Source organism: Paracoccus sp. SSK6, assembly GCF_039770665.1.
Lineage (GTDB): Bacteria > Pseudomonadota > Alphaproteobacteria > Rhodobacterales > Rhodobacteraceae > Paracoccus.
In genome coordinates, this window is record NZ_JBDPNJ010000007.1 from 1 (window position 1) to 54,776 (window position 54,776).

Consider the following 54,776-nt stretch of genomic DNA (forward strand, 5'->3'; position numbering starts at 1 on the left):
GCCCGCTTCAACCGCCACCTGATGCTGGCCCGCCAGGATGCGGAACGGGAAGCCCATACCGACCCGCTGACCGGGGTTCTGAACCGGCGGGGGCTGCTGGCCGCGATGCGCGGCGCCCTGGATCCGCGCGGCGGGCAGGGTTTCGCCCTGGTCCATCTGGATCTGGATAACTTCAAGCCCGTGAACGACCGCCTGGGCCATCCGACCGGCGACCGCCTGCTGCGCGACGTGGCGCAGGTTCTGGGGCGCGTGACCCGCAGCCGCGACCATGTTGCCCGGATCGGCGGGGACGAGTTCGTGCTGATCCTGGGGGGATCCTGGTGCTGCCAGGCGCTGACGGGCATCGGCACGCGCATCATCCAGGGGATCGAGCAGATCTCGCCCGAGGGTTGCGCCGTGTCGGCAAGCCTGGGGATCGTCCTGTCGGCAGGCTATGGGCCGGATGACATCGACCGGATGCTGGGCGATGCGGATGTCGCGCTGTATCAGGCGAAGGGCGCGGGCAAGGGGCGGGTCTCGGTGGCGCCCCTTCCCGTGATGGCCGAAGTCAGGCCGCTTCCAGCGCCGCGATGATGGGGGCGAAATCCGCAGCCTTCAGGCTGGCCCCGCCCACCAGGGCGCCGTCCACATGGGGAATGGCAAAGATTTCGGCGGCGTTGCCGGGCTTGACGCTGCCGCCGTAAAGCAGCCGGACCCCCGCGGCATCGCCGACCTTGCCTGCCAGCCGCTCGCGCATCAGGGCATGGACCTCGGCGATCTGGTCGTTGGTGGGGGTGCGGCCGGTGCCGATGGCCCAGACCGGCTCATAGGCGACGACGATATTGGCGGCCGTCGCGCCATCGGGGATCGAGCCGTCAAGCTGCGCGGCGATCACTGCCAGCGTGTCCCCGCCGTCGCGTTGCGCCTCGGTCTCGCCCACGCAGATGATCGCGGTCAGGCCTGCGGCATGGGCCGCCGCCACCTTGGCGGCCACCACGGCATCCGTTTCGCCGTGATCGGCGCGGCGTTCCGAATGGCCCAGGATCACATAGGACGCACCGGCATCCTTCAACTGCGCTGCGGAAATGTCGCCCGTATGCGCACCCGAGGCCTTGGCATGGCAATCCTGCCCGCCAAGCGCGATCTGCCCGGCCCGCGCCTTCATCGGATGCAGCAGGACCGCAGGGGGGCAGACCAGAACCTCGCAGCCGGGGGCGGGATGGGCCGCGACCAAGGCGTCGATCTGGGCCAGGGCGGCCAAGTCGCCGTTCATCTTCCAGTTTCCAGCAGCCAGTTTGCGCGGTGCCATGCCATTCCTCCTTCAGCTTCGTCAGGGGCTTAGGACGACAAGGGGCATTTCGCAATGATGATAGCGCCGCAACCGGCCGCGAAATTGGCTGCCAGGATCAGCTGCCTGCGCGGCTGCCTTCCAGCGGCTCAAACCGCACCGATTCGCCGCAGCCGCAGGCATCGGTCACGTTGGGGTTGCGGAACCTGAAGCCGGATTCCAGAAGGCCGTTTTCATAATCGATCTCGGTCCCGAACAGGAACATCTGCGCCTTGGGCGCGATCACGACGCGCGCGGCGCCCTGTTCCACGACTTCCTCGTTCGGCCCGGCGGCTTCGACCAGATCCATGGTGTATTCCATGCCCGCGCAGCCGCCCTTCTTCAGCCCGATGCGCAGGCCAAAGGCGTTCTTGCCCGACATCAGCCGCGCGATCTGGCGTTCGGCGGCGGGCGTGATGGTGACCGGCACGGATCCGGGAATGGCAAACATGGGCGCGATCCTTCTGTTCACCCGCAAAGATAATCCCGCGCCCCATGCCCATCAAGACGCGGGACTCCTGCTTTGGACTGCAAATATCCCACAGGGGGCCTGGGGGACGTGAAGTCCCCCAGCTACCGCCGCCCAGTGGCGGCCTACATGAAGCCCAGTTCCAGCCGCGCCTCGTCGGACATCATGTCCATGCCCCATTGCGGCTGGAAGGTCATTTCCACATCGACCTGCTTGATGCCCGGAATGGCCTCGACCGCGTCGGCGACCCAGCCCGGCATTTCTCCGGCAACGGGACAGCCGGGCGCGGTCAGGGTCATCACGATCCGCGCCTCGTTCTGGGGGGTGATGTCGATGGTATAGATCAGGCCCAGGTCGAAGATGTTGACCGGGATTTCCGGGTCATACACGGTCTTGCAGGCCTCCACCACGCTGTCATACAGCGGATGGTCTGTGGTCGAGGGCGCGATCAGCGGGGCGCCTTCCTGCAACTCGGTCATGGCGGGATCCTGGGCGTGTTCCTGTTGAATGTCCCTTCATATAGGCAACCGCCCCCCTCAGGTCCAGAGAGCGCGGATTGCGAAGCCTGCCCTCATTCGCTAAGGACACCCGGTTCCAGCGACAGGCACAGGCGATGAGCGAGCGTTTCCATTTCACCCTTCACGCGACCGACGGCCGCGCCCGCACCGGCACCATCCACACGCCGCGCGGCGAGATCCGCACCCCCGCCTTCATGCCTGTGGGCACCGCCGCGACCGTCAAGGCGATGCTGCCGGAATCGGTGCGCGCGACGGGGGCCGACATCCTGCTGGGCAACACCTATCACCTGATGCTGCGCCCCGGCGCGGAGCGGATCGCGCGGCTGGGGGGGCTGCACCGCTTCATGAACTGGGACCGGCCGATCCTGACGGATTCCGGCGGCTTCCAGGTCATGTCGCTGGCCGCCCTGCGCAAGCTGACGGAAGACGGCGTCACGTTTTCATCCCATATCGACGGCAGCAAGCGCATGCTGTCCCCGGAAACCAGCATGGAAATCCAGCGCCTGCTGGGCAGCGACATCGTGATGTGCTTTGACGAATGCCCCGCGCTGCCCGCGACCGAGGACGCCGTGGCCCAATCCATGCGCCTGTCGATGCGCTGGGCCCAGCGGTCGCGCGACGCATTCGGCGACCGGCCGGGACATGCGCTGTTCGGGATCATGCAGGGGGGCGTCACGCCGGAACTGCGCGAGGAATCGGCAAGCGCGCTGACATCCATCGGCTTTGACGGCTATGCCATCGGCGGCCTGGCCGTGGGCGAGGGGCAGGAGGCGATGTTCGGCGTCCTCGACTATGCGCCCGGTTTCCTGCCGGTGGACAAGCCGCGCTACCTGATGGGTGTGGGCAAGCCCGACGACATCGTGGGCGCCGTGCAGCGGGGCGTGGACATGATGGATTGCGTGCTGCCCTCTCGCTCCGGGCGCACGGGGCAGGCCTGGACGCGGCGGGGCCAAGTCAACATCAAGAACGCGCGCCATGCCGACGATCCGCGTCCGCTGGACGAAGATTGCAGCTGCCCGGCCTGCACCGGCTATTCCCGCGCCTATCTGCATCACGTCTTCCGCGCGGGCGAGATGATCTCGGGGATGCTGCTGACCTGGCACAACCTGCATTATTTCCAGGAATTGATGACGGGCCTGCGCGGTGCCATCGCCGAAGGGCGGCTGGACGATTTCGTGGCCGATTTCCACGCGCTGCGGGCCGAAGGCGACATCCCGCCCTTGTGATCCGTCAGGTCCGCTGACCAAAAACGCTTTTCAAGGCGGAGACTTGGTTTTATGCCGGTCGGATTGGCGGACGAACCGCCGGCATGAAAGTCCCCATGAGCAACGACATCATCACCATCACCCGGACCGAGGATCTTGCACGCTTCTGCGAGGCCGCGAAATCCGCGCCCTATGTCACCGTCGATACCGAATTCCTGCGCGAACGAACCTATTGGTCCAAGCTGTGCCTGATCCAGCTTGCCCTGCCGCCCGCATCGACGCCGAAGACCGCAGGGGGCGAGGCCGTCCTGGTCGATCCCCTGGCCGAGGGGCTGTCGCTGGAACCGCTTTACGACCTGTTCCGCCACCAAGGCACGGTCAAGGTCTTCCACGCCGCCCGCCAGGATCTGGAGATCTTCTTCCACGACGCGGGCCTGTTCCCGCAGCCCCTGTTCGACACGCAGGTCGCGGCCATGGTCTGCGGCTTTGGCGAACAGGTCGGATACGAGACCCTGGTCCGCAAGATCGCCAAGGCCAACCTGGATAAATCGTCGCGCTTTACCGACTGGTCGCGCCGTCCCTTGTCGGACGCGCAGGCGGCCTATGCCCTGGCCGATGTGACGCATCTGCGGGTGATCTATGAGTTTCTCTCGGCCGAGCTTCGCAAGAACAACCGCGAAAGCTGGCTGGCCGAGGAGATCGCGGTCCTGGAAGACCCCGAAACCTATATCACCCGCCCCGAGGAAGCCTGGCTCAAGGTCCGCACGCGCACCAACTCGCCGCGCTTCCTGGCGATCCTGCGCGAACTGGCGCGGTTCCGCGAGGCCTATGCCCAGGAACGCGACATTCCCCGGTCGCGCGTCTTCAAGGATGACGCGATGATCGAGCTTGCCTCGACCAAGCCCCTGACCGAGGCCGATCTGGGCCGGTCGCGCCTGCTCTTGCGCGAGGCGCGCAAGGGAGAGATCGCGAACGGTATCCTGGCCGCCGTCAAGGCGGGGATCGAGGCCAGGGAGCTGCCCCAGGCCAAGCCCGAGGAACCGGGCAAGCCCGGCAATGCGGCGCTGTCGGACCTGCTGCGGGTGCTGCTGAAGGCCAAGGCCGACGCTTCGGGCGTGGCGCCCAAGCTGATCGCGTCTTCCGCCGAACTGGATGCCATCGCCCAGGGCGACCGCGACCTGCCCGCGCTGAAGGGCTGGCGGGCCGAGGTGTTCGGCAACGACGCCCTGCGCCTTGCGGGCGGAGAGATCGCGCTGTCTGCCAAGGGCGGCGCGGTGCGCGTCGTCCCGGTGGGCTGAAGGGCGGCCGCCGCCTGCTGTTCAGGACTTGGTGGCGCCGGGCAGGTGTGTCTGCGGCAGCGAGATGACCCGGAAACCGGCGCGGCGCGATTCGGGGCTGTCGGCCAGCCTGGCTGGAGGTTCGCCCGTGGCAAGCGTCAGCGGCCGCAGCGGCGTCCCGTCGCGCCCGCCGGTGCGGCGGTCCCCGCCAAAGCCCGAGGGCGAGGGCGCCAGCACCTTGCCGCCGTCCAGGAGCGGCATCACCTCGTCATGGATCAGGTCGAAACGGCGGGGCGCGACGCCGATCTGGCCCTCGGCGATGATGCAGCCAAGCGCGCGCGTCACGTCGCCCAGGTCGGACGACAAGGGCAGCAGCAGCATCCGCGCCGACAGTTCGGGGCGGGCATAATCCGCCTTGGCGTGCAGCGTCATCTGCGCAAGCTGCGGGGCGCGGAACACCGATTCCAGCACATCCGACAGCCGCCCGCGCGAACTGGAATTGGCCAGCGAACAGAAAGCCATGCCGCGCACCTCCATGCCCATCAGGTCGATCAGGTGCTGGCCCGCAAGGCGGAAACGCGCCGCGCCGGGCGCGATGCGTTCGAGGATGAAGGCATAGTCCAGGGCGCGCCGGATGCCCTGGGGCTGGATGTCCGACCGCGCCGGCACCGCCCGGCCGCGCCGCAGGCTGTCCCAATAGCTTCGCATCTCGGCCAGAATCCGTGCGGGCTGCAACGGGTTGAAATCGGCCAGTTGCACGATCTGGCCCCTCCGCTCCGCCATGGGCGGATGCGACCCTGCGTCGTTCTGACATTCCGACAATGCCGTACCCTCACACACCGATGCGCATCCAGACACACGGACGCACTGTTACTCCAAGGGTATGATAAACATAACTTCGCCGCCTGCCGAGTCGTTTTCCTAACGAATGGTTAAGATGATGCGGCGCGGTCCGCCGCCGGCCGGGTCTTGACCGTCCGGCGGTGCTGGTCCATCCCGCCGTCACGCCACCAGGAAAGGACACCCATGGACCGCACCGGCTTGCTGATCATCCTGTCGTCGCCCTCGGGCGCGGGGAAATCGACGCTGGCGCGGCGTCTGATGGACTGGGATCCGGCCCTGCGGTTTTCCGTCTCCGCGACCACCCGGCCCCCGCGCCCGGGAGAAATCGAAGGGCAGCATTATTACTTCACCACTCCTGGCGCCTTCCGCCAGATGGTCGAGCAAGGCCAGATGCTGGAATATGCCGAGGTCTTCGGCAACCTTTACGGCAGCCCCCGCGCCCCGGTCGAGGCCGCGATGCGCGACGGGCGCGACACGCTGTTCGACGTGGACTGGCAGGGCGGCCAGCAAATCCGCGCATCCGCCCTGGGCGGGCATGTGGTGTCGATCTTCGTGCTGCCGCCGTCGCTGCCGGAACTGGAACGGCGCCTGCGGGGGCGGGGGCAGGACAGCGACGCGGTGATCGCGGGGCGGATGGAGAAAAGCCGGGCCGAGATCAGCCATTGGGCGGAATACGATTACGTCCTGGTCAACGACGACCTGGACGAAACCGAACACCGCCTGCGCGCCATCCTGACCGCCGAACGCCTGCGCCGCGACCGGCAGGGGGGCCTTGGCCGCTTCGTCAGGCACCTGATGGAGGAGGACGCATGATCCGCGAACCAGGCGCCGCCGCCCAGTCTGTGCGGCAGGCCGGATGACCGAAGGTGCGCATCGCCGGGCCTCGGACCTGCTGGAGGGCGTACCCGTGCCGATGCTGGCGGTGGATGGCCGCGCGCGCACCATCGGCGCCAACCGCGCGGCGGTGGCGCTGTTCGGGGGGGCTGACCTGCTGAACCGGCCCTTCGTGACCGTCGTGCGCCATCCCGCCGTGGTCGCGGCGGTGGACTGGGTGCTGGATCCCGACCGTCATCCCCAGCCTGCGCCCGACCCGTCCCTGCCCCCGCCCATCGATGGCGTGGCCCGCTTAAGCGCCGTGATCCTGGCCGACGGGCGCGACATCGCGGCAGAGATCACCGTGGCGCGGCTGCCCTCGGCCCTTGGCCGGGGGGCGACCATCGCCGTTCTGGACCGGTCCGAGGCCGAGGAGGCCGAGCAGATGCGCCGCGATTTCGTGGCCAATGTCAGCCATGAACTGAAGACGCCGCTGACCGCGATGATCGGCTTCATCGAAACCCTGCGTGGCCCGGCCCGCGACGATGCCCGCGCCCGCGACCGCTTCCTGGACATCATGGAGCGCGAGGCCGCCCGCATGAACCGCCTGGTCAGCGACCTTCTGTCGCTGAGCCGCGTCCAGGCCGAGGAACGCCGCCGCCCCGGCGGCCAGGTCGATCTGCCGCTGCTGCTGCGCGGCGTGCTGGCGACGATGGACCCCGCTGCAACGGCGGCGGGCGTGACGGTCGAAACCAGCGGCATCGCGGGCAGTCAGCCTGTACCGGGCGATCCCGACCAGTTGGTGCAGGTCTTCCAGAACCTGGTCGAGAACGCGCTGAAATACGGCGGATCGGGCGGATACCTGGGCGTCTCCATGCGCCGTATCGACCACGAGCCGCTGCTGCGCGGCCCGGCCTGGGCGGTCGAGATCCGCGACCGGGGCGAGGGGATCGAGGGGATGCACCTGCCGCGCCTGACCGAACGCTTCTATCGCGTCGATACGCATCGGTCGCGTGCGCAAGGCGGTACCGGCCTGGGGCTTGCCATCGTCAAGCATATCGTGAACCGCCATCGCGGCCGGTTGCGCATCGACAGCGCCAAGGGGCAGGGCAGCGCCTTCACGGTGATCCTGCCGGAAAGCGTCAGCCGGGGCTAGGGCGGATCGACATTCATTCCTGCGCCGCCCTGGGTCTGGCGAAGGCCATCGCCTTCGCCACGCGCTGCCAGCGCCACCAGTGCCGCCGGGCTTCAAAAGCCCGGCCCGCACCCGCCCCGCCCCCGGCGGGCGCGGGCCTCCCGTGGACTTGGGATGGCACCGTCTCTGGCGGAACCCGCTCACGCGGGCGGGGAAACGCAGTGCGTTTTCTGGTCCCGCCCGGACGGACCCGATCCACCAGGCTAAAGCGCGATACGCGCCCCGACCCTCTCGCCCTTTCGACCCTCGTCGCCTATAACCTTTGGGACGCAGATGCAGGAGGCCCGCCATGTCGCATACCGAACCCGATCCCGCCAAGCTTGCTGCAGCGCGCGAAGCCGTTGCCCTGGTCCAGGACGGCATGAAGCTGGGCCTTGGCACGGGATCGACGGCGGCCATCATGGTTCGCGAACTGGCCGCCCGCGCGCGCGCCGAAGGGCTGTCGCTGCGCTGCGCCGCGACATCCAAGGCCACCTGCGAACTGGCCGAAAGCCTGGGCCTCTCCATCGAAAGCCTGGACGAGATCGGCTGGCTGGACATGACCATCGACGGCGCGGACGAGGTCGATCCCGACCTGCACCTCATCAAGGGCGGCGGCGGCGCCCATCTGCGCGAAAAGGTCGTGGCGGCGGCCAGCAGGCGGATGGTGGTGATCGCCGATCCCGGCAAGGTCGTGGAACAGCTTGGCGCCTTTCCCCTGCCGGTCGAGGTCTTGCAGTTCGGGTTCGAAACGACACGCACCCTGATCCGCCGCGCCTTGGATGACCTGGAATTGGGCGACCGCGACGTGCTGCACCGCCTGAAGGGCAGCGAGCCCTGGGTGACGGACGAAGGCAACTGGATCCTGGACCTGCATCTGGGGGCGATCCCCGACCCGGTCGCGCTGGCCCGCGCGCTGTCTGCCATTCCGGGCGTCGTGGAACACGGGCTGTTCCTGGGCATGTGCAGCCTTGCGATCATCGGCAAGCCGGACGGCACGGTTGTGCGCCTTGACCGCAACGCCGATATCGACGCCGACATGCTGGCGGGCGAGGGGGACCAGCCATGAGCTTCGATTATGACCTGTTCGTGATCGGCGGCGGTTCGGGCGGCGTCCGCGCGGCGCGGATCGCGGCGGGCGAACACGGCGCCCGCGTGGCCCTGGCCGAGGAAAGTCGCATGGGCGGCACCTGCGTGATCCGCGGCTGCGTGCCCAAGAAGCTGATGATCTTCGCATCCCAAGCCGGGCTGATGGCCGAGGAGATGCGCGGCTATGGCTGGGAAGGCGCACAGGCGGGCCGCTTTGACTGGACCGTGTTCCGGCAGAAGCTGGACGCCGAACTGACCCGGCTGGAACTGATCTATACCGCCAACCTGGAAAAGGCCGGGGTTCAGATCTTCCATCAGCGCGCCACGGTCGTCGATGCCCACACGGTCGCCCTGGCCGATGGCACCCGCAAGACCGCCAAGCATATCCTGATCGCGGTCGGCGGGCGTCCCGCGCTGCCGGGCATTCCGGGCGAGGAACTGGGCCTGATCTCGGACGACCTGTTCCTGCTGGAGAAACTGCCGCGCCGGGTGCTGCTGGTCGGCGGCGGCTATATCGCCTGCGAATTCGCCACCATCCTTGCGGGTCTGGGCTGCGAGACGGTGCAGGCCTATCGCGGCAATGCGGTGCTGCGCGGCTTTGACGCGCAGGCCCGCGACATGGCGACCTTGCAGTTGAGCGACATCGGCATCGACTTGCGGCTGAACGTCACCCCGACCGCCTTGGAGCGGAACGGCGAACGGATCGGCGTCACCTTCAACGATGACAGGCGGGAAGACTTCGATGCGGTGATCTGGGCCACGGGGCGGACGCCCTATACCGGCGGGTTGGGGCTGGAGAACACCGGCGTCCACCTGCGCCCGAACGGCGCCATTGCCGTGGACGAATGGTCGCAAACGGCGGTGCCTTCGATCTTCGCGGTCGGCGACGTGACCGACCGGGTGAACCTGACCCCCGTGGCGATCCGCGAAGGCCATGCCTTCGCCGATACGGTCTTCGGCGGACGGGCGCGCAAGGTCAGCCATGCGACCATCGCCAGCGCCGTTTACCTGCGCCCGCATGAGGTGGCCTCCATCGGCCTGACCGAGGAACAGGCCTGCGCGCGCGGCGACGTGGATGTCTATGCGACTGTCTTCCGGCCCATGCGGTCGATGTTCGCGGGCAGCAATGCCAGGGTGATGATGAAGCTGCTGGTCGATCCCGAAACCGACATGGTCCTGGGCTGCCACATCTTCGGCCCCGACGCCGGCGAGATGATCCAGCTTGCCGCGATCCCCATCACAATGGGCGCGACCAAGGCCGATTTCGACGCGACCATGGCCGTGCACCCAACCGCGGCCGAAGAACTGGTGACGATGCGCCAGCCCGCGCGCCGACACCGGCTTGAGGTTCCTGCACAGGCTGCAACCGCCTGACAATTGCGACAGATCGGCGCGGGCAGGGGGCCTTCGGGTTGACTTTTCCCCCTGCTGCACCAGTTTCAGGCAACGGAATTCCGAAGAAGAAAGAAGGACGACGGATGGCAAGTCAGGGCCCATGGGGCGGCGGAAGCGGCGGAGGAGACGACGAGGATCGCGGCAGGCAGCCCTCGAACCGCCCCTGGGGACAGCAGCAGCCACCGAAAGGCCCGCAGCGGCCCGGCGGCCCGCAGCAGATGCCCGAGATCGAGGAACTGATGAAGAAGGGCCAGGAACGCCTGCGCGTCCTGATGGGCGGGCGCGGCAGCGGCCCTGGCCCGAACGGCGGCGGGCGCCGTCCGTCCGGCGGGCCGGGTCTTCAGTTGAACCGCACGACGCTGACCATCGGCGGGCTGGTGCTGCTGGCGCTGTGGGCTTTTGCCAGCTTCTACCGCGTCCAGACCAACGAAAAGAGCGTCGAGTTCCTGTTCGGCCGCGCCGTCGCCGTGGGCAGCGAGGGCCTGAACTTCGCCCCCTGGCCCTTTGTCACCGCCGAGGTCATCCCCGTCACCAACGAGCGCGTGACCGAGATCGGCACGGGCCGCGAAGGGCAGATGGACAACGGGCTGATGCTGACCCGTGACCAGAACATCGTGGACATGGAATACCAAGTCGTCTGGAACATCAACGACCCCATGAAATTCCTGTTCAACCTGGCCGATCCCGCCGACACCATGCGCGCGGTGGCGGAATCGTCCATGCGCGACATCATCGCGCGCAGCGAACTGGCGCCGATCCTGAACCGCGACCGGGGCACGATCGCCAACGACCTGCAGGCCTCGGTCCAGGAAACGCTGGACGCCTATCAGTCGGGGATCAACGTGGTCCGCGTCAACCTGGACCGCGCCGACCCGCCCTCCGAGGTGATCGACGCCTTCCGCGAGGTGCAGGCCGCCCAGCAGGAGCGCGACCGGCTTGAGAAGGAGGCCGACGCCTATGCCAACCGCGTTCTGGCCCAGGCCCGCGGCGACGCGGCGGCGACGCTGGAACAGGCCGAGGCCTATCGCGCCGAGGCGGTCAACACCGCCCAGGGCGAGGCCGCGCGCTTCAATTCGATCTATGAGGAATATGTGAAGGCGCCCGAAGTGACCCGCCGCCGGATGTATCTGGAAACCATGGAAAACGTCCTTGGCGGCGTTGACAAGGTCATCATCGGCGAAGGAATGGACGGGCAGGGATCGGGCGTCGTGCCCTTCCTGCCGCTGGACCAGTTGCGCCGTGGGGGTGACACGAGCGCCAGCACGGGCACGAAGATCGGAGGAAACAACTGATGGCCGCGCGTCGCATAACCCTGTCCACGCTGGCCATTCCGCTGCTGATCGTGGTGGCGGTGCTTGTCGCATCGTCGCTGTTCATCGTGGACGAACGCGAAAAGGCCCTGGTCCTGCGTCTGGGCCGCGTGGTCGATGTCAAGGAGGAGCCGGGCCTTGGCTTCAAGGTGCCGTTCCTCGACAATGTCGAGAAATACGACGGCCGCATTCTGGGCCTGCCGACCGTTCCGCTGGAGGTCACGCCGCTGGACGACCGCCGCCTGATCGTGGACGCTTTCGCCCGCTGGCGCATCACCGATGTGGTCCGCTTCCGCCAGGCGGTGGGCGCGGGCGGCATCCAGGGCGCGCAGGGACGTCTGGAACCCATCGTGCGCAACGCCATCCGCGAAGTGCTGGGCACGGTCCCGTCCACCAGCGTTCTGTCGGACGACCGCACCGCGCTGATGAACCAGATCCGCGACGAGGCGCGCAAGAATTCCTTGGGCCTGGGGGTCGAGATCATCGATGTGCGCCTGACCCGCACCGATCTGCCCGAGCAGAACCTGAACGCGACCTATGCCCGGATGCGCGCCGAACGCCAGCGCGAGGCCGCGGACGAGATCGCCCGTGGTGGCGAGGCCGCGCAGCGCGTCCGCGCCGCAGCCGACCGGACGGTGACGGAACTGACCTCGGAAGCCTCGAAACGGGCCGAGATCGTCCGAGGCGAGGCCGATGCGCAAAGGAACGCCATCTATGCCGATGCCTTCGGCCGCGACCCGGAATTCTTCGCCTTCACGCGGTCGATGACCTCTTACCAACGCGCGCTGCGTCCCGAAAACAGCAGCATCGTGCTGCAGCCGGACGGGGAGTTCTTCAGCTATCTGCGCGACGACGGTGCGGAACGCGCCAACCCCTCGCCCACGCCGGTGCCGGCGGGCAACTCGGCCGGGGCCGCTGCGGTCCCGCCGGCGACAGCGGACGAGGATCTGGTGACGCCCACCGTGACCGACCGCGACGGCAACCGTCTGGGGGAAAGCGCGGGCGTCACGCTGACGCCGATGCCGGAAAGCCTGGCCACGCCCCCGCAGCAGGGTTCGGCCGTGACCGCGCCCCCCGCCAGCGGCGATGCGGGTACTGATGCGGGTGCCGCGCCCGATGCGGCGCCTGCGGGCGAAGCGGCCGGGGCAGCTCCCGCGCAGGACTGATACGAAGAACAGGGGGCGGATGGGAAACTATCCGCCCCTTGCAATAAAAGTCACGATCAGTTCACCGCCCGAGAGCGTGGTTTATTTGCCACGCCACCCTATTTCTTCTTCATATCCAGTCGGTCCCCGGCCCATGTCAGGACCGGAGCATTATGCGAAAGATGAGGACATCCGCATGAAGACGCTTTCTCCTCGGCATCTGCTGACCGCCTCGGCGTTGGCCGTGACCGTCGGCCTTGGCTTTGCGGCCGCCCAGGATGCGCAGCCCGACATTTCGCCCGAGGCCAGCCAGCAGGCACAAGAAGCGGCGAACAACAACGAACCGCTGACGGCCGCGCCCCAGGCCGGTTCGTCCCAGGTCATGCCCGACAGCTTCGCCGACCTGGTGCAGCAGGTTGCGCCTGCCGTCGTGAACATCACCACAAGCGCCGTGGTGGCCCAGCCCACGCGCGGCGAGGACGGTCCGATGTTCCCCGAAGGCAGCCCGTTTTCCGACCTGTTCCGCGACTTCGGCTTTCCCGGAATGCCGGGCCAGCCCGGACAGGGCGGTCCCCGGATGCCGCAGCGGTCGAACGCGCTGGGATCGGGCTTCGTCATCTCGTCTGACGGCTTCATCGTCACGAACAACCACGTGATCGAGGGCGCGGACGAGATCGAGATCGAGTTCTATGCGGGCAACACCCTGCCCGCCAAGGTGGTGGGCACCGACCCGAACACCGATGTGGCGCTGCTCAAGGTGGACAGCAAGGACGCGCTGCCCTTCGTCAAGTTCGGCAACTCCGACGACGCCCGCGTGGGCGACTGGGTGCTGGCGCTTGGCAACCCGCTGGGGCAGGGCTTCTCGGCCAGTTCGGGGATCGTCTCGGCCCGCAACCGCGAGTTGTCGGGCACCTATGACGATTACCTGCAGACCGACGCTGCCATCAACCGCGGCAACTCGGGCGGGCCGCTGTTCAACCTGAAGGGCGAGGTCGTGGGCGTCAACACCGCGATCCTATCGCCCAATGGCGGGTCGATCGGCATCGGCTTTTCCATGGCGTCCAACGTCGTCTCCAGCGTCGTGGACCAGTTGCGCGAATTCGGCGAAACCCGGCGCGGCTGGCTGGGCGTCAAGATCCAGGACGTGACCCCCGACATGGCCGAGGCGCTTGGCCTGGCGGCGGAATCCGGCGCGATGGTGACGGACGTTCCCGAAGGCCCTGCAAAAGAGGCCGGGATGCGCGCGGGCGACGTGATCACCAGCTTCGCCGGGTCCGAGGTCAAGGACACCCGCAGCCTGGTGCGCCGCGTGGCCGAGGCGCCTTCGGGCGAGCCGGTCGATGTCGTGGTGCAGCGGTCCGAAGGGCCGGTGACCCTGTCCGTGACCTTGGGCCGCCGCGAGACGGCCGAGGGCACGGGCGATTCGCCCGCGCCCCAAGGCAATGCCGCCCCCGAGGAGGTTCTGGGCATGTCGCTGGCCCCGCTGACGCCGCAGATGGTCCAGGAAATGGACCTGCCTGCCGACAGCAGCGGCTTGCTGGTGCAGGAGGTCGATCCTGCCAGCGAGGCCGCCGAAAAGGGCCTTGCCGCCGGCGACATCATCACCGAGGCGGGCCAGCAGCCCGTGGCCTCGATCCGCGACCTGAACGCCCGCATCGACGAGGCGCGCGAGGCGGGCCGCAAGTCGCTGCTGGTCTTGGTGCGCCGCGACGGAGAGCCGCGCTTCGTGGCCCTGCCGGTCGGCAAGTCCTGACCGGAAACCGATGTGCAAACAGGGGCGGGCCTTCGGGGCCGCCCCTTTTCATTGCGGGTGCGATGGCCTATCTGCCCCGTGCACAGCAAAGGACGATAGCCATGGCCCGCATCAGCTATATCGAGCATAACGGAACCCGCCACGAGGTGGACGTGAAGCCCGGCATGACGGTGATGGAAGGCGCGCGCGACAACGGCATCCCCGGCATCGACGCCGATTGCGGCGGCGCCTGCGCCTGCTCGACCTGCCATGTCTATGTCGATCCGGCCTGGGTGGACCAGCTTCCCCCCCGCGACCCGATGGAGGAGGACATGCTGGACTTCGCCTATCAGCCCGATCCCGAACGCTCGCGCCTGACCTGCCAGATCAAGGTGACCGAGGCCTTGGACGGCTTGGTCGTCCAGATGCCGGAACGGCAGATCTGACGGGCGGATTGCCCGCCGGGCGGGTAATTCGTGGCGGCCCGATTTAGGCGCCAAGCGGCTGCTTGATGGTCTTGATTTGGCGAAGGCCATCGCCTTCGCCACGTGACCCCGCAACCACCCTTACCACCGGGCCTTGAAGGCCCGGTCAGCGCCCGCCCCGCCCCCAAGCGGGCGGTGACCTCTCGGGTCGTGGGGTTGATATGTCTCTGATGGAGCCCGGTCCTGCGGACGGGGAAACGCATGCGTTTCCTGATTCCGCCCGTATTGCGGTGGATCAGGCGTGCCAAAGGACCGCCTACTTCAACAGCGCCAACGCCTCGGCCAGATCAATCGCGCCGTCGTAAAGCGCCCGGCCCGAAATCGCCCCTGCGATGACCTGCGTTTCCGCCAGGGCCCGCAGGTCGTCCAGCGACGACACGCCCCCCGATGCGATGACGGGGATGCCGACCACGCGGGCCAAGGCTTCGGTCGCGGCGATGTTCGGACCCTGCATGGCGCCATCGCGGTCGATGTCGGTATAGATGATCGCGGCCACGCCCGCGTCCTCGAACCGGCGGGCAAGGTCGGTGGCCATCACTTCGGTCTCGGTCGCCCAGCCGCGCGTGGCGACGCGGCCACCCCGCGCGTCGATGCCGACCGCGATCCGGCCGGGGAAAGCCGCTGCCGCCTGGCGCACCAGATCGGGGTTTTCGACCGCGACGGTCCCCAGGATCACCCGCGACAGGCCCTTGGACAACCAGCCCTCGATGGTTGCCATGTCGCGGATGCCGCCGCCAAGCTGGGCGGGGATCTGGATGGCGCCCAGGATCGCCTCGACCGCCGCCGCGTTCACCGGATGGCCCGCAAAGGCGCCGTTCAGGTCCACCAGATGCAGCCATTCCGCGCCCGCGTCCTGGAAGGCGCGCGCCTGCGCCGCCGGATCGGTGCCGAAGACGGTCGCGGCCTCCATCTCTCCGCGCAGCAGGCGGACGCAGTTGCCGTCCTTCAGGTCGATGGCGGGGTAGAGGATCATGGCACACTCCTGGGTTCGCGGATCGCGAACCCTTTGCCATGGGGGCGGGCGGAACGGAAGGGCGCTGCGACCTCACGTCATGCTTGCCAGACATCCGGCGCCCGCGCAGCATCCGTCAATCCTTGGAGGAGGGATCCATGCGCCATATCATCATCGCCGCCGCCCTTGCGCTGGCTGGCACCGCCGCCACCGCCGACCCGATCGAGGGCATCTGGCAGACCCAGCCGGACGAAGGCTCCTTCGCCCATGTCACCATCGCCCCCTGCGGCCCCGCCTTCTGCGGCACGATCACCCGCGCCTTCCAGGGCCAGTCGGAATACCAGTCGCCGAACCTGGGCCGCCAGATCGTCATCGACATGGCCCCGCAGGGCGGCGGCAATTACACGGGCAAGGTCTGGCGGCCGGCCAACAACAAGATCTACAACGGCAAGGCCAGCGTCCAGGGCGACCGGATGAGCCTGTCGGGCTGCGTCGCGGGCGGGCTGATCTGCAAAAGCCAGACCTGGGCGCGGGTCCGGTAAGGCAACCCGGCCCGCTCCACCGGCGTTCCCCTGCCAAGTCCGAACAGGGGAACGCGACATGCCGGTAATCACGACAGGCGACGGAACGAAACTGCACGTCAAGGACTGGGGGCAAGGCCGCCCCGTGGTGCTGATCCACGGCTGGCCGCTGAACGCCGACAGTTGGGAATACCAGTCCGTCAGGCTGGCCGAGGCCGGGTTCCGCGTCGTGAGTTACGACCGGCGCGGCTTCGGACGATCCGACCAGCCTTGGGGCGGCTATGACTATGACACGCTGGCCGACGACCTGGCCGCGGTGATCGACGGCCTGGGGGTGACCGACGCCACGCTTGTCGGCTTTTCCATGGGCGGGGGAGAGGTCGCCCGCTACATGACCCGCCATGGCGCGGGCGTGTCGCAGGCGGTGTTTGTGGGGTCCGTCGTGCCGGGGATGCTGAAGTCGGAAAGCAACCCGGACGGCATTACCCGCGACCTGCTGGAAGGGATCCAGGCGGGCCTGCGCAAGGATCGTCCGGCCTTCCTGGCCGACTTCTTCAAGCAGTTCTATGGCCAGGGCATGGTCAGCGGCGTCAGCCAGCCGGTCCTGGACTGGACCCTGGGCATGGCGATGATGGCCAGCCCCCGCGCGACGCTGGAATGCGTGACGGCCTTCGGGACGACCGATTTCACAGGAGATGTGCCCAACATCAACGTGCCCACGCTGATCATCCACGGCACCGGCGACAAGACCGTTCCCAGCGCCGCGACCGCCGAACGCCTGGCGAAAATGCTGCCCGACGCCACGCTGATCGAATACAGCGGCGCCCCTCATGGGCTGACCGCAACCCATGCGGACCGGCTGGTCGGCGACCTGCTGGAGTTTCTGCGGCAGGCGTGAAGTCATGCCACATGGTGAGACATGGTTTCGCGCCGCATTTGTATTTTATTTTAGGAACTTATCAATTCAAGAAAGGCTGTTGGCCGGGTTATCGTGAGGCATTCAGCCGTTTGACAGGACAGCCTTGCCAATGACCTTGTTTCAACTGTTTCGCACCGCAGCTGCCATCGGCCTGACCGCCCTGGCCGCTGCCTGCGGCACCACCTATGAATTGCCCGGCGTGGACGACAGCGTGAACGCGCGCGCCACCGCCATGTTCGCCGAGGCGAAGGCAGCCGCGCCCCGCAGCCCTGCCAGTCCCGCCCTCGCGCAGGCGCGCTTCCAGCGGGTCGCATCCCGCATCCAGCCTGTCGCGGAAAACCTGTGCAAGGCCGAACTGGCCCGGAAGGGCGCCGATTGCCGCGTCAAGCTGGAACTGGATCGGCAGATGGCCGAACCGAACGCCTATTTCACCTATGGGGGCCCAGGCACCAGCGATCCGGTGATCCGCTTTACCGTGCCGATGCTCCAGGATGTCGAAAGCGATGACGAGGTTGCCTTCATCCTGGGCCATGAATACGGCCATCTAATCGGTCAGCACATCGTCAAGCAGCAGCAACAGGCCGTGGCGGGGGCGCTGATCCTGGGGGCGCTGACGGCCTATGCCAATGCCGAGGCTGCATCAGCGGGCCAAAGCTATGACCCCAACGCCGTCGGCCGGAACATGGAAATCGGCGCGGCGGTCGGCCAGAAGGCCTATTCCCAGACCTATGAACTGGAGAGCGACATGCTGGGCACACGCATCGCGGCTGCCGCAGGCTATGATCCGGTCAAAGGCGCGAAATACTTTGCGCGTGACAAGGCGGCGCGATCCCAAACCGGGCAACTGTCGTTCTGGGGAACGCACCCGGCCGATTCGAAGCGCCTGGCGGTTGTGCTGGCGACTGTGGACCAGATGAAATCCCGAAAACCGTCCGGGGCCGAGTGACCGATCCCCGCCCTGTCCGGGCGGGGTTTCCTACGCCCTGCGCCACTGCGACACGCAGGGAATCTTTTCCCGGTCGCAGCGGTCGGCGTATTTGCGGGCGATTTCCTGGACCTCGGCCAGCAACCCGTCCTGCAACTTGATCGGCTCCAGCCCCAGGCCCAGGAAGCGGTCGTTGGCGACGTGGAGGTCGTTCTCGTCCGCCTCGTTGCGGGGGTTCTTGAGGAAGGCCACCTCGACCCCGGTCTGGTCGGCGATCATCCGGGCCAGGTCGCGGACGCGGTGGGTTTCGGTCATCTGGTTCAGGATGTTCACCCGGTCGCCACGCGCGGGCGGGTTCATCAGCGCCAGTTCGATGCAGCGGCAAGTATCCTGGATATGGATGAAGGCGCGGGTCTGGCCGCCCGTGCCATGCACCGTCAGCGGATAGCCGATGGCCGCCTGCATCAGGAAGCGGTTCAGCACCGTGCCGTAATCGCCGTCATAGTCGAAGCGGTTGATCAGCCGGTCGTCCAGGCGCGTTTCCTCGGTTTGGGTACCCCAGACGATGCCCTGGTGCAGGTCGGTGATGCGGACGCCGTCGTTCTTGTTGTAGTAGAAGAAGAAAAGCTGATCCTGGGTCTTGGTCATGTGATAGATCGACCCCGGATTGGCGGGATACAGGATTTCCTGCCGGTGGGGGCCGTTCTCGGTCTCGATCACCACGTCCAGATAGCCTTCGGGGATCTTCATGCCCGCCGTGCCATAGCCATAAACGCCCATGGTCCCCAGGTGAACCAGGTGGATGTCCTGTCCGCTTTCGACAATGGCGGCCAGCACATCATTGGTGGCGTTCAGGTTGTTGCTGACGGTATAGCGCTTGTGCCAGCTTGATTTCATCGAATAGGGCGCGGCGCGCTGTTCGGCAAAATGGATCACCGCGTCGGGCCGTTCGTCTCGCAGCAGCGTCAGCAGGCGGTGGTAATGTTCGCCCACGGTGAAGTTTTCCACTCGGATCTGGTGGTTGGTCAGTTCATGCCAAGCGCGGACCCGTTCGCCCAAGGGGCGGATCGGGGTCAGGCTGCTGACCTCAAGTTCCACGTCGATCTTGCGGCGCGACAGGTTGTCCACGATGATCACGTCATGGCCGCGCGCCGAAAGATGCAGCGCGGTCGGCCAGCCGCAGAAACCGTCTCCGCCCAGAACGATGATCTTCATGAACCTGCCTTTGATAGGACCGCGTTTCGCCGCCTTGTAGAATGACGGCATGGCGGATGCCATAGCTGCCACGCCACTGACATGCGGCTGTCGCAATCGGCCGTCTGTCAGCCGCGCGGGTCGATCAGCCGGGCCAGCACCGCGTCGCGGGTGATGCAGCCGCCGCCCTGGACGGGCAGGGCGGTCCGGTCCGACAGCAGGCCCATCACCTGGCGCACCGGCATGTCACGCGGGACCGGATCGCCCGGCGCATCGCCCGGCTGGGCCACATCGGCGGCGGTCAGCACGCCAAGCGGGTTCATGTGGGCCACGAAATCGGCCACATAGGGGCTGACGGGATTGGCGATGATTTCCCGCGCCGTGCCGATCTGGACGATGCGCCCGCCCTCCATCAGGGCGATGCGGTTGCCCAGCTTGAAGGCCTCGTCCAGGTCGTGGCTGACGAAGATGATGGTGCGCTGCGTCTTGGCCTGCAGTTCCAGAAGCTCGTCCTGCAAGCGGGTGCGGATCAGCGGGTCGAGCGCGCTGAAGGGTTCGTCCATCAGCAGGATCGGCGCCTCGGTCGCGAAGGCGCGGGCCAGGCCTACGCGCTGCTGCATGCCGCCCGACAGGTCGCCCACCTTGCGTTCCGCCCATTCCGTCAGGCCCACGGTTTCAAGCTGCCGGTCCACGCGGGCCTTGCGGTCGGGGACAGACATTCCCGCCAGCTCCAGCCCCAGGCCGACGTTTTCGCGCACACTGCGCCAAGGCAGCAGGCCGAACTGCTGGAAGACCATCGCCACATGGCGCAGGCGGATGTCGCGAAGCGCGCGCTTGCCCGCCCCGCTGACCGAGATCATCTTGCCGCCGTCCCAGACCCGGACCTCGCCCCGGCAGACGTGGTTCAGCGCGTTGACCGCGCGCAGCAGCGTGGACTTGCCGGACCCCGACAGGCCCATCAGGACCAGGATCTCGCCCTGCCGGACGCTCAGCGAACAGTCGTGGACGCCAAGAACCTGGCCGGTCGCGGTACGGATTTCGCCGCGTTCCTTGCCCTGATCCATCAGCGGCAGGGCGGTTTCCGGGTGGTCGCCAAAAACGATGCTGACACGGTCGAATTCGACGGCGTTGGGAATGGTGTTCATCTGCGACCCTCCATCCGCAGCATCCGGTCCAGCAGGATCGCCACGACGACGATCACAAAGCCCGATTCGAAGCCCAGCGAGGTGTTCACGCTGTTCAGCGCCCGCACAACCGGCACCCCCAGGCCCGATGCGCCCACAAGCGCGGCGATCACGACCATGGACAGCGACAGCATGATCGTCTGGTTCAGTCCCGCCATGATCTGCGGCAGCGCGCTTGGCAGTTCCACCTTCCACAACAACTGGCGCGGGGTGGCGCCAAAGGCGGTCGCCGCCTCGACCAGGGCGGGGGGCGTGGAGGCGATGCCAAGCTGGGTCAGCCGGATCGGCGCGGGCAGCACGAAGATCACGGTCGCCAGCAGTCCCGGCACCATGCCGATGCCGAAGAAGACGATGGCCGGGATCAGATAGACGAAGGTCGGCAGCGTCTGCATCAGGTCAAGCACCGGCCGCAGCCAGGCATAAAGCCGGGGCCGGTGCGCGGCGGCGATGCCCACGGGCACGCCGATCGCCATGCAGACCAGGCAGGCGGCCAGCACCAAGGTCAGCGACTGCATCATCTCGTCCCAGTACCCCTGGTTCAGGACGAACAGCAGGCCCAAGGCGACCAGCAGGCAGGTCTTCCCATTGCGCTGCAAGGCCCAGGTCAGTCCCACGGCCAGCAGGATGAACAGCAGGGGATGGGGTGCCTCCAACCCCGCGAGGATCCCGCCGATCAGCCATTCCAGCGCGCCCGAGATCGTGTTGAACAGCCTCGCCGCATGGGCGTTCAGCCAGTCGAAGACGGACTTGGCCGTCCGCCCGACGGGTATCTTGTTGTCGGTTACAAGCGCCGTCAGCTGCTCCATGCGGTCTCCTTGGATATGGTTGGCGTGGGGGGCAGCCCGGCAATCAGCCGGACAGCGCCTCGGTCAGGGCGGCCTGCGCGTCGTTGCCGTCGAAGGTCGTCACGCCCTCCAGCCAGGGCGTCGCGGCATCGGGATTGGCCGTCAGCCAGTCCTTGGCGGCGGCCATCGGTTCCTGCCCGTCGTTCAGGATCTTGCCCATCACCTCGTTCTCCATGGGCAGGGTGAATTCCAGGTTCTGCAGGAACTTGCCCAGGTTCGGGCATTCGCTGACAAAGCCGTGGCGGGTGTTCGTGCGCACCTCGGCCCCGCCCAGGTCGGGACCGAAAACCTCGTCCCCGCCGGTCAGATAGGTCATTTCGAACTGGGCGTTCATCGGATGGGGTTCCCACCCCAGGAAGACGACCGGCTGCTTCGCGGCATCGGCGCGGGCCACCTGCGCCAGCATCCCCTGTTCGCTGGATTCGACCACCTCGAAGGTGCCAAGGCCGAACTTGTCGGTGGCCACCATGTCCAGGAGCAGGCGGTTGCCGTCGTTTCCGGGTTCGATGCCATAGATCTGGCCGTTCAGCGCGTCCTTGTGTTCGGCGATCTTGGAGAAGTCGGTAATGCCCAGATCCGCGCCCGCCTTGTTGGTGGCCAGGGTGTATTTCGCGCCCGTCAGGTTGGTGCGCACCGTGTCCACCGTGCCGGCGTCTCGATAGGGGGCGATGTCGGCTTCCATTGTGGGCATCCAGTTGCCCAGGAAGATGTCCACGTCGTCGGTGGACAGCGCCGTATAGGTCACGGGAACCGACAGAAGCTTCGTTTCGGTTTCATAGCCCAGCGCCTGCAACACGGTCGAGGCCAGCGCCGTCGTCGCAGTGATGTCGGTCCAGCCCACGTCGGACAGCACCACCTGGCGGCATTCATCGGGTTCGGCTGCGGCGGCAGGACCGGCAAGGGCCGCGCCGATCACCAGCGAGGCAGTCAGGCTTTTGCGGATCATGCAAAACTCCCTGTTCTTGATTGGTTGATCAATTAACGGTACACGGGCTTCAAATGGCAACAGTTTCTTTCACACAGGTGCAACCTTGCCCAAGATTGGCGCCGAGCCTATCCGAAAAGCCGCGTTAATCAACGCCACGATCTTCGAGGTCGGGCGAACGGGGTCGCTGGACGTGACGGTGGCGCAGATCGCCCGGCGTGCGGGCATGTCGCCTGCGCTTGCGCATCACTATTTCGGATCGAAGGAACAAATCTTTTTATCCGCAATGCGTTACATCCTGCGCACCTATGGCCGGTCGGTGGCTGAACGCCTGCCCGGACATGGCAAGCGCGGGCGGCTGGACGCCATCGTCCATGCCAGTTTCGCGCCGCAGAATTTCCAGCGCGAAACCGTCAGCGCCTGGATCAATTTCTATGCATTGGCGCTGATCAACCCCGAGGCCGCGCGCCTGTTGCGCGTTTATCACAAGCGATTGCGGTCGAATCTGGTCTTGGCGCTGCGCCCCCTGGCCGCCGATCCGGTCCGCGTGGCTGAAACGGTAGGGGCGCTGATCGACGGGGTTTACCTGCGCGCGGTCCTGATTCCCGGCGGCGTCGAGGCCAAGGCCGCCGAAAAGCTGATCTTCGATTACCTGGACGAGGTTCTGTCGTGACCCACAACGCCCAACCCGCAGCCAGCCTGTTCATTGGCGGCGCCTTTGTCGAGGGCGAGGGCGCGGCATTGCCCGTGTTCTACCCCTATACCGGCGAGGAGATCGCCTCGCTGCGCGAGGCATCGGCGAATCAGGTGGCGCTGGCCTGTGCGGCTGCCGCCCGCGCGCAGCCGGAATGGGCCGCGATGGCGCCCGCCGACCGAGGCCGTGTCCTGTCCCGCGCCGCCGCCATCATCCGCGAGCGGAACGAGGAACTGTCGCGCCTGGAAACGCTGGACACTGGCAAGCCGATCCAGGAAACGCTGGTGGCCGACTGGGCGTCTGGCGCCGCCGCGCTGGAATATTTCGGCGGCTTGGCCGCGACCGTGACCGGCCAGATGATCCCCCTGGGCCGCGACTGGGCCTATACCCGGCGCGAGGCCCTGGGCGTCTGCGCGGGTATCGGCGCCTGGAACTATCCCAGCCAGATCGCCTGCTGGAAAGCCGCGCCCGCGCTGGCCATGGGCAACGCGATGGTCTTCAAGCCCTCCGAGGAAACGCCGCTGGGCGCCCTGAAGCTGGCGGAAATCCTGATCGAGGCCGGTGCCCCTGCGGGCATCTTCAACGTCGTGCAGGGGCGCGGAGAGGTCGGGGCCGCACTTGTGACCGATGCGAACGTCGCCAAGGTGTCGCTGACCGGATCGGTACCCACCGGCCGCCGCGTCTATGCCGCCGCCGCCGAAGGGATGCGCCATGTCACGATGGAGCTTGGCGGCAAGTCGCCGCTGATCGTCTTCGACGACGCCAGCCTTGAGGACGCGGTCGGCGCGGCGATCCTGGCGAATTTCTATTCCTCGGGGCAGATCTGCTCCAACGGGACGCGGGTGTTCCTGCAGCAGGGGATCGCTGAACGGTTCCTGGTCCGGCTGGCCGAACGGCTGGCAACGATCCGCACGGGCGACCCGCTGGACCCGGATACCCAGTTCGGACCGATCATCAACGGCACGCAGGCGGCCAAGATCCGCGCGGCCATCGCGGCGGGCCAGGATGCAGGCGCGCGGCTGGTCTGCGGCGGCGCGGGCGAGGGGGCCTTTGTCCCGCCCACCGTCTTTGCCGACGCCACTGACGAGATGCTGATCACCCGAGACGAAATCTTCGGCCCGGTGATGACCACGCTGACCTTTACCGATGAGGCCGAGGCCGTGGCCCGCGCCAATGCCACGGGCTTCGGCCTGGCAGCGGGGGTGTTCACGCAAGATTTGACCCGCGCGCATCGCGTTGTGGCGGCCTTGGAGGCGGGCACCTGCTGGATCAACGCCTATAACCTGACCCCGGTGGAAATGCCCTTCGGCGGCGTCAAGATGTCGGGACTGGGGCGCGAAAACGGGACCGCCGCCATCGAACATTATTCGCAACTGAAGACCGTCTATGTCGGCATGGGCGCCGTCGAGGCGCCATACTGAGGGGGATGCCATGAGTGCTGATTACGTCGTCGTCGGCGCCGGTTCCGCCGGATGTGCGCTGGCCTATCGCCTGACCGAGGCGGGCCACAGCGTCACCCTGATCGAATACGGCGGCAGCGACATCGGCATCTTCATCCAGATGCCGGGCGCGCTGTCCTATCCGATGAACATGCCGCGATACGACTGGGGATTCGCGACCCAACCGGAGCCGCATCTGGGCGGGCGCAGGCTGGCGACGCCGCGCGGCAAGGTGCTGGGGGGATCGTCGTCGATCAACGGCATGGTCTTCGTGCGGGGGCATCGCAAGGATTACGACCACTGGCGCGACAGCGGCGCCAGCGGCTGGGGCTATGACGACGTGCTGCCCTATTTCAAGCGGATGGAAACCTGGCACGGCGGCGCGTCGGAATGGCGCGGCACCGACGGCCCGCTGCATGTGACGCGGGGAAAGCGCCGCAACCCGCTGTTCAACGCCTTCATTGAGGCTGGGCAACAGGCGGGCTGGCCCTATACCCCCGACTACAACGGCGAAAACCAAGAAGGCTTCGGGCCGATGGAAGCCACGATCTGGCAGGGCCGCCGCTGGTCCGCCGCCAATGCCTATCTGCGCCCGGCCTTGAAGACCGGCCGCCTGACCGTGATCCGCGCCTTCGCCCGCCGCATCCTGTTTCAGGGAAAGCGCGCCTATGGCGTCGAGATCGAGCGCAAGGGTCAGATCGAGGAGATCCGGGCAGGGCGCGAAATCATCGTCTCGGCCAGTTCGATCAACACGCCGAAACTGCTGATGCTGTCGGGCATCGGCCCCGCCGACCACCTGCGAAGCCACGGGATCACGCCCTTGGCAGACCGGCCGGGGGTCGGGGCGAACCTGCAGGACCACCTTGAAATCTACATGCAGTACAAGGCGCTGAAGCCGATCACGCTTTATACCTATTACAACCTGCTGGGCAAAAGCCGTGTCGGGGTCGAGTGGCTGCTGCAGAAGACCGGGCTTGGCGCGTCGAACCAGTTCGAAAGCTGCGGCTTCATCCGCTCCTCGGAGGCGGTGGATTATCCCGACATCCAGTATCACTTCCTGCCGCTGGCCGTGCGCTATGACGGCAAGGCGGCGGCGCAGGGCCACGGCTTCCAGGCCCATGTCGGCCCGATGCGGTCGAAATCGCGCGGCACCGTCCGACTGGCGTCAAGCGACCCGGCCGCGGCGCCCGAGATCCGCTTCAACTACATGTCCCATCCCGACGACTGGGCGGAATTCCGCGCCTGCGTGCGCCTGACGCGGCACATCTTCGACCAACCCGCCTTTGCCGAATATCGCGGGGACGAGATCCAGCCCGGCGCCCCCGTCCAGACGGACGAGCAGATCGACGCCTTTATCCGCGACCACGCCGAATCGGCCTATCACCCCTGCGGCACCGCCCGGATCGGCGCCGCGACCGATCCCATGGCGGTGGTCGATCCCGACCTGAAGGTGATCGGCGTCGAAGGCCTGCGCGTGGCCGACAGTTCGATCTTCCCGCGCATCACTAACGGCAACCTGAACGGCCCGTCGATCATGGTAGGGGAAAAGGCCGCCGACCACATCCTGGGCCGCATCGCGCGCCCCGACCAAGACCGCATGGCCGCCGAATAGCCGCTTCTTCTTTGGCCAAATACCCCCGCCGGAGGCACCCGCCCGTGCCACTGGCGCGCGGCTGATGGGACGCGTCAGCCCTTGCCCTCGCGCGCCGCAGCGACGGCGGGTTCCAGCCCGGCTGCGGGCATCCCGCGCAGCAGGGTATCGCCGATCACGAAGGTCGGCGTGCCCATGATCGCCATGCGTTCGGCCAGTTGCCGGTTCTCGCGCAGCACGGCGCTGACGGATTCTGTGTTCATGGTGTTCAGAACCTCGTCCCCGTTCAGACCGATATCGGTGGCGATCTCCTGCAAGACCTCGGGCGAGGGCGCGCCGCGCAGGGCGATCAATTCGTCATGGGCCTTGCGGTAGGCCTCGTCCCCGCCGATCTGCTTGACCGCCACGGCGAACCGGGCGGATGTTTCGCTGTCCGGCCCCAGGATCGGAAACTCCTTCAGGATCAGCCGGATATTGCCGTCTTCCTCGACAATGTCATGGACCTGATCGTTGAACTTGCGGCAGTAACCGCAGCGATAGTCAATGAATTCGACCACGGTCACATCGCCGTCCGGGTTGCCGCCGACCCAGCTGTAGCCGTCCTGAAAGATCGCGTCATGGTTCGACGCCACCAGGGCCACGTCGTTTTCCGCCTCGGTCGCGGCGCGGCGTTCTTCCAGGACGTTGATGGATTCGACCAGAACCTCGGGGTTCGCCATCAGGTATTCGCGCACGGCATCGCCGAAGGCCGCCTTCTCGGCGTCGGACATGGCCGAAATGTCGAAGGCCATGGCAGGGGTCGCGGTCAGAAGCAGCGCGGCGATCAGGCGTTTCATCGAAATCCTCGTGGTCGGGTTGCTGCAAGCATGGCCCTTGCGGATCGCCTTGGCAAGAAATCCCCCCACAAAGCTGCGTGACCGGACCTGTCTAAGGGCCTTTCCGCGCGCGCCTTGTGCGCGTAAGACAGCGGAAAAAGACAAAAGGCCCCGAGGAGAGCATGAGGAAATCCGCCCGCGGACAGGTTGATCCGTTCATCGTCATGGACGTGATGGAGGCTGCCGCCCGCGCCGAAGCGCAGGGCCGCCACATCATCCACATGGAGGTCGGCCAGCCGTCCACCCCCGCGCCCGAAGGCGCGCGCCGCGCGCTTGCGGCCGCCCTGGAACAGCCGCTTGGCTATACGGTCGCGCTTGGCCTGCCTGCGTTGCGGCAGGGGATCGCGGATCTGTATCGCCGCTGGTATGGTGTCGATCTGGATCCGGCGCGCGTGGTGGTGACGCCCGGCAGCAGCGGGGCCTTCATCCTGGCGTTTTCCGCGCTGTTCGACGCGGGCGACAGGGTGGCCATGGGCTATCCCGGCTATCCCAGCTATCGCCAGATCCTGCGGGCCATGTCGCTGGAGCCGGTGGGCATCCCGACCCGCCCCGAAAACCGCTATCAGCCGCGTCCCCAGGATCTGCCGGACAGTTGCGCGGGGCTGATCCTCGCCTCGCCCGGCAATCCGTCGGGCACGGTGCTGCGCACGGATGAATTGCGCGCGCTTTCCGATGCCGCGAAGGCCAGGGGCATGGCGCTGATTTCCGACGAAATCTACCATGGCCTCGGCTATGGCGACCGCTGCCATTCCGCGCTGGAGGTGACGGACGACGTGTTCGTCATCAATTCCTTCAGCAAGTATTTTTCCATGACCGGCTGGCGCGTCGGCTGGATGGTCGTGCCGGAAGATCACATCCGCACCGTGGAACGGCTGGCGCAGAACATGTTCATCTGCCCGCCCCATGCCAGCCAGGTCGCGGCACTTGCCGCGCTGGACTGCACGGATGAGGCCGATGCGAACCTGGCCGTCTATGCCGAAAACCGCCGGCTGATGCTGGAGGGGCTGCCCAAGGCGGGCTTCGACCGCATCGCGCCCCCGGAAGGGGCCTTCTACATCTATGCGGACGTGTCGCACCTGACCGACAATTCGCTGAACTTCGCGGCCGAGATCCTTGAAAAGGCAGGCGTCGCCGTCACGCCTGGGCTGGACTTCGACCCCGAACGGGGCGCACGGACGCTGCGCTTTTCCTATGCCCGCGCCACCGCCGACATCGCCGAGGGCCTGCGCCGCCTGACGGAGTTCATGGCCGCGCGATGAAATGGCTGGCTCTGATCCTGGCGCTGCTGTCGCTGCCCGCCTGGGCGGATGAACCGGCGCGGCTGGATCTGGGCGGATCGGCCCTGGTCGCGACGGGGCGGGGATGGGGCGGGCCGAAGCCGCTGGAATTGCGGCTGGCGCTGACGAAGCCCGTGCCCTACCGGGCCTTCCTGGTCGGCGATCCGGTGCGACTGGTCGTGGATCTGCAGGGCGCCGACCTGGGTCTTGCGCACCCGCAGGACATGTTCGGCGCGGATCTTTCCCCGGCGATCCGCTGGGGCAGGGACCATGACGGCTGGTCGCGCATCGTGGTCGAACTGCCCGGCCCCTATCGCATCGACAGCGCGGGGCAAAAGGTCGGGGCCGCGCTGTCCCAGATCACGGTGGCCTTGGTGCCGGTCGTCGCCAGGGACTTCGCGCCCCGTCCCTCGGCCACGGCGGCGCTGCGCGGCCTGCCCGATCCCGCCGACCCGCCGCAGCCCGCGCCCGACGACCGCTTCACCGTGGTCCTGGATCCCGGCCATGGCGGCCACGACCCCGGAGCCCTGGCCGAAGGCGAGGCCGAGGCGAACCTGGTCCTGGTCTTTTCGCTGGAACTGCGCGCGGCCCTGCAGGCGCGGGGCGTCGATGTGCAACTGACGCGGGGCGACGACAGCTTCGTGTCCCTGGAAGACCGCATGACGGCGGCGCGGCAGGCGCGGGCGGATCTGTTCATCTCGCTTCACGCCGATGCGCTGCCGCAGGGGCAGGCGGCGGGGGCCACGGTCTATGTCTGGAACCCCGCCGCCGATGCCCGCGCCTCCGAACAACTGGTCTTGCGGCACAGGCGCGACGACCTGCTGGCGGGGGTGGATCTGACGGGCCAGGACGATGCCCTGACGGGCGTGCTGATGGATTTCGCCCGCGTCGACACGCAGCCCCGGTCGGAACGCTTTGCCAACTGGCTGATTTCGCGCATGTCGCTGATGGGCATCGGGATGCACGGGCGGCCGGTGCAGGGGGCGACCTTTTCGGTGCTGAAATCGCCGGACATTCCCTCGGTCCTGCTGGAACTGGGCTTCATCTCGGACCACGACGACCGGGCGAACCTGCTGAACCCCCAATGGCGCGAGCGCATGGTCCGGGTCGTGGCCGAGGCCATCACCGGCTGGGCGCGGGACGAATCCGCGCGGTCCACGATGCTGCGCCAATAAGCGCGTCATCGCCCAGTGTTGTTTTGACCGCACCGGAACGCGTCGCTATAGGGGGTGCGATTCCACGAAAGGCCGTTCCCACTTGCTGCGCAGCATCCTGTCCTTTTTCGGTGCCATCTTCTCGTGGTTCGTCACCGCGAGCTTTTTCATCGCGCTGACGCTGGGCGCGATCTTCTGGATCTATTCGCGCGACCTGCCCAGCCACGAAACCCTGGCCCAGTACACGCCCAAGACCATCAGCCGGATCTATTCGGGCGAGGGGCGCCTGATCGACGAATTCGCCGAGGAACGCCGCCTGTTCGTCCCGGTCGAGGAAATCCCCGACCTGGTCAAGCACGCCTTCATCAGCGCCGAGGACAAGAACTTCTACAACCACCCCGGATATGACGTGCGCGGCATCATCGGCGCGGCGTATCAGGCCGTGGCGTCGCGCGGGTCGTCGGTGCGCGGGGCGTCCACGATCACGCAGCAGGTGATGAAGAACTTCCTGCTGTCCTCGGACCGCAGCCTGGAACGCAAGGTCAAGGAACTGATCCTGGCGTCGCGGCTGGAAAGGACGCTGTCCAAGGACCAGATCCTAGAACTGTACCTGAACGAGATCTTCCTGGGCCAGAACAGCTTCGGCGTTGCCGCCGCCGCCCAGACCTATTTCAACAAGTCCCTGACCGAACTGGCCCCGCACGAGGCCGCGATGCTGGCCGCCATGCCGCAGGCGCCAAGCACCTATCACCCCGTCCGCGCCAAGGACCGCGTGACCGAACGGCGTAATTATGTCCTGCGCGAGATGTGGCAGAACGGCTATCTGGACGAGGCGACCTATCAGGCCGAGGCGAAGCTGCCGCTGAGATCGGTGCAGAACGGCGACTTCCCGGCCTTCCGCAACCAGCTTCCGCCGCGCGATTACTTCACCGACGAAATCCGCCGCCAGTTGTCCGCCCAGTTCGGGAACGAGGAATTCTTCGGCGGCGGCCTGACGATCCGCGCTACCGTGGACCCCGGCCTGCAATCGGCCGCCGCCGACGCCCTGCGCGAGGCGCTGGAGGATTACGACCGCGGCACCGGCGTCTGGCGCGGCACGCGCGAGACGATCCTGGCCGACCAGTTGACCGACGAGGCCGCCTGGCGCGGCGCCCTGTGGCAGGCCAAGGTGCCGCGCGACATCCCCGGCTGGCACCCCGCCGTCGTGCTGGAGGTCGGCCAGACCGACGCCCGCATCGGCATCGAGGGGATCGAGGAGGACGCCGACGGCCACTGGATCCCCGCCAAGGACGTGCAATGGGCGCGCAAGCGCGGCCCCGACGGCAGGCTGGGTCCGCGCGCCCAGGTCGCGGGCGATCTCGTGTCGGTGGGCGACGTGGTGCTGGTCCGTGCGATGACGCAGGACAGCGACGGCAGCTTCATCCGCTGGACCCTGCGCCAGGTGCCCGAAATCCAGGGCGGCTTCATGGCCATGGACGTGAACACTGGGCGCGTGATGGCGATGCAGGGGGGATTCAGCTACCAGTCCTCGGTCTTCAACCGAGCGACGCAGGCGCAGCGCCAGCCGGGATCCAGCTTCAAGCCCTTCGTCTATGCCGCCGCGCTGGACAACAACTATACCCCCGCCACCATCGTCGTGGACGAGCCGATCCGCATCGACACGCCCTATGGGCTGTGGGAGCCCAAGAACTCCAGCGGCAAGCATTACGGCCCGACGCCCCTGCGCACCGGCATCGAGATGTCGCGGAACCTGATGACCATCCGCATCGCCCAGGACATCGGGATGGAGCGGGTGGCCGAATATGCCGAACGCTTCGGGGTCTATGACGACCTCAAGCCCTTCCTGGCCAACGCCCTGGGCGCGCAGGAAACCACGCTGTTCAAGATGGTCGCGGCCTATGCCATGTTCGCCAATGGCGGAGAGCGGGTCGAGCCCACGCTGGTGGACCGCGTGCAGGACCGGCGCGGGCGCACGATCTATCGCCACGACCAGCGGATCTGCGAAACCTGCGGCCAGCAGGCGCTGCCGGCGGGGCAGGGGCCGGTGATCGACAGTTCCAACCGCGAACGGGTGATGGACGCGGTGACGGCCTATCAGCTGACCTCGATGCTGGAAGGCGCGGTCAAGCGCGGGTCGGGCAGCGGGGTGAACCTGCCGGTGCCGATCGCGGGCAAGACGGGCACGACGAACGACGCCAAGGACGTGTGGTTCATCGGCTATTCGTCCAATATCGTCGCGGGCTGCTATCTGGGTTACGACCAGCCGCGCACGCTGGGCAGCAACGCCTATGGCGGGACGCTCTGCGTGCCGGTCTTCAACGCCTTCATGCGCAAGGCCGTGGCCGAGTTCGGCGGCACCGATTTCGCGGTTCCCCCCGGCGGCTACTGGGTCAAGATCGACCGCGCCACCGGCCAGCGGCTGTCGGACGATGCGTCGGGGCCGAACGTGATCGCCGAATATTTCCGCGACGGCACCGATCCCGACTGGGGCTCTCCGCTGATCGTGTCGGGCTTTGGCGACGGCCCCGTCGCCCTGCCATGGGAAGCAGGCGCCAGATCGGGGGCGGGCACCGCCATCACCACCTCGACCGGGGAACGCAAGGTGATCCCGCGCCAGACCGATTTCGGGACCATGTCGTCGGGCGGGCTTTACTGATCCCCGTCGCCGCTCGGCTTCGGGCCGCGATCCGGCCCCGTCACCTTGTCCTTCAAGGGTTCAGCCATCAGGCGCACAAGCCACAGGACCACAAGGGCAAGGCCGGTCCCCATCACCGCCAGCGATCCGTCGCCCGTGCCGCAGGCCAGTCCGATGGCCCCCGCCAGCCACATCGACGCGCCCGTCGTGACCCCGCGCACGGTGCGCCCGCTGGTGATGATGGAGCCGGCGGCCAGAAAGGCCACGCCCGCCGTCACTGCCTCGATCAGGCGCAGGGGATCGACGCGCAATGTCTCGGGATCCTGGGCGGGGAAATGCGTCAGTTCCATCGCCACCAGGGTGAACATGCAGGCGGCGACCGCGATCAGCATATGCGTGCGCAGTCCGGCGGATCGCGCGGTGATTTCCCGTTCCCATCCGATGGCGGCGGACAGCAGCAGGGCCAGCACCAGCCGCGCGAAGGCGGCGGGATAGGTGATCGTCTGCAAGGGCGCGAACAGGTCGACGAAGGGGGCGGCTAAGCTGGGCATGGCATGATGGTTTGATGATGCCTGACCGAACGCCCCGCCCGCGCATCCGGTTGCCGCGCCCTTGCCGGGCGGCTTCTCGCGCGTTATCACCCCTGACCTGACGCCAGCCTTAAGGATCCCGCCCATGCGCGCCGAGACGCAGTCCACCATCGAGGCCATCAAGCGTTCGTTGACCCTGCTGGGCCAGCGGATGGACTGGCAGACCGCGCCCCACCGGCTGGAGGAGATGAACGCCATGATCGAGGCGGGCGACCTGTGGTCCGACCCCGCCCGCGCGCAGAAGCTGATGCGCGAGCGCCAGGCGCTGTCGGACGCGATCGAAACCTATCGCCGCATCGACGGGGATCTTTCGGCCAATGCCGAGATGGTCGAACTGGCGGAAGAGGAAGGCGATCCCGAACTGGTGGCCGAGGCCGAGGCGAACCTGAAATCGCTGGCCGAACTGGCCGCGCAGAAGGAACTGGAGGCCCTGCTGAACGGCGAGGCGGATGCCAACGACACCTTCCTGGAAATCAACGCGGGCGCGGGCGGCACGGAAAGCTGCGACTGGGCATCCATGCTGGCGCGCATGTATGTCCGCTGGGCCGAGAAGAAGGGCTACGAGGTCGAGCTTCTGTCGGAAACCTCGGGCGACGAGGCGGGCATCCGCAGCGCGGCCTACAAGATCAGCGGCCACAACGCCTATGGCTGGCTGAAATCGGAATCGGGCGTGCATCGCCTGGTCCGCATCAGCCCCTATGACAGCGCGGCGCGGCGGCATACCTCCTTCAGTTCGGTCTGGGTCTATCCGGTCGTCGATGACAATATCGAGATCGACATCCCCGACCGCGACATCCGCATCGACACCTATCGGTCCTCGGGTGCGGGCGGGCAGCACGTCAACACTACCGATTCTGCCGTGCGCATCACCCACCTTCCGACCGGCATCGTGGTCACGTCGTCGGAAAAGTCCCAGCACCAGAACCGCGCCAACGCCATGGCCGCGCTGAAATCGCGCCTCTACCAGATGGAACTGGACCGCCGGAACGCCGAGATCAACGCGCAGCACGCCGCCAAGGGCGATGCGGGCTGGGGCAACCAGATCCGCTCCTATGTCCTGCACCCCTATCAAATGGTCAAGGATCTGCGCACGGGCGAGGAAACCAGCGACACCCAGGGCGTCCTGGACGGCGACCTGGATGCCTTCATGGCGGCGACCTTGGCCCTGGACGTGGCGGGCAAAAGCCGGGCTGAGGCCAACGCCGAGGATTGATCCCCGCCGCCGTTCCCGTCTCGCTCCCCGTGGACCGCGCGCGCTTTCCCGCTATGCTGCGCGGCAAAGCGAGGACCGCGATGGACGAAAAGCACATCAACCTGGCCTTGCAGGGCGGCGGCGCGCATGGTGCCTTCGCCTGGGGCGTGCTGGACCGCCTGCTGGATGAGGATTGGCTCACGATTTCCGCCATCACCGGCACCTCGGCGGGCGCGCTGAACGGGGCGGCGCTGAAGGCCGGGCTGTCGCGGCACAAGGGCGCGGCGGGGCGGCGCGCGGCGCGAGAGAACCTGGATTACCTTTGGGCACAGGTGGGCCAGATCAGCGACAACCGGATCGTGCGCTGGATGCATTCGCTGATGCCCGTGCCGCGCGGGATGGACCGGCTGACAGAACTGTTCTCGCCCGCCGCATGGCTGGACAACTTGACGCGCCTTTTCAGCCCCTATGACTATGGGCCGTTCTATGTGAACCCGCTGGGATCCGTGCTGCGCGAACTGCCCTGTCCCGATTTCAGCAACAGCCGTGGCCCGCAACTGTTCGTCGCGGCCACCAATGTGCGGACGGGGCGGATCCGGGTCTTCACCAATGCGGCGGCGACGGTGGATGCGGTCATGGCCTCGGCCTGCCTGCCCCACCTGTTCCGCGCGGTCGAGATCCCCGATCCCGTGACCGGCAGGCTGGAGGCCTTCTGGGACGGCGGCTTCGCCTCGAACCCGGCGCTGTTTCCATTGTATGACCACCGCCTGCTGCGCGACATCGTCATCGTGAACATCAACCCCCTGCTGCGCGAGGGCCTTCCCCGCACCCCGGTCGAGATTGCCGACCGCGTGAACGAGGTCAGCTTCAACGCATCCCTGATGGCCGACCTGCGCGCGATCAACTTCGTCAAGAAGCTGTTCGCCGAAGGGCACCTGCAGGACCGTGCCATGAAGAACCCGCTGGTCCACATGATCCTGGACGACGTTCTGATGAACGACCTGACGGCGCGCTCCAAGCTGATGCCCGCGCCCGGCCTGCTGGCGCGGATGAAGCTGGCAGGCCAGACCGCCGCCGACAGCTTCCTGCGCGACCACGCCGATGCGCTGAACACGCGCGACACGGTCGATCTGCCTGCACTGTTCGCGGGTTCGGGCATCGTCGGCTAGCATGGCGAAATGGACACTGGCCAAGGCACCCGCAGGACGCTAGAAGGCATCCGGCGGGCGGTTAGCTCAGTTGGTAGAGCGCTTCGTTTACACCGAAGATGTCGGGGGTTCGAGTCCCTCACCGCCCACCACTTTTCAAGCATTTAGTAGATCAGTCTCGGGCCGTGTTCCCAATCTTGGGAAGCAGCAGCAGGGTTTCGGCGTTCATATGTTCCACTTCGGCACGCCGCGCATAATGTCTTGCCATCTTCTCGGATAGGTGCGGACATTCGGCGGCGGGACTCTCGCATGACCAGCATCCGCCAGATTGCCCGCGAGGCCGAGGTACAACCGTCCACGGTCCTGCGCTGGGTCAGGACGCGGCAGGTGCCGCGAATATAGCCCGTGAAGAAGATGTTTCAGGGCCGTTTCAAAAAACGTCGCGCTGCAAATTTCGGTGGCGGATACTGCAAGAATTCGTGCCCGGCTACACGGGGCTTTTCAGTTACCCAGTGTTCCCCGAAAAACAAACAGGGCCTAGCTAATGCCAGCTAGGCCCTTGTTTTTGTTGGCTCCGGCGGTAGGGATCGGAGCTACTCTTTAATAAATGCCGCGAGATCAGGGCGTTGTGTTCGGCGGGTCGGCGGGGCCGTGTTACCTTTGTCACCTCACGATAGTTCTCCCGGCTGACGGTAGCAAGGACGACTAGACCACGAGTCACCGGATCCCTAGTATAGAGGACTCGCGCGGAGGTCCCATGCTGCAATCCACCAAAGTCCCCCATGCCATCCCCTACCAGGGGAGCAAGCGCGCCTTGGCGCCGTCGATCGCCGGATACCTGCCACATCAGATCGAGACGCTCTATGAGCCTTTCGCCGGTTCGGCCGCCATGACGATCTACGCTGCGCAGCATAAGATCGCCAAGCGCTTCGTGATCGGGGACAGTCTCCCCCAGATCGTCGATCTTCTCCGGGCTATCATCGAGGAACCGGACCGGACCGCCCGAACCTACCGCGAGGTGTGGGAAGGGTATGACGGTCAGGACTTGAAGTATTTCAACATGGTCCGGGATCGTTACAACCAGGACCGCGATCCGGTTGACCTGCTCTACATCATTGCCCGGTCTGTCAAGAATGCCGTTCGATTCAATAAGTCAGGTTCTTATTCCCAGTCCCAGGACAAGCGGCGTGCCGGAACCCGCCCGGAACGGATGCGGACGGAGATAGTGGCAATCTCCTCTCTTCTGAAAGGGAAGTGTGAGTTCCGCGTCGGGGATTGGACCGAGACCACGGCCGACGCCGGAGCGTGCGATTACGTCTACATGGATCCGCCGTATCACGGAACGTCTAACGGCGCCGACCTGCGCTACCATGCGCAGCTGACCAGGACCGACCTTATCACCGGACTTGAGGAACTGCTGTCGCGGGGCGTCCGATTTGCCTTGTCCTACGATGGGACGACGGGCGGTAGGGAGTATGCGCCGCCGCTTCCCGAAAGCCTGGGCCTGCGCCGCGTCATGCTGCACGCCGGTCGGTCCAGTCAGGCGACGCTCCAGGGCAAGGACGAGGAGACGGTTGAGAGTCTCTATCTGACGCCCGACCATCGAGAGCCGCGCCAGAATGCGCAGTATTCGGAAAGCCAGGCAGCACTAGCCTTCTGAGAGGATCCTCTTGGCTACATCCCGAACGTCCGCGCGTTCCTGATCGGCTCGATACTTGAGCCGGTCAAAGGCCGAGACGGAATCTCCCTGCCAGGTGAGCACCAGGCGGCGTTCCTCCTCCATTGCGATGTGATCGTAATCCTCAGGGAAGGCCCAGAAGCAACGGCGGCAAATGCCGGGATCGAGGATTTCCAAGAAGTTCCGGCAGTGCTCGCAGGACCACGACTTCGCGCGCTGGTTCGACGCGTCGATCAGCATGTAGTCGGCTGGGTCTCGGCTGTCGTCCCCCGCCACCTCATAGGGGATGCGGTGATCGATCTGCAGGTAGCGCGCTTTCATCCGCTCCCCGGAGATGTGATCCTTCTCGCCGTATGCCTTGACGAGTTCCTCCTTGAAGCCCTTCGAGAATACCTTGCGCCCACCGATGCGCCCGCCCTTGATTTTCGAGGGGTTTGCGAAGGTGTAGACCCCCATCCGTCGTCCCTCTGCATTGGTCGTAAACGACGTATCAAGAGGTATACCGTTCTCTCGGACATCTCGGGCAGCCCTCGGAGGGTGGTTGTATCCGTAAAGTTCCTTCAGTTCGTCCGTGGTTATTCGACCGTGCTGGATGATGTGGTCAATGACCGTCCTTGGTCGCTTGTCCGTTACCTTCTCGCATAGCTCAAGGATCCGCGGATCTATAGCGGCTGGCTTCGTCATGCTGGCTGTCCCTTTCCCGTTTTTTGTTATTCGTCTTCATGACGCTAAGGGGAACAGGGGCAACCTGGAAGCAAAAAGACCCGCCATCTGGCGGGTCTTCTGTCGCATCACGAGGAGAAAGGATAACCCTCGCTGCGACTGCTGGTGTTTTCCCTGCGAACGCACCGCCAGCTGGCGCCCCCAGCAGGATGACGCCCGCTGGCTTTACCCTCTCAGTATATCCTGATGATCACCACGGAGTGTGGCGCTCATGCGGTGGATCCGCGCGATCCTGATCAACCGGTGCAGCTCGTCGTAGCTGTGCGCTACCGCCTTTTGGACTCGCGCTTCAGCATCATGACCACCTGACCAGAGACGCCGCCATTCCGCCCGGGTTTGGCGGGCCTGCCTGCGCGCAGATTTCTCGATATCATCTATCGAGGGGATCTTTTCTTCCCGCAGGCCTTCACCCTCCGGGCCGTCGATCTCGCCGATGACGGCACGGGGGCATTCGTTAGAGGTGACCCATGCTGATGACCCTGTGGGCCCTTCGATGCCGGCGATGAACCGCCCGGTGGGGCTGTCTGGGCGCCGAAGTTCGAGGGACAGCCAGAATGTCGTGGCCCCGGAGGTGAGGCTGAGGATGGGCTGAACCTGATAAGGGGCGCCGCCAATGGCGACGCTCCTGATAGGGATGACGTCCGTCATGCTGACCGCCGTTCACGGAGGGGCCAGACGTAGTGTCGGTAGAGGCGGTCCTCCCGCACAATGTCCGGGTTCATGCTGTGAATATCACCAAACTGGAAGGCGCCAATATAGTCATACCCGGCCGGCGCATCCTCCTCATCAAAGGACACCCTCACGTCAAACAGGACGTGACCTCCTTCGATATCTGCCAAGGCATAGATATGGACCGGGGTCTCGTAGCTGGTGCTTTCTCCCCGGCAGCCTAGTCGGTAAGCTGCAGGCCCGAGAGACGACCTGACGGCCGCCCTGAGAGACCTGAGGTCTAACGAATAGCCGGGAGTATCGAGCCTCTTGTCCAGCGCGTGAAGATCGCTCTGTGCCTCGGGGTCAGCGCGATGGATGCGGCTGATGTCGAGCCAGTAGCCGTGCAGGCGCTTCTCTGAGCGAGCGCATTCGTGGAAGGGAGGCGTCCTCATGTCCGCACCTCATTCAGGCGGATAAGCACGCCCTCGGCATAGACCATATCCTGATCAGTCCAGACCTTGCCGGGGCTCCGCGCGCACTCAAGCACCCGACGCGCCAATTTGCGATCTGAGATGAGGCCCGAAGCGTTGATTGCGCGATCGATAATCCTGACCGCTTCTGCGTCCGTGCGGGCAGCCAGGGCGTCCGCTACCGGATCATCGTCCGTGATCGAGGGCACGGGCTCTTTGTCGCTCGACCAGTCGATGAACTCGAGCGGCACCATGCCATCGGGATATCGGCACGGGACGGGAGAACGGGCGGTTTCCAGAAGGTCAAGATGAGCTTGGACTTTCTGCATGAACGCCATGCCTTCCGGGCTCATCTCATGCGGCCTGTGCGTCATATGATCGTCGATGATCTGACGCAGTTCGTCGTCGTCCTGAGCGCCGAAAACCGCGCTGGTGAGATCCTCAAGCATTCTCTTTCCTCCTGAACCCGGCGGCCGGCCGGTGCGGCGGTCCCTTCGTGAGCCCGTCCATACTGCTGGGGTTCTCCGCCAGCAGTATGGCGAGGATCACGCGTCGTTCGAGAAGCTGATCCGCAGTTCGATATCTTCCATCCGACCCTCTTCCCCCTCGCCGGGCAGGCTCTCGATCTGGATGATCGCGGACAAGTCGGGATGCCTGTTGATCTTGTGAAGCGCGTGTATGAAGAGCATCCGAAGGTCCAAAAGCCGGAGATCTTCAGAAGCGAGGCACCGGAAACCCACGGACAACTCATCGCCCTTCGGGTCGTCGGCATAGAGCAGGTATGCCGTCAGATCTGAGTTCTCATCGGTATACCACTCACAGTCGATCTCCTCGCCGCGCTTGGCGGGGTTGAGATCGAGATAGAGGCCAAAAACGTCCTCGACGATTTCAGAGACCGTTTCGCGACCGCCCTTCGCGTCCTGCGCGATGGTCCGGAGGAGGTGGTCTTTCGGAAGGGTCAGCATGCAGTAGGTCCTTTCTGGAAGTCCGGCGGCCGGCCGGTCGGCGGTCTCGAGTGAGCCCGGCCAGACCGCCCCCCGGTTCTCCGTAGGGGCGGCAAGGCGAGGATCGCTCAGCCGAGTTGGATCAGCTCCGGATGCTTCCCGTAGGGCCTCCGCGCTATGAACCACGTCAAGGTGCCGAAGTGCTCCAGCACGGCGTCCCTGACCTCATCTGACCGATTGGCGGGGAAGCGGAACTGGTCACGGTAAATGCGGGCGCCGATCCCTTCTGCCCACTTCTTGAAGGACTCATTCTCCGGGACGTTCGAGAGAATCATCACGTCCTCGTATGTCGTCTCGAGTATGAGTCCGCGATCCGCCGCTTCCGCTTTAAGATCCCGGGTAGGGGTCTCATGTTCCCTGAAAGCCCGCACCGCCGCGGCCCCGGCCGCGTTATCGTAGACCATCCTCCTCGCCGCTTCCCTGACCTGATGGAGGGCGCTCTTGGCACCCGAGCAGTCGGCCACAACATTGATCTCCGGCTTCGCCTTCGACTTCTTGATCTTCTTCTTGAAGAGGCGGGCGGCGTCGGCGGCGCTATCGGGCGAACAGTCACCGTCGATCAGCCGATCAACAGCCTTCGCGAAGCGACGGACGGCGATCAGACGATCTTCGGGAACCCCGTGAACCTCCGCGCAGTGAGCCGCCGTCCTCGCTGCATGCATCTCCGGCCAGGGGTATGCCCTCGAGGGACTGCGGCAGGTCCGGACGGCCTCGGTTCTCTCATCCGCGGTAAACCTGCCAGCCCGATCAAAGGAACCCGGTGGGTTCGTGTTGCGGCTTTTCCGGCGGAAAAACTCTTCGCCAGCTTTGATCTCCGCCTCAGAATAACCGGCTAAGTCGGCCATAGTTTTCGCCAGCGAAATAGAAACGTCCACATTAGAAATGGCATTTCCTTTTGCATTTACCTTCGAATTAAACATCGCATTTCCTTTTCTATTTCCGAAACTGGTCACCGCGACCGGTCTCGTTCATCAGACATACTGCGATCCGAGCACCAATCAAGCACAAGTTTTGTTAAAATATTAAAACTAAACCAGTCAGTTAGCGCGTTTTCTCTTACAAATAAGAGGGAAACGGATAATCGGGGTAAGGGTATAAACTTTTTGTGTGCGACTATGTGTATAAAATGTGTTCAAGCGCGCTTGACTTATGGCTGGCGGACGATATTTGCGAATAAGGCGGGGGCCGGTGATAATAGGAGATATCAAATATGGCCGCGACACTCAGAGAAATGATCCGTCATATCGGCGGTGAAAATCAGGCTAAAGCGGCCAAGATCCTGGGGCTCTCGCGAACCACGGTCAGCGCAGCATATAATGGGGGGCAAGTTTCCCAGGCGACCGCGCGCAAGATCCGCTCTGGCTATGCGACGACGCTTAAAGAGGACGCTAAGAACGGGGCAAAAGTGGCCGAGATGACGGCAGGCACCTGGGCTGTTGGTCTCCCTGAAACGCGGTCTGCTGATCCTGAGATCAGGGGTGAGTGCGTCGTGTCGCACCTGCGCGAACCCGCTTTTTCGCTTCACGTCGAGATCCGCTACGGCAAGGATGCCGACGAGCCTGAAATGACGCTCACGCGCGTAACCGGGAAGAAGACCGGTCTCGGGGTGCTCGTGGAGACCGCACGTGAGAAGGCCCTTTCGTTCATATCTCGTCAGAACCTGGGAGAGCAGGATGTCCGGATGATCGGGCGTCTTCAGCGTCAGTATGCGGGCAAGGGGTTCAGTCTCAGAGAAGCAAGGTCGGCGAAATGGAGCGATCTGCTGCACACGATCGACGAACTTTCAGACGACGATCTGGAAGCTGCCCGCGGGGTCGCTGACCGCCTGGGGCAGGACGCCAAGGCACACCGGCGGGCGCTGGGCGACATGACAGACGGTGACAACGAGGCTTATGAAGCCGGCCGGGCGGCAGGTCTTGCTGAGATGCGGGAGCAGATCATCCGCGAGCTTCTCGCAGAGGGCCGCAGGTCGGAGATGAAGCCGGTCGGGATGCTGATGCTCAAGCGTCAAATTGCGGACCGGGACACGGTGCGCGGCGGAAGGAGGTCGGATCAGCAGGTCAATAAACAGATCGACGATTGGCACGCTGAAGTTCGTGAGGAGCTGCTCAAGGAAGGCATCGAGGTTAGTGTCTGCCTGATGCCTGAAGGCCTCGACTGGCCCACATCGCTTGCCGTCTCCTCGGCGATTTCGGAAGCCGTGGGCACTGTCGCAATCGCGTCTGGGACCCGTGCAAAACAGCAGATCGAGGAGGCTAAAGAGGCGGTCAAGACGGCCATCCGGTCTGTCGTAGTCCCGTCATCTTTCCGGGGAGATGAACAAGAAGGTGACGCACATGTCTGACATCCGCGACAAAATAGTGACAATCTCAGGTTTCAAGGGCCACGGTGCGGTCGCCAGGGCGGCCGAGAAATTGGGCGTCTCTCAGCGCACACTGCACCGCGCGATGACCTCGGGGCCCTCCGCAAAACTGCGGGAGATCATCGACGCCGCAGAAGAAGCGGCGCTGATGGAAATGGGATGCGGGAGCCGCGCTTACGAAGCAGAGCTGGCCGCTCATGCGAAGGCGATGGCCGCGTATGTGAAGCGGATCAAGGGATCCAGTCGGAAGGGATCTCCGGTCGAGGAGCAGCTGCGGACAGAGCGGATGCTCGGGTATGCTGACGCTCTGGTCCAGATGTGCAACAAGAAAAACCGGCGCGGCTGGCTCATGTATGTGATGAAGAATTTCGCGGCGCAGATCCAGCAGCCTGAGCAGCCGCGCTGACCTTCTTCCGAACCTCTTGGCAGGCCCCCTCATCGGGGGCCTTTCTCATTCTAGCGTGAGGTCCGGAAAACAGTCAGGGGACCCCGGAGGATCCCCTGGCGCGGTCGGCGTCTAGCCTGGCCCCGTGTCATCGACATGATGGATGATACCCGAATTTGGCGGTCAAGCCGGGGCGATCTCTATCCCTTCGAGAAGCCGGATCAGCGCGAGTGCGTCGGTCCCGTTCAGGTCGCCGGGAACGGGTCGGCAGAGCGGCTCCGGGGCGACGACGCGGAGATATATGATCCGGTCGTCGACGACGCAGGGCAGCACGTCAGTGCCGATGGGCGGGGTGGGGGTCAGCGCGATAGTCACAGTCTCACCCGAAGCTGTTTTGTGCTCCAGTCGCACGGTCTCTCCCGTCACGTCCAGGTGGTCAGCAAGACGGTCGATGGTCCGGCCGCCGGTGGCGCGAGAGAGACGCCGAAGGGCCTCGTGCTGAAGGCGGCCACGGGTGCGCCTGCGGAGAGACTCGACCTCGCCGAGATGGCCGGTCAGCGCGTCCATCAGGGCGCCCATCTCGGCTTTCAGGAGGACGGCTTCACGCGCTGTCGGGGGCGGGATTGGGTCTCCAGGACCGGCGCTGAGATGGCTTTCGATAATAGAAATGGAGTCGAGGACGAGGGTTAATTTTCGGTGATCTGGGTTGGCTAAGACGCGGTTCAATTTCCATTCCCTTTCGTTTCGGAAACGAGTTTCGCTTTCTCGTTCCGGAATTGACTTTGGTCGGAGAAGGTGACCTTTCCTTGGGTTCCGGCTTCCTGAAGGACGGCTTGGACGCACTGTCGGGCATGGGTGTCGGAGGCGTAGAGGGCCGCTCGGTAGGACTTCATGGCGGCGTCTCGGCGGCCCTGGTCGGCGGCTGGGTCGGACATGATGTCTTCGTAAAAGCGGAATGCGGACTCGGCTTCGAGAGCGAATAGGCGTGAGCGCTTGGCGATGTCCAGGGCGGTCATGCTGCACCTCGTTTCTTTGCGGGGACCTGAGCGTGGGAGAAGATCGTGACCATCGTCCGCTCGTTCATCGAACGTCGGCACCAGGCGCAGTGGCGGTGGCCGAAATTCGATGACAGCATCAGGTCGCCGCAGCGTTTGCAGTCTCTAACGCGCGCCTCAGGATGGATGACGTCGCTTAGGTCGGCTGTGCCAAGGACGCCGGCGACATCCTGCAGGGTCCGGTCTAGGGAGGCCGCGCACTGGGTCAGCGTCTTGTGCTCACGACGCAGGTCGAGCAGCTGCTGTAGCTCTGAGCGTGTCCAGGTGTGCGCCATGTCCGGGCCTCCTTCCTTTTCGAAAAGGATACGGCGGACGTGCTGGGCAGATGGTGGCGGTCGCATTTTCGTTGACCGGGATTCTGCGCGCCGAGTATCCTGCAAGCAGGCTTTTCAGGAGGTTATTGGGATGAAGTCTTTCTTGGTGGCGGCTGCGATCCCGGCGCTGGGCGTGGGCGTGGGCGCGGCGGAGGCGAAGCCGTCGAGCTGCAGCCTCGTCATCGCGGAGCGCGATGTTTTTGACGGGACCTGCGATTTTAACAGTGATCCGGACGGAAGCTTTCGGCTGACTTATGCGGGCCAAAATTACTTCGTCTACGTCAATGTGGTCGAGCCGGGATCGGCCAAAGGCTACTGGAACGGCTGGACGCAGGAATCCCGCGCACACGACGATCTCGGGACGCTGACGCGAGAGGAGAAAGATCCGGCGTGCTGGTCTAACGGGTATGCTCGGGTGTGCGCGCGCTAAATGACATAACCCTGGCCTGCGTCGGCCGGGGCTTGTTCGTGAGGAGTCAGCGGACATCGGCCATCCCGGCCTTGCGCTCTTGCCTAGCGATAGCCCTCCGAAGAGCGCGTGCGGCGGCGCGGTCAACGTCTTGGGCGGCGTAGGAGACTGTCCTGGGTCCTTGGACGGCCTTCGATCTGTCGCAAGCGATAAAAGCAATCATATCGTCCAGATCCTCCGAGGAGGACTTTGTGCTGACAGATGCCTGGTGCGTCTCGATGGTGATCGTGTCGTCCATCGTGCTGGTCCTTTCTGAAGGGGTGATCGTGTTCGGAAGGGGTATCGAGGCCTACTCGGGCGCTTCGTTGCGTTCGGCCTGCGCGGCCGCGGCGCGGGCGCCATCGATCTGGTGGATGGTGATCTCGACCGCAAAAGAGCCGACCAGCCAGCCGCAGAAGAGGAGTATGATGCCAAGGAGGATCGCAGCGGCGACAGGGTTGTCGTCGTCAGGATGCGGCATACTAGGGCCGAGGCAGGAGCATGAAGGGGATGGGGCGGGTCTGGTCGAAGACGGTCTTCTCGCCGCATAGGAATTAAAGGGGGACTACATACCTAACTAGCCAAAAAACTATTGCAGTCTTTGGCTAGTTAGGTTATCACGGCTCTACAAGGAGCCAGTTCATGCCCAACCCTGAAACGCTTTCGACCTTCCAATTCTTCCATCGCTTCCCCAATGAAGAAGCGGCTCGTAAGCATTTTGAAGGTGAGAGGTGGGGTAATCAGCCTGTATGCGGTCATTGCGGGTCTGTGGATGTGGTTGAGGTCAAGGACCACAAGCCGATGCCCTACCGCTGCAAGGATTGCCGCAAGCACTTTAGCGTCCGCACCGGAACCGTTCTGGCCGAAAGCCGCCTGCCGCTGCAAAAGTGGCTGCTGGCGATCTACATGCTCACCAGCGCCCGCAAAGGTATCCCTAGCACCCAGATGGCGCGCGAACTCGGCGTCACACAGAAAACCGCATGGTTCCTCGCACAGCGCATCCGCGAAACCTGGCTTAAAGACCGCGACGACCACATGGATGGTCAGGTGCAGGTCGATGAAACCTATGTTGGTGGCCGCGAAAAGAACAAACACGCCGCCAAGAAGCTGCACGCCGGTCGCGGGACTGTCGGGAAAACCGCTGTTGTTGGTGTTCGTTCAGAAACTGGCGAGGTCCGTGCCGTGGTCGTGGAAAACACCAAGGCCGCGACTCTTGAAAAGTTCGTTCGGCAGCACGCCCAGCATGGCGCTACTGTCGTGACCGACACACACGGGGGTTACATCGGCCTGTCGGGCGCGGGCTTTAACCATATCCGCATCAAACATTCGGCTGGTGAGTATATCCGTGACATGGCTCATACCAACGGCATCGAAAGCTTCTGGTCACGGCTCAAGCGCGGTTACATCGGCATCTACCACTACATGAGTGCCAAGCACCTGCAACGCTATGTGAAGGAGTTCTCTTTCCGCCACAACACCGCAAAGGTCGGCACCATGAATTTTATCGGAATGACAATCGACCGCATGGCAGGCAAGCGACTGACATACAAAGGGCTGATTAATGGATGACGACAAGAAAAACCTGATTGAACCGATCACTGATGGCACTTTTGATGATGTGGTCAATAAAATTGTTGGGGTGGCAGAAAAAAGCGAAGAGGACACCCCCAGAGCGCGATATGGCGGCATCCTAGCAATCAGTGACGTGCAGATCCCCTGCTACGTGCTGGAAGATGGAACGCGAGTAATTCATCAGCGCGGAATGGTCAGTTCTTTAGGAATGTCACGTGGCGGCAGTTCAAGAGGAGGCGGTGACCGTCTCGCGCATTTCGTCGCGCAAAAGACACTTTCTCCGTATGTTTCCAAAGAGTTAACGGAGGTGACCCAAGACCCTCTTCTGTTTCGTACTGACAAAGGTGCTCTTGCCTATGGGTATGACGCTACGGTCTTGGCGGATATTTGTGAGGCCATTCTCTCGGCTAGGGCAAAAGACGCTTTAAGCAAGCAGCAAAAACATATCGCGGAGAAAGCTGAAATTCTTGTTCGGGCATTTGCACGAGTTGGCATTGTTGCCCTCGTGGACGAAGCCACTGGATTCCAGACTAGTCGGGGGCATGATGCGCTTCGCTTGCTCTTGGAGCGATACATCGCAGATGGCTTGCAAAAATGGATACATACTTTCCCGGACTCGTTCTTCGCTGAGTTGGATAGGCTGTACGACAACGCTCCAACGACAGCGCGTTCGCGCCCGCAATACTATGGCCGCTTCATCAACAAGTATGTGTACGACCCTATCGAACACGGCTACGTAAAAGCTGAGTTGGACAAATTAAACATTACAGACGAAGGAAAGCGCCGCGCGAGGTTTCATCAGTGGCTTACAAGCGAAGGGAGAACAATTCTCACCCGCCAGATTGGCAAGGTGGAAGGCATGATGGAGATGTGCGGTGACATCGAACAATTTAAGGAAATGGTTAAGCGCAGGAAGGCAGTGACCGTTGCGCCATATTTGTTTGATGAGATGAACAGAATCATCGACTGAGGAACAAAACGGGACTCGACTCGCCAATGGAGACCCTCTTATAGTTCTAGAGACGGCTACCGTCACACTCCTTTGCACCCGAAACGCCCTTGATAGGCGGCGAGGGCGCAGGGTGCGCCTTCGGAGCGCTGGGCTGCTTCCCAGCATTCCATCAAGGAGGTGCCGCGATGGCAGCTTGCGCATGGCCGAAACCGGTGAGTGTATGCTCATATATCCGGTTTCGGTTTGGGAAATGGGAGCGTGTGGTTTCGCACTGCCGCTCGTATCCGTCTCGTTAACGGGTTGCAGCCCTAGAGACTCGTAAGAAGGCGTGTAGCCGTCACTTCTTTACTTAGGTTAGAATAACAAGCAGCGAGATGAACTGTCCAGCCTAACCGTTCTAGCCATCTTTGAGTAAGGGCGTAGCCGAATTTTTCTGGCTAGTTAAGTATGTAGCCCCCCACTTTTTGGCCTCATCAGCCATGAAATCCGCTATGCGCTGTCTATCACTCATGCGCAGACATATAGCCCGTCCGCGTGAAACGGCCGGTTGCGTTCAGGAAGTGGGATGATCCCCGGCCCTCATGAATAGCCTATGACGACATCGCGTCTGGAGGTGATCAGCGCCCCCTAGAAGTGACCCAAGAAATTTCTTGTGCCATTCTTGGGTCACTTTCTTGTCAACCCGTATACCCCTGAAGAACAATCACAATATCCTCTTCAGAAAGAATGACCCAAGAAGGACAAGAAATAGGAGTATATCCAGTTCTCACATCCCCATCCTCTCTCCTGAATATATATAGAGGGAATGCGGGATTTCTTGTGCCCCTTGGGTCACTTGGGTCACCTTTCGAAAAATTCTTTATTCAACAGGAGAAATGGTGACCCAAGAAGTGACCCAAGAATGGCACAAGAAACTTCTCGGGTCACTTTTGGCGCCTCTTGGGTCAGGATCGGGCTCTGACGCCTCGGCGAGCACGGCATTGCCTCCCGCTTCTCGAAAAGGGATCGCCACGACCCGACAGGGCGCCAGGAGGCATCATGGGACATGCAGATCGATATGGAGGTCCGATCCCATCGCCTGAAGAGGGCCGCAGACGCTGCCGAGGCCAAGGCCCGCAAAGCCGGCATGCGCGCGATCAACGACGCCGTCTTTGAGACCCGCAAATTGACGCCAACGCTGATGGCGTATTCGATCGACAGGCCTAACGCATACACCACAGGTGTCGATAACCAGTCCTCTGGCATCGAAAAGAACAGCGCCAGCCAAGGCCGCCTGGAGGCCAAGGTGGTGGATTGGGGAGATGGGGACGAGTCGTGGTCTCTCGGCTATCACGTGATCGACGGAGACCCGTCAACGGCTGAACCGTGGGATGTTCTCAACGAGATCCTCTTGCGGAGATACGAGACCGAAGACGGCCGCACCCTGGTTTGCCAGGCCGCATGCATCGACACTGGTGGGCATCACTCCAGCGCGGTCAAAGATTTCTGCGGCGCGCGAACCATGCGTCGCGTCTGGGGTATTAAGGGCGCGAACGAAGCGGCTGGTTCGAGGAAGGAAATCTGGCCCAAGGTAGCGTCCACTGCGAAAGGTGGCGGCAAGATCTTCCTGATCGGCACACAATCAGCAAAAGACAAAGTCGCTGATCATCTCGCGAAGAAGCAACCGGGACTCGGCTACATGCATATCCCGCAGGACGATCGTCCCGCTGCATGGATCGATTAACTTACCTCCGAGAAGCGTGTCGTTTTCTAACAGAACGGCCGCGCAAAGACGCAGTGGAAGCCGAAGAAAGTCGGCATCAGGAACGAGTCCCTGGACTGCCGCGTCTACGCGATCGCCGCGTTGGAAGGCCTCCGTAAGATCGGCGGAGGAGCCCTTCAAGCAGTCCTGCCCGCGAAGTCCATTGACGTGCCCTCACCCCTTCCTTCCGAAGAACCGGGCGACAGTCCGGCCCCGGCCATGGCACCGAAGCCCAGACCCGCAGCCTTGCGTCCGAAGCCTAAGCTTCGTCGCGGGCCGCCTAGATCAAGTATCTGGGGGAGGTAGCCCTAGCCGAATATTCCCTGATCTTCATCGTCCTGATCATCGTCGGCTTCTGGAAGACTCTCAGCGATAACGTGCGGTAGATGCTCACCTAACATCGTGATAAACGTAATGGTCAACTCAGTATCCGTCTTGTCGATGGGCCAAAGCGTTATGCCGGCCAAGGTCGGATTCACGTCAGCTTCATGGGCAATTTGGTTCCTTCTCTTCCATATGCTCTTGAGTTGCCCTTTCAGATCCTTCTCAGTGACCGCATCTGCAGCATCCCGACCGGCGTTAATGCGAGCGACTATCTTTAACCACGGCTTTTCGCAGTAACAGGAGAGTAGTTCGGCCAGTTTGGCTGGGTCGACAAAAGCCTTGAAGGAATTCGATTGGCGAATATGAGTAGCGGCGGCCGTTAACCGCTCCTCAGGATCAGTTATTGTCATAACCTCCATTGGGAGGTTAATTTTTCGGGTTTTTGAGCCGTTCTGAAAACGGTGTTTCGCTTCAATGAGAGCCACCTCATGAGCGAAAAAGTCAAACGAGCTTACCGCCTGAAAGTAAGCTGACCTCAGAGCATCGTCATTTGCTGGATTATCTCGCCGAATAGCTGTCAATGCATCGTAAAGATCGATCAGCTGACGAGCCCTGTCCATTGCGTGCTCAAATGTCCGTATGGCGTCTCCAAATCGATCCATCTTAGAAAGTAGCCGTCATCGCAATAATTTTGGCTGCCCCTTGCTCAAATCCCTTTCGGACATCTTCGATTTTTTCAACATAGGTCTCTGCAACCTTACCCCGGAAGTTGGTATCTTGGTCTAGATCTATAGCAAAAACCGGTTTTGCGAGATCCTGAGCAGTCGCAATTAGACCGTCGAGTGATCCGATCTCCATAAGGAAATCTTCAGGAGGAGCGCCCGCGGTCTCATAGACCTCTTTAGGTAGAAGCATATTCGATCCTTTAAGGGCCGCAATCAGCTCTGTGGATTTTGTTTCAGCGAGCCGATCGAACCATTTTTGGAATGCATGGGTAGGTCGTGCCTCCTCATTGTTCCTGGATCTCTTGCGAAAGTTTTGAACCGATGAACCTAGATATTTTGGGGTTATATCAGGAAACGGATAATCGGCACCTTTAAGGATTGCATTACCTGCTGCTTTCCTGCCCCATTCAGCCCATTTGGGAAGTGTTCTGGCCAGGGAGCGCAATGCCATTGACGAGAATAAGTCTGGCGCCATTGGTATGATGAACGCGTCACTGGTCATGAACAAGTTCTGGTTGATCGCGCCCAAGCTTGGGCTCATGTCTATCAAGGCGAAATCGATGTCGTATCTATCCCCCGTCTTTTCGATAGCGTGATGCAGCGCACCAGGAATGTTCTGAAGGGCGGAGAGGGTATTGCTTAGCTCATGAGAAACTGCCAGCTGACTCTCATACTCTGATAGACCGACGTGCCCCGGCAACAAGAACAGATCGCTTCTCGAGGGGGACCGATAAAGTTCAGTCGCTTCGATCATATATGGTCTGGACTCAAAGGCTGGTCGGACGGCATCTCGGATGTTTCTGGGCTTCTGTGGCGACACACTTTCGAAGGGATAATCCTCCGTATCCATGTCGCCAAGGAAGACGCCGGTCAGATTGCACTGAGGATCACAATCCACGAGCATTGTGCGCTTACCGAGTGATGCCAACATCCAGCCCAAGTGGAATGTCATGGTGGTTTTCGCAACGCCACCTTTGTGGTTAAAAATCGCGATTTGCTTCATCAATACATCCTGTCCCTTTTTGGCGACGGTATATCCATCAAACGGTGGACGACAAGACGATTTGAACATTCTGTGTCGGAGCGCAATCACCAGTTTTTTTAACTATTACAGCAGGATACAGAAAATCTGCTGAACAAAACCCCCGGCGGACCAAGAAGGGTTTTCGGAGGCATCGACGATCATGAAGGCATCAACCCACGCCGAAAGGATTGCCGAATGCATATCGAGATCAACTCCAGGACTCTTGCTTCCGCCGCCGCGGCGGCAGCCAGGGTCGCAGGGAGAAAAACGGCGGTCGCGCCGATCTATCACCACGTCCTTCTGGAAGCTGATGCCGCGGGCCTGACGCTGACGGCGGTGGATGATCGGGTGTCGCTTCGCCGCCGGGTTGGCGTCGAGCATGTCCATCGCGCTGGTAAGGTCTGCCTGCCCGCTGAAACGCTCTCCGCTCTCGCGTCCAAGATCCCTCCGGCCGCAACCGTCTCTCTCGAATACGATACGGCCGGCGCATCCGTCATGCTTTCTTTCGGGAGAGCCCGGCACGCAATCCCGTGCCTGCCGGCCGATGATTTTCCGCCGTTGGCATCTGATACCTACGAGTCTTCCGTTCAGGTTGACGCCGCCTCGCTCAACTACGGTCTCACCGGATGCGCCCCTTTCGCGGAGAGGGACATCGAGCACGTCACGCACAGCCTAGCCGGCGTCCACATCCGGAAGACCGGAGACACCGTGGAGATGGTCGCAGCAACGCAGCGCCACGCCGCTCGGGAGTTCCTGGGCGCAGACGGCGACGTGACACCGGTCATCATTCCCCATAGCTCGGTCCAGATCATCTCTAGCCTCCTGTCGGGTGTTGAAGGCCCGGCCATCCTGAAAACTTCCGCTACAAAAGTCAGGATCGAGATCGACGGCATCGAGATGGTGTCTCGCGTCATCGACGCAATCTTCCCGAACATTGACGGTGCGGAGGAAGCGCTGTCCTTCAATCAGTCATTCGTCGCTGATCCCGTCGAGATCAAATCGGCTGTCGAACGACTCAAGGTCCTTGCGGAGCAAGACACTAAGTTGAAGACCACGCGATACATCCACATGACGGCTCATCGCGACACGCTCTATATCTACGCGTCTCCGACCTGCGTAGAGGAGATGACGATCACCCCCGTTGAGAAGCAGGTATCCATCAGTCTCGGGAGCGGAAACCTCGCCCTCCTGCTGTCGTCAGTCCAGGGGGAGACCGAGGTAAAGGTCAGCATCGATGGCGAGGCCTCCGGCGGCGCGATGAAAGTCGAGCCGATCGGCCGCCCCGCCCGCGCTTTCTGCATGGGGATGCGTATGAAGCAGCCCGCGCTTCCGGAATTGGCCTGACATTCCCACTCTTCCCGAAAGACAAAAGCCGCCCTCAGGGGCGGCTTTTAAGTTTCCGCCTGCAAAACAAGGGATTTTTCGAAAAAGGGGCTGATGGCGACGGCGGAACTCAACTCCGACCAGGCCCGAAAACCCCCGATTTCACCCCTGAAACACCCAAATCTGCTCTCTCACAGCGCCTTCGTTCCGATTTGCACGTATCAGCCAGCGGGATGAGGACGCTCTGAGAGAGCGTTCAGGACCGCCGTTCTCCGCACCTCCGGGAACGCAACATAGCCGGGCCGGGGCGTCGTCCGATACGCTCTGGGCATGGCAGTCATCGACGCAACCTCTTTCGCAATGCCCACAGACCACGCGGGATACCTTGCGCAGCTCGAAGACGCGATCTTCCGGGGCGCGGAATACGTCTCGTATGGCGGCGATCGCAACCTCGAAGAGAGGCTCCGCATCAGGGACATCCTGAGCAGGGAAGTCGGGAGACCCGCACCTCCTGAACAAGGCCGCGCCCTCGGCGCGCCATGTTCAGGAGGCCATGACATGAGGATCTGAACCCGATCGGGGGATTCTACAGCATCCCGCATGGCGCCGGATATCAGTATGATCGGCCTCTCCCGAAGATCTTGAGGGCCGACATCCGCTTATCTTTCGACGTGAGATGCGAAGTGAATGAATGGAACAGGATCGCGACGGTCAGCATTAGCAACATCCGGTCGCACACCTTAGCTGCATAAGGAAGGCGGGGCATCTAGCCCCGCCTCGCCGTATCGCCCCGCATTATCGTTTACCCGAACTGAAGCTCTTCGGGGTGATCCAAGACTTCCGCCGCGTCCAACGTCTCCTCATCGTCGTCTCCCGCGTCCCGGCGCCGGAGGGCGGCGATCAGGCCTTCCCGATCTACGACCAGTCTGCGCTGACGGCCGAGGGTCCGGGTCCATGGGATGGTGGCCTTGTTACCGTCGGCCTTTATCCACTCGATCTTTTCGAGAGCCGATGCGATATCGTTGCCTTTTGCTTTGCTGTCACGGAGTGAGTTGACGTTGTATCCGGCATGCTCGAGCATATCCACGAGCATCTCGCGGCACCACATCGTGCGGTAGATCTTGCCTTCGTGGGCCATGAAGAAATCGCTGTTCGTCGCCTCCGCCGCTGAGATACTGTCCCACGGGGACATAAGGAAAGCTTCGATCTGCCCGTGGATCGCGTCGGCTTCCGTCTCCATGGAAGCCAAGGCTGTTAGGCGCCGCTGGATGACCTTTGCTTCGTCGGAGAGCGTCAGGTTCCGGACGCCATCCGCCCAGAGCTGCCGGAAACGAACGAGGGCCTCAGCCCGGACCTGCGGCATCTCGGCTTCGAGTGCGTCGGTGTCGATTGGGTTGAATTCGCTGAACGAGGGGTCGATGATGACCGGAAGGTAGCGACGGTTGCCCAGCGGGTCGCGGAGATACGCCTGCTTTTCGGTCGTCCCGGCGAGGACTGAGGACAACTTCCTGATACTGGTGCTCTTCTCGAAGGCCAAACGGACTTTGGCTTTGCCTTGCGAAATAAGGATCTTTGCTTCGTCGAAAGGCATGGCCAGTAGCGCGGTCAGTTCAGGCATCTCGACGATGTGACTGCCGACCAGGGCCTCCGTTTTCGTCTTGATGTCTTTCATCGAGGACGCTTCAACCTCGGTGTGATGCTGCTCCCCGGCAATTTTCTTGAGCGCGGTCGATTTTCGTGAGCCCGTCTTCCCTTGGATGACCAACATATACTGATAATCATAGCCGGGGACGTAGATGCGGGCGCACATCGCGAGAAGGAAGATCCGTGCGACCTCACGGTGATAGATGTTGTCCGGCGTCTTGAAGTGACGGATGAAGAAGGTGTCGAGGCGGGCGACGCCATCCCAAGGCTCGGCTTCGTAAAGCTCTTTGATGGAGTGGAAAGAGCGTCGCCGGGCGACGGACGAGATGGACTGACGAACGTCATCCAGACGCATGTTGATCCCCCATCCCCCAGTCGGCTCGGGATCGGAGAGCCAGGACCGGATGTCCTCGGCGTGATGGTCCGCGAGGAGGAGGTATTCCCCGTCCTCGAGAATCATCGGCGCGAGGTCCTCGGCCAGCTCAACACCCCTCGTCAGGACGGGGGTGCAGGTCATCTCATTGTATGCGAGGGCACCGCCGATCTTCGGGTCCAGAGCCAAGATTTTACGAACGTTGTGCAGGGTCGGCTTGTAACCAAGGAACGCCCCCTTGCTGTCTTCCCTGCGCTGCAGCTGGGCCCGGAGGTCGAGGTCAGCGTTGATCTCGTCTTCCTGCTCGGCCGCCTCATCGAGCATATTCTCGGAAACCCTGATCGTCACGGGCGGGTGGTAGTCTTCCCACTCCTGAACCGCGACGTATTCGCTCAGGTCATCATCGGGCGCGTCCATCTCCGCGATCTGAGCATCCAAGTCGGCAGCGAAGGTGACAGCGGCGTCGGGCATGTGTTTATCGTCCTGCATGGCAGGGGAGGTCCTTTATGGGGGTCAAGGGGGCGTCAGGCGGGGGTGTTGTCGGCGTAGATGTCTTCGGCGTGCTGCTGTGCGTCGCCCTGCGGGTCGCCGGACCGGGCCGAGACGGGCGAATACATCTGCACCACCGGCAGATCCGGGCCGGCGGCGTCGAGGGCGAGAATGAGGACTGACCAAGCGCGGGCGTAGCTCACTGTCTGTCGGCTGCGGCGCAGGGCGCGGAGCATCGACGGACGGAGACGGATCAGCTCTGCGCGGGTCTGGTCGAGAAGGTCTACGATTTCGGGAAGTGACCCGATGATCAGTCGAAACGGCTCGTCGCGGCGGTAGCCTGCGAGGCTTGCGGTGCAGGCGACGGAATAGAGCAGGTCAACCGCGTCTTCGGACACTTCCCGGTTGAGAGAGCTGTAAGCGACGAGTTCTTTTGCGTCTGAGATCTGGCTGATCAGCGTGAAGAGATCGGTCAGATCCTCGGTCTGTTGGCGGCTAATCGCGTGGATCAGGCTTGCGTGGGGGAGCATGTCGAGGGCCATCTTCGGGTTCCTTGTCTTGATGACCCATGATGACTCGCGGGCCCGAAACCCGCCCCCGGGACGCCGGGGGTTTTGTTCAGCTAATTCGCCGTATCTCGTTATGACGAAAGGAAAAAACAGCAGATCCGTTGCGTAGCAAAGTGTTCAAGTTGGACA

Annotated in this window: 55 protein-coding genes, 1 tRNA gene and 1 pseudogene; 31 read left to right on the forward strand and 26 right to left on the reverse strand. The window is 63.9% G+C overall.

The genetic code is table 11. The features are described from left to right. On the forward strand, positions 1–573 hold a 573-nt coding region (locus AAIL68_RS06790; protein ID WP_347138909.1), incomplete at its 5' end, for a GGDEF domain-containing protein. Here the strand turns inward: AAIL68_RS06790 and tpiA are convergent. The 3 genes from tpiA to AAIL68_RS06805 all read right to left on the reverse strand — a co-directional run bounded on the left by tpiA (position 548) and on the right by AAIL68_RS06805 (position 2,254). Further along, positions 548–1,288, reverse strand: a complete 741-nt coding sequence (gene tpiA, locus AAIL68_RS06795; protein ID WP_347138910.1) for a triose-phosphate isomerase — start codon at positions 1,286–1,288, stop codon at positions 548–550. The genes AAIL68_RS06790 and tpiA overlap by 26 nt on opposite strands. 97 nt (positions 1,289–1,385) lie before the next feature. Next, the gene (locus AAIL68_RS06800) at positions 1,386–1,757 is read right to left on the reverse strand and encodes an iron-sulfur cluster assembly accessory protein (RefSeq protein ID WP_347138911.1); all 372 of its coding nucleotides are present in this window, start codon (positions 1,755–1,757) and stop codon (positions 1,386–1,388) included. A 143-nt stretch (positions 1,758–1,900) separates the two neighbouring features. Next, complete coding sequence (locus AAIL68_RS06805; RefSeq protein ID WP_347138912.1) at positions 1,901–2,254, reverse strand: SUF system Fe-S cluster assembly protein; 354 nt, start codon at positions 2,252–2,254, stop codon at positions 1,901–1,903. Between the two features lie 134 nt (positions 2,255–2,388). On the opposite strand from AAIL68_RS06805, the gene tgt reads away from it, so the two are divergent. Together tgt and rnd are read left to right on the forward strand one after the other, a co-directional pair. After that, complete coding sequence (tgt, locus tag AAIL68_RS06810; protein WP_347138913.1) at positions 2,389–3,519, forward strand: tRNA guanosine(34) transglycosylase Tgt; 1,131 nt, start codon at positions 2,389–2,391, stop codon at positions 3,517–3,519. Positions 3,520–3,626: 107 nt separating this feature from the next. After that, a complete protein-coding gene (gene rnd / locus AAIL68_RS06815; RefSeq protein WP_347139086.1) occupies positions 3,627–4,796 on the forward strand; it encodes a ribonuclease D in 1,170 nt (389 codons plus the stop codon). A gap of 21 nt (positions 4,797–4,817) precedes the next feature. Here the strand turns inward: rnd and AAIL68_RS06820 are convergent, their stop codons facing one another. Continuing rightward, complete coding sequence (locus tag AAIL68_RS06820) at positions 4,818–5,558, reverse strand: PAS domain-containing protein (RefSeq protein ID WP_347138914.1); 741 nt, start codon at positions 5,556–5,558, stop codon at positions 4,818–4,820. Positions 5,559–5,801: 243 nt separating this feature from the next. On the opposite strand from AAIL68_RS06820, the gene gmk reads away from it, so the two are divergent. The 8 genes from gmk (at position 5,802) to AAIL68_RS06860 (ending at position 14,722) form a co-directional block, all read left to right on the forward strand. Then, complete coding sequence (gmk, locus tag AAIL68_RS06825; protein WP_347138915.1) at positions 5,802–6,431, forward strand: guanylate kinase; 630 nt, start codon at positions 5,802–5,804, stop codon at positions 6,429–6,431. A gap of 43 nt (positions 6,432–6,474) precedes the next feature. Next, positions 6,475–7,587, forward strand: coding sequence for an ATP-binding protein (locus AAIL68_RS06830; protein ID WP_347138916.1), 1,113 nt, complete (start codon positions 6,475–6,477; stop codon positions 7,585–7,587). A gap of 328 nt (positions 7,588–7,915) precedes the next feature. Then, positions 7,916–8,674, forward strand: coding sequence for a ribose-5-phosphate isomerase RpiA (gene rpiA / locus AAIL68_RS06835; RefSeq protein WP_347138917.1), 759 nt, complete (start codon positions 7,916–7,918; stop codon positions 8,672–8,674). Continuing rightward, positions 8,671–10,068 (forward strand): glutathione-disulfide reductase, encoded by a 1,398-nt coding sequence (gene gorA, locus AAIL68_RS06840; protein WP_347138918.1) that lies wholly within the window; start codon positions 8,671–8,673, stop codon positions 10,066–10,068. Before rpiA ends, gorA begins: the two co-directional genes overlap by 4 nt. 104 nt (positions 10,069–10,172) lie before the next feature. Beyond that, entirely contained in the window at positions 10,173–11,381 is a 1,209-nt protein-coding gene (hflK, locus tag AAIL68_RS06845) for an FtsH protease activity modulator HflK (protein WP_347138919.1), read from the forward strand. A gap of 14 nt (positions 11,382–11,395) precedes the next feature. Beyond that, the gene (locus tag AAIL68_RS06850) at positions 11,396–12,565 is read left to right on the forward strand and encodes a protease modulator HflC (RefSeq protein WP_347139088.1); all 1,170 of its coding nucleotides are present in this window, start codon (positions 11,396–11,398) and stop codon (positions 12,563–12,565) included. Between the two features lie 175 nt (positions 12,566–12,740). Next, positions 12,741–14,297 carry a Do family serine endopeptidase gene (locus tag AAIL68_RS06855; protein ID WP_347138920.1) on the forward strand — a complete coding sequence of 519 codons (1,557 nt, stop codon included), beginning with the start codon at positions 12,741–12,743 and terminating at the stop codon, positions 14,295–14,297. A 101-nt stretch (positions 14,298–14,398) separates the two neighbouring features. Continuing rightward, a complete protein-coding gene (locus AAIL68_RS06860; protein ID WP_347138921.1) occupies positions 14,399–14,722 on the forward strand; it encodes a 2Fe-2S iron-sulfur cluster-binding protein in 324 nt (107 codons plus the stop codon). A gap of 295 nt (positions 14,723–15,017) precedes the next feature. Here the strand turns inward: AAIL68_RS06860 and hisA are convergent, their stop codons facing one another. Next, complete coding sequence (gene hisA, locus AAIL68_RS06865; protein ID WP_347138922.1) at positions 15,018–15,734, reverse strand: 1-(5-phosphoribosyl)-5-[(5-phosphoribosylamino)methylideneamino]imidazole-4-carboxamide isomerase; 717 nt, start codon at positions 15,732–15,734, stop codon at positions 15,018–15,020. Positions 15,735–15,871: 137 nt separating this feature from the next. Here hisA and AAIL68_RS06870 point away from each other — a divergent pair, with 137 nt between their 5' ends. The 3 genes from AAIL68_RS06870 to AAIL68_RS06880 all read left to right on the forward strand — a co-directional run bounded on the left by AAIL68_RS06870 (position 15,872) and on the right by AAIL68_RS06880 (position 18,099). Next, positions 15,872–16,255, forward strand: a complete 384-nt coding sequence (locus AAIL68_RS06870; RefSeq protein WP_347138923.1) for a DUF2147 domain-containing protein — start codon at positions 15,872–15,874, stop codon at positions 16,253–16,255. A 58-nt stretch (positions 16,256–16,313) separates the two neighbouring features. After that, complete coding sequence (locus AAIL68_RS06875) at positions 16,314–17,132, forward strand: alpha/beta hydrolase (RefSeq protein WP_347138925.1); 819 nt, start codon at positions 16,314–16,316, stop codon at positions 17,130–17,132. A 130-nt stretch (positions 17,133–17,262) separates the two neighbouring features. After that, the gene (locus AAIL68_RS06880) at positions 17,263–18,099 is read left to right on the forward strand and encodes a M48 family metallopeptidase (RefSeq protein WP_347138926.1); all 837 of its coding nucleotides are present in this window, start codon (positions 17,263–17,265) and stop codon (positions 18,097–18,099) included. A gap of 30 nt (positions 18,100–18,129) precedes the next feature. Here AAIL68_RS06880 and AAIL68_RS06885 read toward each other — a convergent pair whose 3' ends face one another. The 4 genes from AAIL68_RS06885 to choX form a co-directional block, all read right to left on the reverse strand. Continuing rightward, positions 18,130–19,293, reverse strand: coding sequence for an NAD-dependent epimerase/dehydratase family protein (locus AAIL68_RS06885; RefSeq protein ID WP_347138927.1), 1,164 nt, complete (start codon positions 19,291–19,293; stop codon positions 18,130–18,132). Positions 19,294–19,400: 107 nt separating this feature from the next. Beyond that, the gene (gene choV / locus AAIL68_RS06890; protein ID WP_347138928.1) at positions 19,401–20,417 is read right to left on the reverse strand and encodes a choline ABC transporter ATP-binding protein; all 1,017 of its coding nucleotides are present in this window, start codon (positions 20,415–20,417) and stop codon (positions 19,401–19,403) included. Continuing rightward, positions 20,414–21,262 carry a choline ABC transporter permease subunit gene (choW, locus tag AAIL68_RS06895; protein WP_347138929.1) on the reverse strand — a complete coding sequence of 283 codons (849 nt, stop codon included), beginning with the start codon at positions 21,260–21,262 and terminating at the stop codon, positions 20,414–20,416. The genes choV and choW overlap by 4 nt, the downstream gene beginning before the upstream one ends. 43 nt (positions 21,263–21,305) lie before the next feature. Next, positions 21,306–22,247: a choline ABC transporter substrate-binding protein gene (choX, locus tag AAIL68_RS06900; RefSeq protein ID WP_347138930.1), complete on the reverse strand. Its 942-nt coding sequence runs from the start codon at positions 22,245–22,247 to the stop codon at positions 21,306–21,308. Positions 22,248–22,332: 85 nt separating this feature from the next. On the opposite strand from choX, the gene betI reads away from it, so the two are divergent. From betI to betA, 3 genes are read left to right on the forward strand one after another with little or no spacing between them, the layout of a single operon-like run. Then, positions 22,333–22,899 carry a transcriptional regulator BetI gene (gene betI, locus AAIL68_RS06905; RefSeq protein WP_347138931.1) on the forward strand — a complete coding sequence of 189 codons (567 nt, stop codon included), beginning with the start codon at positions 22,333–22,335 and terminating at the stop codon, positions 22,897–22,899. After that, the gene (betB, locus tag AAIL68_RS06910; RefSeq protein ID WP_347138932.1) at positions 22,896–24,341 is read left to right on the forward strand and encodes a betaine-aldehyde dehydrogenase; all 1,446 of its coding nucleotides are present in this window, start codon (positions 22,896–22,898) and stop codon (positions 24,339–24,341) included. The genes betI and betB overlap by 4 nt, the downstream gene beginning before the upstream one ends. Positions 24,342–24,351: 10 nt before the next feature. After that, positions 24,352–25,971: a choline dehydrogenase gene (gene betA / locus AAIL68_RS06915; RefSeq protein ID WP_347138933.1), complete on the forward strand. Its 1,620-nt coding sequence runs from the start codon at positions 24,352–24,354 to the stop codon at positions 25,969–25,971. Positions 25,972–26,045: 74 nt separating this feature from the next. Here betA and AAIL68_RS06920 read toward each other — a convergent pair whose 3' ends face one another. Then, a complete protein-coding gene (locus tag AAIL68_RS06920; RefSeq protein ID WP_347138935.1) occupies positions 26,046–26,786 on the reverse strand; it encodes a DsbA family protein in 741 nt (246 codons plus the stop codon). Positions 26,787–26,947: 161 nt separating this feature from the next. On the opposite strand from AAIL68_RS06920, the gene AAIL68_RS06925 reads away from it, so the two are divergent. The 3 genes from AAIL68_RS06925 (at position 26,948) to AAIL68_RS06935 (ending at position 31,912) form a co-directional block, all read left to right on the forward strand. After that, on the forward strand, positions 26,948–28,084 hold the full coding sequence (locus tag AAIL68_RS06925; RefSeq protein WP_347138936.1) for an aminotransferase class I/II-fold pyridoxal phosphate-dependent enzyme: 1,137 nt from the start codon (positions 26,948–26,950) through the stop codon (positions 28,082–28,084). Then, positions 28,081–29,277: an N-acetylmuramoyl-L-alanine amidase gene (locus AAIL68_RS06930; protein ID WP_347138938.1), complete on the forward strand. Its 1,197-nt coding sequence runs from the start codon at positions 28,081–28,083 to the stop codon at positions 29,275–29,277. Before AAIL68_RS06925 ends, AAIL68_RS06930 begins: the two co-directional genes overlap by 4 nt. 82 nt (positions 29,278–29,359) lie before the next feature. Further along, entirely contained in the window at positions 29,360–31,912 is a 2,553-nt protein-coding gene (locus AAIL68_RS06935) for a penicillin-binding protein 1A (RefSeq protein WP_347138939.1), read from the forward strand. Here AAIL68_RS06935 and AAIL68_RS06940 read toward each other — a convergent pair. Next, positions 31,906–32,442 carry an MgtC/SapB family protein gene (locus tag AAIL68_RS06940; RefSeq protein WP_347138942.1) on the reverse strand — a complete coding sequence of 179 codons (537 nt, stop codon included), beginning with the start codon at positions 32,440–32,442 and terminating at the stop codon, positions 31,906–31,908. The genes AAIL68_RS06935 and AAIL68_RS06940 overlap by 7 nt on opposite strands. Before the next feature lie 124 nt (positions 32,443–32,566). On the opposite strand from AAIL68_RS06940, the gene prfB reads away from it, so the two are divergent. From prfB to AAIL68_RS06960, 4 genes are all read left to right on the forward strand, one after another. Continuing rightward, positions 32,567–33,694, forward strand: coding sequence for a peptide chain release factor 2 (prfB, locus tag AAIL68_RS06945; protein ID WP_347138943.1), 1,128 nt, complete (start codon positions 32,567–32,569; stop codon positions 33,692–33,694). A gap of 80 nt (positions 33,695–33,774) precedes the next feature. After that, complete coding sequence (locus AAIL68_RS06950; protein ID WP_347138944.1) at positions 33,775–34,842, forward strand: patatin-like phospholipase family protein; 1,068 nt, start codon at positions 33,775–33,777, stop codon at positions 34,840–34,842. 55 nt (positions 34,843–34,897) lie between these two features. Beyond that, a tRNA-Val gene (locus AAIL68_RS06955) sits at positions 34,898–34,973 on the forward strand. 605 nt (positions 34,974–35,578) lie between these two features. Next, entirely contained in the window at positions 35,579–36,481 is a 903-nt protein-coding gene (locus tag AAIL68_RS06960; RefSeq protein ID WP_347138946.1) for a DNA adenine methylase, read from the forward strand. Here AAIL68_RS06960 and AAIL68_RS06965 read toward each other — a convergent pair. The 6 genes from AAIL68_RS06965 to AAIL68_RS06990 form a co-directional block, all read right to left on the reverse strand. Then, the gene (locus tag AAIL68_RS06965) at positions 36,470–37,183 is read right to left on the reverse strand and encodes a hypothetical protein (RefSeq protein WP_347138947.1); all 714 of its coding nucleotides are present in this window, start codon (positions 37,181–37,183) and stop codon (positions 36,470–36,472) included. The genes AAIL68_RS06960 and AAIL68_RS06965 overlap by 12 nt on opposite strands. 204 nt (positions 37,184–37,387) lie before the next feature. Continuing rightward, entirely contained in the window at positions 37,388–37,870 is a 483-nt protein-coding gene (locus AAIL68_RS06970; RefSeq protein WP_347138948.1) for a hypothetical protein, read from the reverse strand. Then, a complete protein-coding gene (locus tag AAIL68_RS06975; protein WP_347138949.1) occupies positions 37,867–38,325 on the reverse strand; it encodes a hypothetical protein in 459 nt (152 codons plus the stop codon). Before AAIL68_RS06975 ends, AAIL68_RS06970 begins: the two co-directional genes overlap by 4 nt. Further along, positions 38,322–38,792 carry a hypothetical protein gene (locus AAIL68_RS06980; protein WP_347138950.1) on the reverse strand — a complete coding sequence of 157 codons (471 nt, stop codon included), beginning with the start codon at positions 38,790–38,792 and terminating at the stop codon, positions 38,322–38,324. The genes AAIL68_RS06975 and AAIL68_RS06980 overlap by 4 nt, the downstream gene beginning before the upstream one ends. 96 nt (positions 38,793–38,888) lie before the next feature. Then, positions 38,889–39,308 carry a hypothetical protein gene (locus AAIL68_RS06985; RefSeq protein WP_347138951.1) on the reverse strand — a complete coding sequence of 140 codons (420 nt, stop codon included), beginning with the start codon at positions 39,306–39,308 and terminating at the stop codon, positions 38,889–38,891. Between the two features lie 107 nt (positions 39,309–39,415). Next, a complete protein-coding gene (locus AAIL68_RS06990; protein WP_347138952.1) occupies positions 39,416–40,192 on the reverse strand; it encodes a hypothetical protein in 777 nt (258 codons plus the stop codon). A gap of 386 nt (positions 40,193–40,578) precedes the next feature. Here AAIL68_RS06990 and AAIL68_RS06995 point away from each other — a divergent pair, with 386 nt between their 5' ends. Together AAIL68_RS06995 and AAIL68_RS07000 are read left to right on the forward strand one after the other, a co-directional pair. Next, a complete protein-coding gene (locus tag AAIL68_RS06995; protein ID WP_347138953.1) occupies positions 40,579–41,691 on the forward strand; it encodes a hypothetical protein in 1,113 nt (370 codons plus the stop codon). Further along, positions 41,684–42,115 (forward strand): hypothetical protein, encoded by a 432-nt coding sequence (locus AAIL68_RS07000; protein WP_347138954.1) that lies wholly within the window; start codon positions 41,684–41,686, stop codon positions 42,113–42,115. The genes AAIL68_RS06995 and AAIL68_RS07000 overlap by 8 nt, the downstream gene beginning before the upstream one ends. A gap of 162 nt (positions 42,116–42,277) precedes the next feature. Here the strand turns inward: AAIL68_RS07000 and AAIL68_RS07005 are convergent, their stop codons facing one another. From AAIL68_RS07005 to AAIL68_RS07015, 3 genes are all read right to left on the reverse strand, one after another. Then, positions 42,278–42,661, reverse strand: a complete 384-nt coding sequence (locus tag AAIL68_RS07005) for a hypothetical protein (protein ID WP_347138955.1) — start codon at positions 42,659–42,661, stop codon at positions 42,278–42,280. Positions 42,662–42,816: 155 nt separating this feature from the next. Continuing rightward, entirely contained in the window at positions 42,817–43,110 is a 294-nt protein-coding gene (locus AAIL68_RS07010; protein ID WP_347138957.1) for a hypothetical protein, read from the reverse strand. Further along, entirely contained in the window at positions 43,107–43,424 is a 318-nt protein-coding gene (locus AAIL68_RS07015) for a hypothetical protein (protein ID WP_347138958.1), read from the reverse strand. Before AAIL68_RS07015 ends, AAIL68_RS07010 begins: the two co-directional genes overlap by 4 nt. Positions 43,425–43,554: 130 nt before the next feature. On the opposite strand from AAIL68_RS07015, the gene AAIL68_RS07020 reads away from it, so the two are divergent. Further along, the gene (locus AAIL68_RS07020) at positions 43,555–43,893 is read left to right on the forward strand and encodes a hypothetical protein (protein ID WP_347138960.1); all 339 of its coding nucleotides are present in this window, start codon (positions 43,555–43,557) and stop codon (positions 43,891–43,893) included. A gap of 46 nt (positions 43,894–43,939) precedes the next feature. Here the strand turns inward: AAIL68_RS07020 and AAIL68_RS07025 are convergent, their stop codons facing one another. Together AAIL68_RS07025 and AAIL68_RS07030 are read right to left on the reverse strand one after the other, a co-directional pair. Next, on the reverse strand, positions 43,940–44,170 hold the full coding sequence (locus AAIL68_RS07025; protein WP_347138962.1) for a hypothetical protein: 231 nt from the start codon (positions 44,168–44,170) through the stop codon (positions 43,940–43,942). A 51-nt stretch (positions 44,171–44,221) separates the two neighbouring features. After that, entirely contained in the window at positions 44,222–44,392 is a 171-nt protein-coding gene (locus tag AAIL68_RS07030) for a hypothetical protein (RefSeq protein WP_347138964.1), read from the reverse strand. Positions 44,393–44,553: 161 nt separating this feature from the next. Here AAIL68_RS07030 and AAIL68_RS07035 point away from each other — a divergent pair, with 161 nt between their 5' ends. From AAIL68_RS07035 to AAIL68_RS07045, 3 genes and pseudogenes are all read left to right on the forward strand, one after another. Further along, the gene (locus AAIL68_RS07035) at positions 44,554–45,480 is read left to right on the forward strand and encodes an IS1595 family transposase (protein ID WP_347138965.1); all 927 of its coding nucleotides are present in this window, start codon (positions 44,554–44,556) and stop codon (positions 45,478–45,480) included. Further along, positions 45,473–46,453, forward strand: a complete 981-nt coding sequence (locus tag AAIL68_RS07040; RefSeq protein ID WP_347138966.1) for a P63C domain-containing protein — start codon at positions 45,473–45,475, stop codon at positions 46,451–46,453. The genes AAIL68_RS07035 and AAIL68_RS07040 overlap by 8 nt, the downstream gene beginning before the upstream one ends. A gap of 1,162 nt (positions 46,454–47,615) precedes the next feature. Continuing rightward, positions 47,616–48,482: pseudogene (locus AAIL68_RS07045) on the forward strand (terminase gpA endonuclease subunit). 2 nt (positions 48,483–48,484) lie between these two features. On the opposite strand, the gene AAIL68_RS07050 reads toward AAIL68_RS07045, so the two are convergent. Both AAIL68_RS07050 and AAIL68_RS07055 read right to left on the reverse strand, forming a co-directional pair. Continuing rightward, complete coding sequence (locus AAIL68_RS07050) at positions 48,485–49,162, reverse strand: HEPN domain-containing protein (RefSeq protein WP_347138967.1); 678 nt, start codon at positions 49,160–49,162, stop codon at positions 48,485–48,487. A 1-nt stretch (position 49,163) separates the two neighbouring features. Next, entirely contained in the window at positions 49,164–50,228 is a 1,065-nt protein-coding gene (locus tag AAIL68_RS07055) for an AAA family ATPase (RefSeq protein WP_347138968.1), read from the reverse strand. A 216-nt stretch (positions 50,229–50,444) separates the two neighbouring features. Here AAIL68_RS07055 and AAIL68_RS07060 point away from each other — a divergent pair, with 216 nt between their 5' ends. Beyond that, the gene (locus AAIL68_RS07060; RefSeq protein WP_347138969.1) at positions 50,445–51,593 is read left to right on the forward strand and encodes a hypothetical protein; all 1,149 of its coding nucleotides are present in this window, start codon (positions 50,445–50,447) and stop codon (positions 51,591–51,593) included. A 781-nt stretch (positions 51,594–52,374) separates the two neighbouring features. Here AAIL68_RS07060 and AAIL68_RS07065 read toward each other — a convergent pair. Both AAIL68_RS07065 and AAIL68_RS07070 read right to left on the reverse strand, forming a co-directional pair. Beyond that, entirely contained in the window at positions 52,375–54,078 is a 1,704-nt protein-coding gene (locus AAIL68_RS07065) for a VapE domain-containing protein (RefSeq protein ID WP_347138971.1), read from the reverse strand. Between the two features lie 35 nt (positions 54,079–54,113). Then, positions 54,114–54,620 carry a hypothetical protein gene (locus tag AAIL68_RS07070; RefSeq protein ID WP_347138972.1) on the reverse strand — a complete coding sequence of 169 codons (507 nt, stop codon included), beginning with the start codon at positions 54,618–54,620 and terminating at the stop codon, positions 54,114–54,116. Between the last annotated feature and the right edge of the window lie 156 nt (positions 54,621–54,776).

What these genes read in the sequence shown, in the direction of transcription:
- AAIL68_RS06830 (WP_347138916.1), top strand. Translation starts at nt 6,475, where the DNA reads ATGACCGAAGGTGCGCATCGCCGGGCCTCGGACCTGCTGGAGGGCGTA.
- AAIL68_RS06965 (WP_347138947.1), bottom strand. Translation starts at nt 37,183, where the DNA reads ATGACGAAGCCAGCCGCTATAGATCCGCGGATCCTTGAGCTATGCGAG.
- AAIL68_RS06860 (WP_347138921.1), top strand. Translation starts at nt 14,399, where the DNA reads ATGGCCCGCATCAGCTATATCGAGCATAACGGAACCCGCCACGAGGTG.
- AAIL68_RS06925 (WP_347138936.1), top strand. Translation starts at nt 26,948, where the DNA reads ATGAGGAAATCCGCCCGCGGACAGGTTGATCCGTTCATCGTCATGGAC.
- rpiA (WP_347138917.1), top strand. Translation starts at nt 7,916, where the DNA reads ATGTCGCATACCGAACCCGATCCCGCCAAGCTTGCTGCAGCGCGCGAA.
- AAIL68_RS07010 (WP_347138957.1), bottom strand. Translation starts at nt 43,110, where the DNA reads ATGACCGCCCTGGACATCGCCAAGCGCTCACGCCTATTCGCTCTCGAA.
- betA (WP_347138933.1), top strand. Translation starts at nt 24,352, where the DNA reads ATGAGTGCTGATTACGTCGTCGTCGGCGCCGGTTCCGCCGGATGTGCG.
- choW (WP_347138929.1), bottom strand. Translation starts at nt 21,262, where the DNA reads ATGGAGCAGCTGACGGCGCTTGTAACCGACAACAAGATACCCGTCGGG.
- AAIL68_RS06885 (WP_347138927.1), bottom strand. Translation starts at nt 19,293, where the DNA reads ATGAAGATCATCGTTCTGGGCGGAGACGGTTTCTGCGGCTGGCCGACC.
- AAIL68_RS07070 (WP_347138972.1), bottom strand. Translation starts at nt 54,620, where the DNA reads ATGGCCCTCGACATGCTCCCCCACGCAAGCCTGATCCACGCGATTAGC.
- AAIL68_RS07030 (WP_347138964.1), bottom strand. Translation starts at nt 44,392, where the DNA reads ATGCCGCATCCTGACGACGACAACCCTGTCGCCGCTGCGATCCTCCTT.
- AAIL68_RS07055 (WP_347138968.1), bottom strand. Translation starts at nt 50,228, where the DNA reads ATGAAGCAAATCGCGATTTTTAACCACAAAGGTGGCGTTGCGAAAACC.
- AAIL68_RS07065 (WP_347138971.1), bottom strand. Translation starts at nt 54,078, where the DNA reads ATGCAGGACGATAAACACATGCCCGACGCCGCTGTCACCTTCGCTGCC.
- AAIL68_RS06800 (WP_347138911.1), bottom strand. Translation starts at nt 1,757, where the DNA reads ATGTTTGCCATTCCCGGATCCGTGCCGGTCACCATCACGCCCGCCGCC.
- AAIL68_RS07060 (WP_347138969.1), top strand. Translation starts at nt 50,445, where the DNA reads ATGCATATCGAGATCAACTCCAGGACTCTTGCTTCCGCCGCCGCGGCG.
- AAIL68_RS06985 (WP_347138951.1), bottom strand. Translation starts at nt 39,308, where the DNA reads ATGCTGACCCTTCCGAAAGACCACCTCCTCCGGACCATCGCGCAGGAC.
- prfB (WP_347138943.1), top strand. Translation starts at nt 32,567, where the DNA reads ATGCGCGCCGAGACGCAGTCCACCATCGAGGCCATCAAGCGTTCGTTG.
- gorA (WP_347138918.1), top strand. Translation starts at nt 8,671, where the DNA reads ATGAGCTTCGATTATGACCTGTTCGTGATCGGCGGCGGTTCGGGCGGC.
- AAIL68_RS07025 (WP_347138962.1), bottom strand. Translation starts at nt 44,170, where the DNA reads ATGGACGACACGATCACCATCGAGACGCACCAGGCATCTGTCAGCACA.
- AAIL68_RS07035 (WP_347138965.1), top strand. Translation starts at nt 44,554, where the DNA reads ATGCCCAACCCTGAAACGCTTTCGACCTTCCAATTCTTCCATCGCTTC.
- hflK (WP_347138919.1), top strand. Translation starts at nt 10,173, where the DNA reads ATGGCAAGTCAGGGCCCATGGGGCGGCGGAAGCGGCGGAGGAGACGAC.
- AAIL68_RS06960 (WP_347138946.1), top strand. Translation starts at nt 35,579, where the DNA reads ATGCTGCAATCCACCAAAGTCCCCCATGCCATCCCCTACCAGGGGAGC.
- AAIL68_RS06855 (WP_347138920.1), top strand. Translation starts at nt 12,741, where the DNA reads ATGAAGACGCTTTCTCCTCGGCATCTGCTGACCGCCTCGGCGTTGGCC.
- choV (WP_347138928.1), bottom strand. Translation starts at nt 20,417, where the DNA reads ATGAACACCATTCCCAACGCCGTCGAATTCGACCGTGTCAGCATCGTT.
- AAIL68_RS06995 (WP_347138953.1), top strand. Translation starts at nt 40,579, where the DNA reads ATGATCCGTCATATCGGCGGTGAAAATCAGGCTAAAGCGGCCAAGATC.
- AAIL68_RS07000 (WP_347138954.1), top strand. Translation starts at nt 41,684, where the DNA reads ATGTCTGACATCCGCGACAAAATAGTGACAATCTCAGGTTTCAAGGGC.
- AAIL68_RS06980 (WP_347138950.1), bottom strand. Translation starts at nt 38,792, where the DNA reads ATGCTTGAGGATCTCACCAGCGCGGTTTTCGGCGCTCAGGACGACGAC.
- AAIL68_RS07050 (WP_347138967.1), bottom strand. Translation starts at nt 49,162, where the DNA reads ATGGATCGATTTGGAGACGCCATACGGACATTTGAGCACGCAATGGAC.
- tgt (WP_347138913.1), top strand. Translation starts at nt 2,389, where the DNA reads ATGAGCGAGCGTTTCCATTTCACCCTTCACGCGACCGACGGCCGCGCC.
- gmk (WP_347138915.1), top strand. Translation starts at nt 5,802, where the DNA reads ATGGACCGCACCGGCTTGCTGATCATCCTGTCGTCGCCCTCGGGCGCG.
- AAIL68_RS07040 (WP_347138966.1), top strand. Translation starts at nt 45,473, where the DNA reads ATGGATGACGACAAGAAAAACCTGATTGAACCGATCACTGATGGCACT.
- AAIL68_RS06975 (WP_347138949.1), bottom strand. Translation starts at nt 38,325, where the DNA reads ATGAGGACGCCTCCCTTCCACGAATGCGCTCGCTCAGAGAAGCGCCTG.
- AAIL68_RS06990 (WP_347138952.1), bottom strand. Translation starts at nt 40,192, where the DNA reads ATGGCCGACTTAGCCGGTTATTCTGAGGCGGAGATCAAAGCTGGCGAA.
- AAIL68_RS06930 (WP_347138938.1), top strand. Translation starts at nt 28,081, where the DNA reads ATGAAATGGCTGGCTCTGATCCTGGCGCTGCTGTCGCTGCCCGCCTGG.
- AAIL68_RS06820 (WP_347138914.1), bottom strand. Translation starts at nt 5,558, where the DNA reads ATGGCGGAGCGGAGGGGCCAGATCGTGCAACTGGCCGATTTCAACCCG.
- AAIL68_RS06970 (WP_347138948.1), bottom strand. Translation starts at nt 37,870, where the DNA reads ATGACGGACGTCATCCCTATCAGGAGCGTCGCCATTGGCGGCGCCCCT.
- AAIL68_RS06805 (WP_347138912.1), bottom strand. Translation starts at nt 2,254, where the DNA reads ATGACCGAGTTGCAGGAAGGCGCCCCGCTGATCGCGCCCTCGACCACA.
- choX (WP_347138930.1), bottom strand. Translation starts at nt 22,247, where the DNA reads ATGATCCGCAAAAGCCTGACTGCCTCGCTGGTGATCGGCGCGGCCCTT.
- tpiA (WP_347138910.1), bottom strand. Translation starts at nt 1,288, where the DNA reads ATGGCACCGCGCAAACTGGCTGCTGGAAACTGGAAGATGAACGGCGAC.
- AAIL68_RS06940 (WP_347138942.1), bottom strand. Translation starts at nt 32,442, where the DNA reads ATGCCCAGCTTAGCCGCCCCCTTCGTCGACCTGTTCGCGCCCTTGCAG.
- AAIL68_RS06880 (WP_347138926.1), top strand. Translation starts at nt 17,263, where the DNA reads ATGACCTTGTTTCAACTGTTTCGCACCGCAGCTGCCATCGGCCTGACC.
- AAIL68_RS07005 (WP_347138955.1), bottom strand. Translation starts at nt 42,661, where the DNA reads ATGGACGCGCTGACCGGCCATCTCGGCGAGGTCGAGTCTCTCCGCAGG.
- hisA (WP_347138922.1), bottom strand. Translation starts at nt 15,734, where the DNA reads ATGATCCTCTACCCCGCCATCGACCTGAAGGACGGCAACTGCGTCCGC.
- AAIL68_RS06920 (WP_347138935.1), bottom strand. Translation starts at nt 26,786, where the DNA reads ATGAAACGCCTGATCGCCGCGCTGCTTCTGACCGCGACCCCTGCCATG.
- AAIL68_RS06875 (WP_347138925.1), top strand. Translation starts at nt 16,314, where the DNA reads ATGCCGGTAATCACGACAGGCGACGGAACGAAACTGCACGTCAAGGAC.
- AAIL68_RS07015 (WP_347138958.1), bottom strand. Translation starts at nt 43,424, where the DNA reads ATGGCGCACACCTGGACACGCTCAGAGCTACAGCAGCTGCTCGACCTG.
- AAIL68_RS07020 (WP_347138960.1), top strand. Translation starts at nt 43,555, where the DNA reads ATGAAGTCTTTCTTGGTGGCGGCTGCGATCCCGGCGCTGGGCGTGGGC.
- AAIL68_RS06870 (WP_347138923.1), top strand. Translation starts at nt 15,872, where the DNA reads ATGCGCCATATCATCATCGCCGCCGCCCTTGCGCTGGCTGGCACCGCC.
- AAIL68_RS06950 (WP_347138944.1), top strand. Translation starts at nt 33,775, where the DNA reads ATGGACGAAAAGCACATCAACCTGGCCTTGCAGGGCGGCGGCGCGCAT.